At 38.7% G+C, this 57,671-nt stretch carries 56 protein-coding genes, 1 tRNA gene and 2 pseudogenes (2 of these 59 cut by a window edge); 33 read left to right on the top strand and 26 right to left on the bottom strand.

Annotated features, from left to right (window positions below):
• From CXY28_RS01305 to CXY28_RS01280, 6 genes are all read right to left on the bottom strand, one after another.
• On the bottom strand, nt 1–898 hold part of the coding region annotated (locus tag CXY28_RS01305) for a SabA family sialic acid-binding adhesin (protein WP_100979220.1) (this coding region is incomplete at its 3' end). Its footprint begins 540 nt before the window's first position; 898 of 1,438 annotated nt are visible.
• A gap of 274 nt (nt 899–1,172) precedes the next feature.
• Nucleotides 1,173–1,928: a HugZ family heme oxygenase gene (locus CXY28_RS01300; protein WP_100979219.1), complete on the bottom strand. Its 756-nt coding sequence runs from the start codon at nt 1,926–1,928 to the stop codon at nt 1,173–1,175.
• A 60-nt stretch (nt 1,929–1,988) separates the two neighbouring features.
• Nucleotides 1,989–3,614 carry an arginine--tRNA ligase gene (argS, locus tag CXY28_RS01295; RefSeq protein ID WP_100979218.1) on the bottom strand — a complete coding sequence of 542 codons (1,626 nt, stop codon included), beginning with the start codon at nt 3,612–3,614 and terminating at the stop codon, nt 1,989–1,991.
• 2 nt (nt 3,615–3,616) lie between these two features.
• Nucleotides 3,617–3,856 (bottom strand): twin-arginine translocase TatA/TatE family subunit, encoded by a 240-nt coding sequence (tatA, locus tag CXY28_RS01290; RefSeq protein WP_100979217.1) that lies wholly within the window; start codon nt 3,854–3,856, stop codon nt 3,617–3,619.
• 70 nt (nt 3,857–3,926) lie between these two features.
• Nucleotides 3,927–4,547 carry a guanylate kinase gene (gene gmk, locus CXY28_RS01285; protein ID WP_000551230.1) on the bottom strand — a complete coding sequence of 207 codons (621 nt, stop codon included), beginning with the start codon at nt 4,545–4,547 and terminating at the stop codon, nt 3,927–3,929.
• On the bottom strand, nt 4,540–5,943 hold the full coding sequence (locus CXY28_RS01280) for a hypothetical protein (RefSeq protein ID WP_100979216.1): 1,404 nt from the start codon (nt 5,941–5,943) through the stop codon (nt 4,540–4,542). The genes gmk and CXY28_RS01280 overlap by 8 nt, the downstream gene beginning before the upstream one ends.
• Before the next feature lie 143 nt (nt 5,944–6,086).
• Between CXY28_RS01280 and CXY28_RS01275 the strand changes: the two genes are divergently transcribed.
• Complete coding sequence (locus tag CXY28_RS01275; RefSeq protein ID WP_024117858.1) at nt 6,087–6,629, top strand: phospholipase D-like domain-containing protein; 543 nt, start codon at nt 6,087–6,089, stop codon at nt 6,627–6,629.
• 6 nt (nt 6,630–6,635) lie between these two features.
• Here the strand turns inward: CXY28_RS01275 and CXY28_RS01270 are convergent, their stop codons facing one another.
• The gene (locus CXY28_RS01270) at nt 6,636–7,373 is read right to left on the bottom strand and encodes an outer membrane protein (protein WP_165568030.1); all 738 of its coding nucleotides are present in this window, start codon (nt 7,371–7,373) and stop codon (nt 6,636–6,638) included.
• Nucleotides 7,374–7,502: 129 nt separating this feature from the next.
• On the opposite strand from CXY28_RS01270, the gene flgH reads away from it, so the two are divergent.
• Genes flgH through pseH form a run of 4 tightly spaced genes read left to right on the top strand, consistent with a single transcriptional unit; the run spans nt 7,503 to nt 10,319 of the window.
• A complete protein-coding gene (flgH, locus tag CXY28_RS01265; protein ID WP_100979215.1) occupies nt 7,503–8,216 on the top strand; it encodes a flagellar basal body L-ring protein FlgH in 714 nt (237 codons plus the stop codon).
• A 17-nt stretch (nt 8,217–8,233) separates the two neighbouring features.
• Nucleotides 8,234–8,917 (top strand): pseudaminic acid cytidylyltransferase, encoded by a 684-nt coding sequence (gene pseF, locus CXY28_RS08600; protein WP_157819735.1) that lies wholly within the window; start codon nt 8,234–8,236, stop codon nt 8,915–8,917.
• Complete coding sequence (locus CXY28_RS08595) at nt 8,908–9,780, top strand: CMP-N-acetylneuraminic acid synthetase (RefSeq protein ID WP_232779967.1); 873 nt, start codon at nt 8,908–8,910, stop codon at nt 9,778–9,780. The genes pseF and CXY28_RS08595 overlap by 10 nt, the downstream gene beginning before the upstream one ends.
• On the top strand, nt 9,777–10,319 hold the full coding sequence (gene pseH, locus CXY28_RS01255; RefSeq protein WP_015643955.1) for a UDP-4-amino-4,6-dideoxy-N-acetyl-beta-L-altrosamine N-acetyltransferase: 543 nt from the start codon (nt 9,777–9,779) through the stop codon (nt 10,317–10,319). The genes CXY28_RS08595 and pseH overlap by 4 nt, the downstream gene beginning before the upstream one ends.
• Here pseH and CXY28_RS01250 read toward each other — a convergent pair.
• Both CXY28_RS01250 and CXY28_RS01245 read right to left on the bottom strand, forming a co-directional pair.
• A complete protein-coding gene (locus CXY28_RS01250; RefSeq protein WP_100979214.1) occupies nt 10,252–11,190 on the bottom strand; it encodes a tetraacyldisaccharide 4'-kinase in 939 nt (312 codons plus the stop codon). The genes pseH and CXY28_RS01250 overlap by 68 nt on opposite strands.
• On the bottom strand, nt 11,187–11,969 hold the full coding sequence (locus tag CXY28_RS01245; RefSeq protein ID WP_024117865.1) for an NAD+ synthase: 783 nt from the start codon (nt 11,967–11,969) through the stop codon (nt 11,187–11,189). The genes CXY28_RS01250 and CXY28_RS01245 overlap by 4 nt, the downstream gene beginning before the upstream one ends.
• 84 nt (nt 11,970–12,053) lie before the next feature.
• Between CXY28_RS01245 and CXY28_RS01240 the strand changes: the two genes are divergently transcribed.
• From CXY28_RS01240 to CXY28_RS01200, 9 genes are all read left to right on the top strand, one after another.
• Nucleotides 12,054–12,130, top strand: a tRNA-Arg gene (locus CXY28_RS01240).
• 87 nt (nt 12,131–12,217) lie between these two features.
• The gene (gene ilvC / locus CXY28_RS01235) at nt 12,218–13,210 is read left to right on the top strand and encodes a ketol-acid reductoisomerase (RefSeq protein ID WP_100979213.1); all 993 of its coding nucleotides are present in this window, start codon (nt 12,218–12,220) and stop codon (nt 13,208–13,210) included.
• A 23-nt stretch (nt 13,211–13,233) separates the two neighbouring features.
• Nucleotides 13,234–14,040, top strand: coding sequence for a septum site-determining protein MinD (minD, locus tag CXY28_RS01230; protein WP_001019104.1), 807 nt, complete (start codon nt 13,234–13,236; stop codon nt 14,038–14,040).
• A complete protein-coding gene (gene minE, locus CXY28_RS01225; protein ID WP_000051414.1) occupies nt 14,037–14,270 on the top strand; it encodes a cell division topological specificity factor MinE in 234 nt (77 codons plus the stop codon). The genes minD and minE overlap by 4 nt, the downstream gene beginning before the upstream one ends.
• A gap of 6 nt (nt 14,271–14,276) precedes the next feature.
• Entirely contained in the window at nt 14,277–15,077 is an 801-nt protein-coding gene (gene dprA / locus CXY28_RS01220) for a DNA-processing protein DprA (protein WP_100979212.1), read from the top strand.
• Nucleotides 15,074–15,478, top strand: a complete 405-nt coding sequence (gene ruvX / locus CXY28_RS01215) for a Holliday junction resolvase RuvX (RefSeq protein WP_100979211.1) — start codon at nt 15,074–15,076, stop codon at nt 15,476–15,478. The genes dprA and ruvX overlap by 4 nt, the downstream gene beginning before the upstream one ends.
• A gap of 135 nt (nt 15,479–15,613) precedes the next feature.
• On the top strand, nt 15,614–16,285 hold the full coding sequence (locus CXY28_RS01210) for a tetratricopeptide repeat protein (RefSeq protein ID WP_024117868.1): 672 nt from the start codon (nt 15,614–15,616) through the stop codon (nt 16,283–16,285).
• A 115-nt stretch (nt 16,286–16,400) separates the two neighbouring features.
• Nucleotides 16,401–16,739, top strand: coding sequence for a hypothetical protein (locus tag CXY28_RS01205; protein ID WP_024117869.1), 339 nt, complete (start codon nt 16,401–16,403; stop codon nt 16,737–16,739).
• Entirely contained in the window at nt 16,723–17,283 is a 561-nt protein-coding gene (locus CXY28_RS01200) for a hypothetical protein (protein ID WP_100977237.1), read from the top strand. Before CXY28_RS01205 ends, CXY28_RS01200 begins: the two co-directional genes overlap by 17 nt.
• An 86-nt stretch (nt 17,284–17,369) precedes the next feature.
• On the opposite strand, the gene CXY28_RS01195 is transcribed toward CXY28_RS01200, so the two are convergent.
• The 3 genes from CXY28_RS01195 to pyrG are packed head-to-tail and all read right to left on the bottom strand — an operon-like array spanning nt 17,370 to nt 21,426.
• A complete protein-coding gene (locus CXY28_RS01195) occupies nt 17,370–18,251 on the bottom strand; it encodes an RluA family pseudouridine synthase (RefSeq protein ID WP_100971243.1) in 882 nt (293 codons plus the stop codon).
• A complete protein-coding gene (gene recJ / locus CXY28_RS01190; RefSeq protein WP_100979210.1) occupies nt 18,251–19,801 on the bottom strand; it encodes a single-stranded-DNA-specific exonuclease RecJ in 1,551 nt (516 codons plus the stop codon). Before recJ ends, CXY28_RS01195 begins: the two co-directional genes overlap by 1 nt.
• Nucleotides 19,802–19,809: 8 nt before the next feature.
• Entirely contained in the window at nt 19,810–21,426 is a 1,617-nt protein-coding gene (gene pyrG, locus CXY28_RS01185; protein WP_100979209.1) for a glutamine hydrolyzing CTP synthase, read from the bottom strand.
• A gap of 256 nt (nt 21,427–21,682) precedes the next feature.
• On the opposite strand from pyrG, the gene CXY28_RS01180 reads away from it, so the two are divergent.
• The 9 genes from CXY28_RS01180 to CXY28_RS08880 all read left to right on the top strand — a co-directional run bounded on the left by CXY28_RS01180 (nt 21,683) and on the right by CXY28_RS08880 (nt 31,173).
• Nucleotides 21,683–22,345, top strand: coding sequence for a phosphatase PAP2 family protein (locus CXY28_RS01180; protein WP_100979208.1), 663 nt, complete (start codon nt 21,683–21,685; stop codon nt 22,343–22,345).
• A 43-nt stretch (nt 22,346–22,388) separates the two neighbouring features.
• Nucleotides 22,389–24,092: a flagellar basal-body MS-ring/collar protein FliF gene (fliF, locus tag CXY28_RS01175; RefSeq protein ID WP_100979207.1), complete on the top strand. Its 1,704-nt coding sequence runs from the start codon at nt 22,389–22,391 to the stop codon at nt 24,090–24,092.
• 17 nt (nt 24,093–24,109) lie between these two features.
• Nucleotides 24,110–25,141 carry a flagellar motor switch protein FliG gene (gene fliG / locus CXY28_RS01170; protein ID WP_000201863.1) on the top strand — a complete coding sequence of 344 codons (1,032 nt, stop codon included), beginning with the start codon at nt 24,110–24,112 and terminating at the stop codon, nt 25,139–25,141.
• A complete protein-coding gene (gene fliH, locus CXY28_RS01165; protein ID WP_001954368.1) occupies nt 25,128–25,904 on the top strand; it encodes a flagellar assembly protein FliH in 777 nt (258 codons plus the stop codon). The genes fliG and fliH overlap by 14 nt, the downstream gene beginning before the upstream one ends.
• Nucleotides 25,905–25,906: 2 nt before the next feature.
• Nucleotides 25,907–27,757 carry a 1-deoxy-D-xylulose-5-phosphate synthase gene (gene dxs / locus CXY28_RS01160; protein WP_198542584.1) on the top strand — a complete coding sequence of 617 codons (1,851 nt, stop codon included), beginning with the start codon at nt 25,907–25,909 and terminating at the stop codon, nt 27,755–27,757.
• 14 nt (nt 27,758–27,771) lie between these two features.
• A complete protein-coding gene (lepA, locus tag CXY28_RS01155) occupies nt 27,772–29,562 on the top strand; it encodes a translation elongation factor 4 (protein WP_198513236.1) in 1,791 nt (596 codons plus the stop codon).
• An 8-nt stretch (nt 29,563–29,570) separates the two neighbouring features.
• Nucleotides 29,571–30,500, top strand: a complete 930-nt coding sequence (gene dcm / locus CXY28_RS01150; protein ID WP_100979205.1) for a DNA cytosine methyltransferase — start codon at nt 29,571–29,573, stop codon at nt 30,498–30,500.
• Nucleotides 30,493–30,963: a group I intron-associated PD-(D/E)XK endonuclease gene (locus CXY28_RS08590; RefSeq protein WP_000368695.1), complete on the top strand. Its 471-nt coding sequence runs from the start codon at nt 30,493–30,495 to the stop codon at nt 30,961–30,963. Before dcm ends, CXY28_RS08590 begins: the two co-directional genes overlap by 8 nt.
• An 81-nt stretch (nt 30,964–31,044) precedes the next feature.
• A complete protein-coding gene (locus CXY28_RS08880) occupies nt 31,045–31,173 on the top strand; it encodes a hypothetical protein (protein ID WP_269799811.1) in 129 nt (42 codons plus the stop codon).
• Between the two features lie 468 nt (nt 31,174–31,641).
• On the opposite strand, the gene CXY28_RS01135 is transcribed toward CXY28_RS08880, so the two are convergent.
• The 8 genes from CXY28_RS01135 to CXY28_RS01095 all read right to left on the bottom strand — a co-directional run bounded on the left by CXY28_RS01135 (nt 31,642) and on the right by CXY28_RS01095 (nt 42,959).
• The gene (locus tag CXY28_RS01135) at nt 31,642–32,451 is read right to left on the bottom strand and encodes a flagellar hook-basal body protein (RefSeq protein ID WP_100979204.1); all 810 of its coding nucleotides are present in this window, start codon (nt 32,449–32,451) and stop codon (nt 31,642–31,644) included.
• A gap of 53 nt (nt 32,452–32,504) precedes the next feature.
• On the bottom strand, nt 32,505–33,785 hold the full coding sequence (locus tag CXY28_RS01130) for an MFS transporter (RefSeq protein ID WP_100979203.1): 1,281 nt from the start codon (nt 33,783–33,785) through the stop codon (nt 32,505–32,507).
• A 259-nt stretch (nt 33,786–34,044) separates the two neighbouring features.
• Complete coding sequence (locus tag CXY28_RS01120) at nt 34,045–36,630, bottom strand: DNA translocase FtsK (protein WP_198542583.1); 2,586 nt, start codon at nt 36,628–36,630, stop codon at nt 34,045–34,047.
• Nucleotides 36,627–38,960, bottom strand: coding sequence for an ATP-dependent deoxyribonuclease AddB (gene addB / locus CXY28_RS01115; protein WP_100979200.1), 2,334 nt, complete (start codon nt 38,958–38,960; stop codon nt 36,627–36,629). The genes CXY28_RS01120 and addB overlap by 4 nt, the downstream gene beginning before the upstream one ends.
• Nucleotides 38,957–40,882, bottom strand: a complete 1,926-nt coding sequence (gene tkt, locus CXY28_RS01110) for a transketolase (RefSeq protein ID WP_050825481.1) — start codon at nt 40,880–40,882, stop codon at nt 38,957–38,959. The genes addB and tkt overlap by 4 nt, the downstream gene beginning before the upstream one ends.
• A gap of 46 nt (nt 40,883–40,928) precedes the next feature.
• Nucleotides 40,929–41,771 (bottom strand): bifunctional riboflavin kinase/FAD synthetase, encoded by an 843-nt coding sequence (locus tag CXY28_RS01105; RefSeq protein WP_100979199.1) that lies wholly within the window; start codon nt 41,769–41,771, stop codon nt 40,929–40,931.
• Complete coding sequence (gene tlyA, locus CXY28_RS01100; protein WP_100979198.1) at nt 41,737–42,444, bottom strand: 23S rRNA (cytidine-2'-O)-methyltransferase TlyA; 708 nt, start codon at nt 42,442–42,444, stop codon at nt 41,737–41,739. The genes CXY28_RS01105 and tlyA overlap by 35 nt, the downstream gene beginning before the upstream one ends.
• Nucleotides 42,444–42,959 carry a hypothetical protein gene (locus CXY28_RS01095; protein ID WP_100979197.1) on the bottom strand — a complete coding sequence of 172 codons (516 nt, stop codon included), beginning with the start codon at nt 42,957–42,959 and terminating at the stop codon, nt 42,444–42,446. Before CXY28_RS01095 ends, tlyA begins: the two co-directional genes overlap by 1 nt.
• Nucleotides 42,960–43,025: 66 nt before the next feature.
• Here CXY28_RS01095 and pyrB point away from each other — a divergent pair, with 66 nt between their 5' ends.
• The 8 genes and pseudogenes from pyrB (at nt 43,026) to CXY28_RS01055 (ending at nt 51,569) form a co-directional block, all read left to right on the top strand.
• Nucleotides 43,026–43,949 (top strand): aspartate carbamoyltransferase, encoded by a 924-nt coding sequence (pyrB, locus tag CXY28_RS01090; RefSeq protein ID WP_100979196.1) that lies wholly within the window; start codon nt 43,026–43,028, stop codon nt 43,947–43,949.
• A 253-nt stretch (nt 43,950–44,202) separates the two neighbouring features.
• Nucleotides 44,203–45,643 (top strand): annotated as a pseudogene (gene hofB, locus CXY28_RS01085) (outer membrane beta-barrel protein HofB).
• Between the two features lie 90 nt (nt 45,644–45,733).
• Entirely contained in the window at nt 45,734–47,389 is a 1,656-nt protein-coding gene (locus tag CXY28_RS01080; protein ID WP_100979195.1) for an ABC transporter ATP-binding protein, read from the top strand.
• The gene (locus tag CXY28_RS01075; RefSeq protein ID WP_100979194.1) at nt 47,383–48,006 is read left to right on the top strand and encodes a neuraminyllactose-binding hemagglutinin family protein; all 624 of its coding nucleotides are present in this window, start codon (nt 47,383–47,385) and stop codon (nt 48,004–48,006) included. The genes CXY28_RS01080 and CXY28_RS01075 overlap by 7 nt, the downstream gene beginning before the upstream one ends.
• A 3-nt stretch (nt 48,007–48,009) precedes the next feature.
• A complete protein-coding gene (locus CXY28_RS01070) occupies nt 48,010–48,588 on the top strand; it encodes a restriction endonuclease (RefSeq protein WP_024117893.1) in 579 nt (192 codons plus the stop codon).
• A 122-nt stretch (nt 48,589–48,710) separates the two neighbouring features.
• A complete protein-coding gene (locus CXY28_RS01065; RefSeq protein ID WP_100979193.1) occupies nt 48,711–49,823 on the top strand; it encodes an AAA family ATPase in 1,113 nt (370 codons plus the stop codon).
• A 28-nt stretch (nt 49,824–49,851) separates the two neighbouring features.
• Nucleotides 49,852–50,516 (top strand): annotated as a pseudogene (locus tag CXY28_RS01060) (DUF3226 domain-containing protein).
• A gap of 57 nt (nt 50,517–50,573) precedes the next feature.
• Nucleotides 50,574–51,569, top strand: a complete 996-nt coding sequence (locus tag CXY28_RS01055; protein ID WP_100979192.1) for a HoxN/HupN/NixA family nickel/cobalt transporter — start codon at nt 50,574–50,576, stop codon at nt 51,567–51,569.
• 3 nt (nt 51,570–51,572) lie between these two features.
• Here the strand turns inward: CXY28_RS01055 and CXY28_RS01050 are convergent, their stop codons facing one another.
• Complete coding sequence (locus CXY28_RS01050; protein ID WP_100963830.1) at nt 51,573–52,088, bottom strand: flagellar FLiS export co-chaperone; 516 nt, start codon at nt 52,086–52,088, stop codon at nt 51,573–51,575.
• A gap of 135 nt (nt 52,089–52,223) precedes the next feature.
• On the opposite strand from CXY28_RS01050, the gene csd4 reads away from it, so the two are divergent.
• Both csd4 and CXY28_RS01040 read left to right on the top strand, forming a co-directional pair.
• On the top strand, nt 52,224–53,540 hold the full coding sequence (csd4, locus tag CXY28_RS01045) for a DL-carboxypeptidase Csd4 (protein ID WP_100979191.1): 1,317 nt from the start codon (nt 52,224–52,226) through the stop codon (nt 53,538–53,540).
• 216 nt (nt 53,541–53,756) lie between these two features.
• The gene (locus CXY28_RS01040) at nt 53,757–54,038 is read left to right on the top strand and encodes a hypothetical protein (protein ID WP_100977296.1); all 282 of its coding nucleotides are present in this window, start codon (nt 53,757–53,759) and stop codon (nt 54,036–54,038) included.
• Nucleotides 54,039–54,206: 168 nt separating this feature from the next.
• Here CXY28_RS01040 and copP read toward each other — a convergent pair whose 3' ends face one another.
• The 5 genes in view from copP to ftsH are tightly spaced (at most 2 nt apart) and all read right to left on the bottom strand, a layout consistent with a single transcriptional unit that may run on beyond the window.
• Complete coding sequence (gene copP, locus CXY28_RS01035) at nt 54,207–54,407, bottom strand: copper-binding metallochaperone CopP (protein ID WP_000869069.1); 201 nt, start codon at nt 54,405–54,407, stop codon at nt 54,207–54,209.
• The gene (gene copA / locus CXY28_RS01030) at nt 54,408–56,633 is read right to left on the bottom strand and encodes a copper-translocating P-type ATPase CopA (protein ID WP_100979190.1); all 2,226 of its coding nucleotides are present in this window, start codon (nt 56,631–56,633) and stop codon (nt 54,408–54,410) included.
• Complete coding sequence (gene pssA, locus CXY28_RS01025) at nt 56,630–57,343, bottom strand: CDP-diacylglycerol--serine O-phosphatidyltransferase (RefSeq protein WP_001122192.1); 714 nt, start codon at nt 57,341–57,343, stop codon at nt 56,630–56,632. The genes copA and pssA overlap by 4 nt, the downstream gene beginning before the upstream one ends.
• Nucleotides 57,333–57,587 carry a hypothetical protein gene (locus CXY28_RS01020; protein WP_100979189.1) on the bottom strand — a complete coding sequence of 85 codons (255 nt, stop codon included), beginning with the start codon at nt 57,585–57,587 and terminating at the stop codon, nt 57,333–57,335. Before CXY28_RS01020 ends, pssA begins: the two co-directional genes overlap by 11 nt.
• Before the next feature lie 2 nt (nt 57,588–57,589).
• A protein-coding gene (gene ftsH / locus CXY28_RS01015) for an ATP-dependent zinc metalloprotease FtsH (protein WP_000805281.1) crosses the window boundary here: on the bottom strand, nt 57,590–57,671 show its 3' end. Its footprint extends 1,817 nt past the window's final position; the window shows 82 of its 1,899 coding nt (coding positions 1,818–1,899); the start codon falls outside the window, past its right edge — the gene reads right to left on this strand; the stop codon is at nt 57,590–57,592.

Below are 57,671 nucleotides of genomic sequence, written 5' to 3'. Positions count from 1 at the left end.
TGATTTCATTGGCAAACATCCCGCACATTGTCCCATTGCCGCTTATCCCTTGCCAATAACCGCTACCACCATTCTGAAAATTTGGGCATGCCTCATTTAGGGTAGTGATAATGATGCTCGCTTGTTTTAAAAGCTCTTGAGCGTTATTTTCTGTGTTGATACTTTCTGAGGTTGATGTTGATGTTCCTCCATTCCACGCTGTTGAAATAGCTTTCCCATGACTCCATGGGTATATTAATTTTTCATTTGGTGTGGCACCCGTTCTTTTGTCTCCATTGATAGTGAAATCAAGTTTTGTGGTGGTGTTACTCAAAACCGGGATACCATCTCCATTAGATCCATTGGCTGTCAAAGCCTTTTGAATGATTTGATAGGCTCGATTGATTTTCGCATAATTTTCAGTGGATATAGTGCTATCCCTTCCTGGCTCATAATACGAATTGCAAGTGATAGTCGTCGTATTTTGTCCTGGCACATTATTAAAAGTTTGGATACCTCCATTCGCGCTCTCATTACTGCCAGGACCACAACCAGTAAAAGCGTAGCTTGTAACTTGCCACAACCCCACCGCGGCGTTTAATGCTAAAAGCACGGCTTGATACGCCGGAGAATTGGTTTTGACATCAAGCAAATTCCTAGAGCTTGAGCCTAGATTATCCCTTGCGTCGTTAATCGCACTCGGATCAGCGGACAATTTGATGAGGGTGTTTAGGGTGCTGTATCGGGTTAAAAGGTTGCTCAAGTTTTCATAACGATCTGAAAGATCTTGGATGCCTTTGGTGTTTGTCACCATTTGAGCGGCTTCACCGATTTGATAACCTACGCTTGTGTAAAAGCCGTCGTCTTCAGCGTGGAGCAAAAACGAGAGAGAGAGAGAGAGTAAAAGGGTTTTTTTCATGACATTTCTCCTTCATTAAAATTGGTTTGAAATTTGATGCATTGAACATGCATGGGGTGAATTATAGCGTAAAAGCGTTTTTTTTTTTTTTGTCATTTTGAGAAAATTTTGTGATTTTTTACTTTTTAGCGCTTTTTGTGGCGCTTTTTGTTTGGTGTTAGCCCATAAAAGGCTTTTAGCATTTTTTAAGATTAAATACTAAAGAGCTTGATTTTGCCATAACCTCTTTAAAAAGCACTCTTTTGGGGCGTTTGCCCCTTATGGGTGAGAAAGTTTATTTCTTGTGAGCGAAATTGTGTGGGTTGCCTTTATCCCCAACATAAGCGATTTTGTCGCCTAAAATGTCATAAGCTTGACCAAAGCCTTTCACAAAACGCCCTTCTTTGAAATCCAATGCGATCAAATGGAAATCTTGCATGGCGCGAATGGTTTTAATGCCCCCAGCGCCACCGGTTTTTTCAATGAAAGAATCAAACGCTTTGTCAAACTCCGCCCCTCTCTCAATAAAACGAGCGTTGGTTTTATAACGCAAGCGTTTCCTCAAAATAGCTGATTTAGCCTTGCTTTCGTCTTCTAAAAACATCACTTCCACATTGTGGGGGTTGTTTTTAAGGCCGGCAAAATGCTCAGCCACTTCGCTCACATAAATGTAGTATTGTTTGCCATCGCTCATTAAAGGCGCATAAGAGCATACCACATGCCCATTAGGGTGTAAGGTCGCCAAACAAACAGAATCAAAGCCTTCTTTAAAAGCCTTAACTTCTTCTTCCACGCCTTTTAAATCATGGGTTTTTTCCACGCTTTGACACAATTCAATGATCGCATTTTTATAGTCTTTGGGGTCTTTAATTTCGTGGTTAAATTCAATCCTTAAGGTTTGATTGTGGTTATAACCAATCACAATGCCTTGAGAATCCACGCTTTTAAAGGCGACATTTTCAGCGTGATGGACTTGCCCGAATTTTTTCAACAAACCTTTCATGTCTTCTACATGGTGAGCGTTCATGTGCTCTATAATACGATTAAGCATAATATTCTCCTTAGTTTCAAAAAATAAGGGGAATGTTATAACAAAAAATTAAATATTAGCTTAATCTTTAGCGGAAATTTTGGTTTTTATCTCTATGCCTAAAAGTTTGAAAGCGTTAGTCAAACTCAAACTCACCATTAAACAAATTTTTAGAAGCTCCTTAGCTTTAGGGGTGTCTAAGATTTTGCCAGCGTTATAGAAGCGGTGGAATTCTGAGGCGAGAGTTTTTGCGTATTCGCACATTTTTTGCAAGCCGTATTCCTCAAAAGAAGATTCAACCGCTTTAGGCAAGCTTAAAGCGCTAAAAAGCAGGTACTTTTCTTCAGCGTTTAAATTTTTTAAAGGGGTTTGCAAAACCTCTTCTTTAGAAAAGGGCGATTTTTCTAGCATGGTGTGGATGCGCGAATTAGCGTAATGGATATAGTAAATGGGGTTTGAGCTGTCTTGCTTTTTTAAAGTATTGACATCAAATTCTAAATGAGTATCAAGCCGTTTGCTCAAAAAAATAAACCTTAAAGCATCCTTACCCACATCATCAACCACATCTTTAATCAAAATGAAATTACCCGCTCTTTTACTCATCTTGTAAGGTTCGTTATCTTTGAGCAAGCGCACCATTTGAGCGAGCAAGACTTCAAGCTTGTTGGAATCATAGCCCAAAAACTCAAGGCTAGCTTTCACTCTAGCGATATAGCCGTGGTGGTCTGCCCCCCAAATGTTGATGTATTTGGTGTAATTTTGCTTGAATTTTTCATCATGATAGACAACATCGCCGGCTAAATAAGTGCAACTTTTATCTTCTTTAATGAGCACCCGATCGCTTTCATCCTGGTAGAGTGAAGATTTGAGCCAAATTTTAGAATCCTTTTCATAAAGGGCGTTCGCTTTTTCTAATCGTTCAAACACCGCATCTTTATGTTTAAAAATTTCTTTTTCGCTCGCATAGGAATCAAAATGAATGCCTAAAGCGTCTAAATTATCCTTAATTTCTAAAAGCATTAAATCTTTAGCGTAGCCGCTTAAAACTTCAATAATCGTCTCTTCGTTTTCTTTGAAAAGGCTTGGCTCTAAATCGTTGTTCGCCTTTTTAGCGATTTCTATGATGTATTCGCCCTTGTAAAAAACTTCCGGATAAGTTACGCTTTCTTTTAAAACATGCTCTCTGTAAGCGAGCCATACAGAAAGCCCTAACAAGCGGATTTGAGATCCCATGTCATTGACATAATATTCGCACAAAACTTCATGCCCTAAAAAGCGAGCGATTTTAGCCAAACTATCGCCAAACACCGCCCCTCTAGCATGCCCTATGTGTAAAGGCCCTGTGGGGTTAGCGCTAACAAATTCTAAAAAGATTTTTTGAGAACGTTCGCTTTTAATTTGAGAACCAAATTGTTCTTTTAATTCTAAAGCCTTTTGGGTGAAACGCTCTAAAAGATCTAAAGAAAGCGTGAAATTGATATAGCCCTTACAAGCCACTACGCTGTCAAAAAGCCCTTGAGTTTTTTCATGCGTGCTGATTTTAAGGGCTAACTCTTCAGCGATAACTAGGGGCGATTTTTTAAAAACTTTGGCGAGATTGAAAGCAATGGGCGTAGCGTAATGCCCATGCTCTCTGTCTTTAGGGTATTCAATAATGACTTCTTCTCCTAAAATCTCTTCTAAAACGCCCTTAATGAGAGTGTGCATGTTCAACTTTCTTGTTTGCTTTTAATCTCGCTACTCTCATGCGCTTTGGTTTGCGTTGTTTGAGCGTCTAGGGTTTTTGGCTCATTTTTAGCCTCTTCTTCATCGTCTTTCACGGCTTTTTTGAAATTCTTAATCCCACTGCCTAAACCTTTAGCCAACTCTGGGATCTTTTTAGCCCCAAATAACAACACAATCACTAATAAAACAATGACCCAATGCCATATACTTGTGAATCCACCCATATTTTACTCCTTAATCTATTGGTTGGTTTTTGTTTGAATTATAGCTTTTTTAAAAAATAATTGATAGGTTTTATAAGGTTTCGTTTTTCCAAGCCTTGCATATTTTTTCAAAATTAAACGCTTTTAAGCGATGGACTAAAGTTTTTGCGATGCTTAAGATGATTTCTTTGGATTTTTCTAAATCTTCATTGATGATGAGGTAATCAAAGCTCTCCAAGCACTGCATTTCTTTATAAGCGTTGATCAAGCGTTTTTCTATCGTCTCTTTAGAATCCGTCCCCCTTAAAAGCAAGCGCTCTTTTAAAATCTCTTGGTTTTTGGTGCTAATAAAGACTGAGCATGCGTTAGGGTAATGCTTTTTAAGGATCTCATGCCCTTGCACATCAATATCAAAAATGACGATTTTGCCCTCTTTTAAGGCTTTTTCTACAGGGATTTTAGAAGTGCCATAGTAGTGGTTATGCACGATCGCCCATTCTAAAAACTGCCCTTTTTCTATGCCTTGTTTGAACTCTTCTTCGCTGACAAAATTATAATGCAAGCCATCAACTTCGCCCTCTCTGGGTTTCCTCGTGGTGGTGGAAAGGGAAAAATGGGTTTTGGGGATTTTTTCTTGCAAATACTTTGTAAGGGTGCTTTTACCCGCTCCGCTAGGGCCTGAAAGGATGAGTAAATTAAAATCATTATGCATTAGGTTTTTTATCCTCTAAAGTGATTTTAATGCTTAAGGTTTTGTTTTCTAAAAGGCTTTTTAAGGACTCTTGATTCAGGCTTTTTAATAAATCCTGCAAATTCAAGCGCAATTCTAGGGGGCTGGAAGTTTTATCGCTTTCTTCTTTTTCTTGCGGGATTTTTATATCGCTCTCTTTAGGGGTTTCTGTGTCGTTCTCATTGTTGGGGGTTTTTGCAACGGCTTCATTTAAAAAGGGCAATTCTTCCCCCATCGCTTTAGCCATCACCGGCTCAGGAATGTCTTCAATGCTTTCGTAATGGTCTTCTTGGGGTTTTTCATCTTGGGTTTGTGGCATTTCTTTTTCTTGGGTTTCTTGGGTTTCTTCTTGTGGGGTTTCTTTTTCTTGCACTTGGGGGATTTCTAATTCTTGCGGTGTTCCTGTATCTTCTTGTTTTTCTTTTTCTTGGGGCGTTTCTGCGTTTTCTTGTTTTTCTAATTCTTGTGCTTGGGTTTCTTGGAGAGCTTCTGTACTTTCTTGCGTTTTTTCTTTAGGAATTTCTAATTCTTGTGCTTGGGTTTTTTCGGTAACAACTTCTTGGATTTCTTTATCTTGTGGAATTTCTGCGCTTTCTTGCGTTTTTTCTTTATTCTCTTGGCCGTTAGAGTTTTCTTGGATTTCTTTGACTAATTCTTGCATGGCTTCTAATTCTTGCGCGCTTGGGGAATCTTGCGTTTCTTCTTTGATCTCTTCCTTAACTTCTTTTTGCGTTTCTTCTTTAGGGATTTCTAATTTTTCTTGCGTTTCCAACTCTTTAGAAACTTCTTCATCTTTAGGGGTTTCACCCTCTTGCGTTTCATCATCTTTAGGCTTTTCTTCTTGGGGCGTTTCTTTAATCTCTTCTTTTTCTTCTTGATCGTTTAAAGTGGGGAGTAGTTGCTCTTCATTGTTAGGCTCTTCTTTGGCTAGGGCCTCTAAATCGCCTAAACTTTCTAACTCGTCCCAATTGGTTTCTAAAACTTCTTGAGTTGGGTCTAAATTCTGGCTAGGCTCTAGCTCGCTTATGTTAGAACCTAGCTTTTTTTGAAGGACTTTCAACATTTCAGTGGGTAAAAAAGGTTTTTTGATTTTCATCTCAAAGCCCTCTAAAAAGGGCTGCGCTTCATTGCCCTTTTTATACATGCACACGCTGTTTTTATTTTGAGAGATGGTTTCTTTTAATTCTAGCCAATCCACTTGGTCTAGTTTTTCCAAACATTCATCATCGGCTATCAAAAGCCATTCTGGATCTTTTTTAAGGTGCACGGATAGCTCTTGATAGTGGTTAAAATTTTCTATAGATAATTCTAATTTCTTAGAAACACTCTCAAGCAGTTTTTCGATCATGGGGTTTTGGTTGAATAGAATCATTTTCATTTTAGGGACTCCTTATTTTATTAAGAAACGCTTCTTTAAGCCTATCAATTTTTATCGCTTTTTTTAGATCTTTTATTATAATCAAAAATCCACTTGGTTGGTTGTTTTTATCATAGAGTGTAGTTTAAAATAAGGATCATTTGATGTTCAACAAGTTTAAAAAAATCGTTGGCATGGGTGTGTTAGTGGGCTGTTTAGGGGTTTTGCAAGCTAAAAACAGCTTGTTTGTCTTACCTTATGAGCAAAGAGAGGCTCTCAATTCTTTAATTTCTGGCATTAGTAACGCTAGAGAGAGCGTGAAAATCGCTATTTATAGTTTCACGCACAGAGATATTGCAAGAGCCATTAAAAGCGTAGCGAGTAGGGGGATTAAGGTGCAAATCATTTATGATTATGAAAGCAATCATAATAACAAGCAATCCACTATTGGCTATTTAGACAAATACCCTAACACGAAAGTGTGCTTATTGAAAGGGCTTAAGGCTAAAAACGGGAATTATTACGGCATCATGCACCAAAAAGTAGCGATCATTGATGATAAGATCGTGTTTTTAGGCTCAGCGAATTGGAGCAAAAACGCTTTTGAAAACAATTACGAAGTGCTTTTAAAAACCGATGACACAGAGACAATCCTCAAAGCCAAGAGCTATTATCAAAAGATGTTAGGGAGTTGCGTTGGGTTTTAAAGCCTTTTAGAAGTGGTAATTATACCCCACATAAAAGGCAAAGACCCTACGCATTTGAACCTTGAGCGCGTCAGTGGTGTAGTATTTGTTATTAATGGTGGGGAATTTAAAGCCGATTTCAAATTCATGCTCATCTACAAATAAAGCCTTGAGACCAAAGTTAAAGAGGAATTGAAAAGAGGTGTTATCAACCGCACTGCTATTAGTGATGCCTAACAATTCCTGCCCTTTACTGCCAATATACCAGCTATTCCCCGCAATCGCAATCCCCCCAAAAACGCCAATATCCACGCTAATATCATCTTGATAGAAACTCCCTTGGAAGAAATTCCACACCGCATCCACGCCCACGCCATAAGTGATCATGTTATTGCCGCCATAATAGCCTTTAGGGTATCTCATGCCATAGCCTTGCCAGTCTAAAAAAGCGAAATAGCGCAAGCCCAAGATTTTATCCGGATGGAAAAAGTGGTTATAACCCATGACTAATCCAATCCCATTAGATCCCATGTTGGTGAGTTTTTTAACGCTATTAATGCTAGTCATTACATTGGTGTAACCGGTTTGATAGTTAGTCACTTCTCTAACTTCATGGATATTAGTCATTAAATTGATAGAACCTGTTTGGTAATTGACTCCCATATACAAATTTTTTGTCCAAGAAGGCGCTGCACTTTCTTCATTAGCTACTAAGGCGTGTGTCAGCAAGCTTGCGCCAACTAACATTTTTAACAAGGTTCTCAATTTTATCTCCTGCAAGTTAAGTTTCATTATAAAGATCTAAATTTTACAACAACTTACTCAAAATTAAGCATTTATTCTTTATAAGAGAGTATAATTCAAGGCTTAAAATAACTCAAGTAAGGCTAATGGATGAAAAAAGTGCTTTATTTAGGGGCTGTTGCGTTTAGCGTTGCATTCAGCATGGCATCAGCCAATGAGCCAAAAATTGATTTTAACCCTCCCAATTATGTAGAAGAAACCCCCTCTAAAGAATTTATCCCTGAATTGAACAAATTAGGGAGTTTGTTTGGGCAGGGCGAGCGCCCTTTATTTGCGGATAGGAGGGCGATGAAGCCTAACGATTTGATCACAATCATTGTTTCTGAAAAAGCGAGTGCGAATTATTCCAGCTCTAAAGATTATAAAAGCGCTTCAGGGGGTAATTCCACGCCTCCAAGACTCACTTATAACGGGCTAGATGAAAGAAAGAAAAAAGAAGCGGAGTATTTAGACGATAAGAATAATTACAATTTTACCAAATCCAGCAATAACACGAATTTTAAAGGCGGTGGTTCGCAAAAAAAGAGTGAAGATTTAGAGATCGTGTTGAGCGCTCGAATCATTAAAGTGCTAGAAAATGGGAATTATTTCATCTATGGGAATAAGGAAGTGCTAGTGGATGGGGAAAAGCAAATCCTTAAGGTGAGCGGGGTGATCCGCCCTTATGATATTGAAAGGAATAACACCATCCAATCCAAGTTTTTAGCCGACGCTAAGATTGAATACACGAATTTAGGGCATTTGAGCGATTCCAATAAAAAGAAATTCGCTGCTGATGCGATGGAAACCCAAATGCCTTATTAAAAAGAGCAAAGCCTAGCATGAGAGCGATCGCTATTGTTTTAGCCAGAAGTTCCAGTAAAAGGATCAAGAATAAAAATATTATTGATTTTTTCAATAAACCCATGCTCGCTTACCCTATTGAAACAGCACTAAATTCCAAGCTCTTTGAAAAGGTGTTTATCTCTAGCGATAGCATGGAGTATGTGAGTTTAGCTAAAAATTATGGGGCGAGTTTTTTGAATTTGCGCCCTAAAGTTTTAGCAGACGATAAAGCCACGACTTTAGAAGTGATGGCTTATCACATGAAAGAATTAGAGTTAAAAGATGAAGACATTGCGTGTTGTTTGTATGGCACTTCAGCGCTTTTACAAGAAAAACATTTAAAAAACGCTTTTGAAACTTTAAAAGAAAATACGGATTATGTTTTCACATGCTCTCCCTTTAGCGCTTCTCCCTATCGTTCTTTTAGCCTTGAAAACGGCGTTCAAATGGCTTTTAAAGAGCATTCAAACACGCGCACGCAAGATTTAAAAACGCTCTATCATGACGCAGGGTTGCTTTATATGGGGAAGGCTCAAGCCTTTAAAGAAATGCGGCCTATTTTTAGTCAAAATTCTATCGCTTTAGAATTATCGCCCTTAGAAGTCCAAGATATTGACACTTTAGAAGATTTAGAATTAGCCAAGCTCAAATACAGCCGTTTGAAAAACGCATGCCAGTAAAAATTTTGTGCGATGCGTTTGTAACAAGCGGTTTAGGGCATGTGAGGCGTTGTGAAAAAATCCTTTCTTTTATAGAAAAATTAGGGGTTGAAGCGAGCCTTTATTTACACAAGCAAGATAATATAAACGCTTTTTTAGAGGGCGTTGGCAATGATGATTTGTTGATTGCAGACAGCTATTGTTTAAATTCAAAAGATTTTTACCTTTTAAAAGAAAAAGCCAAAAGCCTTATGGTCATAGAAGATAAAGAGCATGCTAAGGGGTTTTACCCCAAAAATACCAAGATCATGAATTTCACGCTGAACGCCTTAAAACACTACCATCATTTATCAAAAGATTATCAGTATTATTTGGGGGTGGGGTTTTACCCTGTTGATATTCGCTTTGTCTATGAGCGCCCTATTAATACAGAAAATAAAGAAGTGTTGATCACTCTAGGGGGGAGCGAGCAAAAAACGCTTAAAGAGATAGTCAAAATTTTAGAAAATAAGAATGTGAATTTGCACATCATTTCACCTTATATCCCTAAAAATCCTCCCAAAAACACGCATTATTACAGCCCTTTAAACCCTTTGGAGTTCAGTTCTTTGATGAAATCTTGCGCTTGCGCCATTAGCGCTGCAGGCCAAACCCTCTATGAATTAGCCCTTTCTCAAACGCCCTCTCTTATCCTTCCCATTGCTTCTAATCAAATCATTCAGAGCCAAGAATTTGAAAATTCAGGTATCTTCAAACAAACGAGTTTAAAAACTTTAGCTAGAGATTTTGAAAATTTACAAATTCAAAAAAATCAAGCCTGGGCAAAAAACCTGGCCTTTGGGAGTGAGCTAGAGAGTGCATTAAGGGAGTTTTTAGAAATTTGAAAAAAAATTATTCTTATGGAAATATCCAAGCGATTGATTTTACTAATTTAAACGATGAAGAAAAGCTGTTGGTTTTAGAGTTTCGTAACCACCCTAACACTGCCTTATGGATGTATAGCGCTAATATTTCTTTAAAAACGCATTTGCAATTCATAGAAGATTTAAAAAATTCGCCTAGCCACCGCTATTTTTTGTTTAAAGAAGAGGGCGTTTATTTAGGGGTTGGCTCTATCACTAAAATCAATTTTTTTCATAAGCATGGGTATTTGGGGATTTATAAAAACCCTTTTTTGAAAAATAAGGGAGAAACGATTTTAAAAGCCTTAGAATTTATCGCTTTTGAAGAGTTCCAATTGCATTCTTTGCACTTAGAAGTGATGGAAAACAATTTCAAAGCGATCGCTTTTTATGAAAAAAACCATTATGAGTTAGAGGGGCGTCTGAAAGGCTTTATCTCTAAAGATAAGGAATTTATAGATGTTCTTTTGTATTACAAGGATAAGAAAAAATATAATGGTCAATCTTTTCTAAAACTTTAGGGCAAATTTCTAGTTTTAAATCCAATACGCTTAAAGGCAATTTACAATCTTGTAATTTGACAAGATCTTTTGAAGTAACCAATAAGGAAGTAGCGTTATTTTGATAAAACTCTTTTTCTAAAAGCTCCAAATCAAAAGGGGCATGGTCTCTAAAATACAATTTTTTAACCACTTCTTTGGGTAAAAACGCATCAAGTCTGCTAGGGTTAGCGATAGCCGTTACTAAAAGCATGCGCTTGGTGGGGTTAGTGATAGAGGTGATTCTTTTATAATCCTTATCTTCTGTAACGACTAAATGGGCTTCTTTATAGCTTTTAATGCTTTCTCTATACAACCCGCTAGGCAAACAAAAAGGGTAGTAGGGGGGGATTTTAGGCTTTAAAAGCAAATTGAACTGGTTGAAATTAAACCTAAAACCATCGTCTAAAAACACGATTTTTGCCCCTAATTCAAGGGCTTTTAAAACGCCTAGCTCTCTTTTTTCGCTCACAATCACGCTCGCTTGTTTTAAATTTAAGGCCAAAAGATAGGCTTCATCGCCCGCTGTTTTTTGAGGAACTAAAATGTTTCCTTTAACGCTCACCACCACTAAGCCTTGAGAATCCCGTTGGTACCCCCTAGAGACAACCGCCACTTCTTGGTATCTTGGAGCGATCTCTAAAATAAAGGGCGTTTTACCGCTCCCCCCAGCGATTAAGTTGCCGATGCTGATAAGGGGGATTTTAAAATCATGTTTTTTAGCGATTCTTCGTTTAAGGGTGGCAATGCCTTGATAAATCAAAGAAAAAGGATAGAGCGCGAAAATCAACCCCTTTTGCAAAAGAGTGGGGTCATAAAAATAGCGTTCTAAAAAGGGTTTATCGCTTTTCATTTAGGGTTAAATTTTTGAGCGATGGTGGGTGATTCTAATTTAAAGGCGTTTTTTTGGATACGGCTTATGATGTTTTTCACTAAAATTTCATCATAGCCTAATTGAGTGAGCGTTTCTGCATCAATGGGTTTTGTTTGAAACAACGCTTCAATATCTTTTAATAAAGGATCGATCACGCTATAAGGATAGCCCAAATCCTTTTCATCGCTTTGCCCTACAAATAAATCCGCGCTAGGGGGCTTGTTTAAAATCTTTTTAGGGATATTCAAATGGCAAGCGAGTTCATAAACTTCGGTTTTAAATAATTCCCCAATCGGGTTAATCGCGCACGCCAAATCCCCAAATAAAGTGCCATAGCCTAGCATCCTTTCGCTTTTATTACTCGTGCCAATGACTAAAGAATCGCTTTTTAAAGAATAATCGTATAAAAAAGCCATGCGCAATCTTGCGCAAAAATTCCCCTTTCTAGTAAGGCTTGCGTCTTTAAAATGAGAGCCAAAGATGGCGTCATAGGGAGCGATAGAATATTCTGTATAAGGGATAGAAAATTTTTTGCACAAATCCAGGGCGTCTGTTTTACTTTCTGGCATAGAGACTGAAGAGGGCATTAAAAGGGCATGGGCGTTTTCTTTAAAAACCTTTTGACACAGCACCCCAACGACCGCACTATCTAGCCCCCCACTCAGCCCGTAAACGACTTTTTTAAAGCCTTTTTTTTGAACTTCTTTTTCTAAAAAATCGCATAGATAAGCGATGAGTTTTTGGTAATCTTTTTGCATGCCTTAAATTATAATAGAAAAAACGCATCGTTTAAGTGAAAAATTAGCTTTTCTTGCTATAATCATCGTTTCACTTCTTTAAATGTGCTCGTAGCTCAGCTGAATAGAGCAACAGGTTGCGGTCCTGTAGGTCGGGGGTTTGAATCCCTCCGAGCACACCATTTTTTAACATTCTGCATGTTTTTAAACATTATCGCTCCCATTATGGTAAAATAAATACTTGCTTAAACACGCTAGGAGATTTGATTTTGGCATTACCCGTTTATTATGATAAAGACATTGATTTAGGCGTTATCCAATCCTTACAAGTGGGCATTATTGGCTATGGCGTGCAAGGAGAAGCCCAAGCACTCAATTTGAGGGACTCTAAAGTGAAGGTGCGTATTGGCTTGTATCAAGGGAGTTTGAGCGTTTCAAAAGCAAAAAAAGAGGGCTTTGAGGTGCTAGAAGTCAAAGAATTAGTCCAACAATCTGATGTGATCATGGCGTTACTCCCGGATGAATTGCATAAGGAAGTGTTAGAAAAAGAAGTGATCCCTTTTTTAAAAGAGGGGCAAATTGTGGGCTTTGCTCATGGTTTTAGCGTGCATTTCAATCAAGTCATTCTTCCAAAAGGCGTGGGCGCGATTTTAGTCGCGCCAAAAGGGCCAGGGAGTGCTTTAAGAGAAGAATACCTTAAAAATAAGGGCTTATACCATTTGATCGCCATAGAGCAAGAAAGCTCAATTCATAACGCTAAAGCGGTGGCTTTAAGCTACGCCAAAGCGATGGGCGGAGGGAGAATGGGGGTTTTAGAAACGAGCTTTAAAGAAGAATGCGAGGGCGATTTATTCGGCGAGCAAGCGGTTTTGTGTGGGGGGTTAGAAGCGATTGTAAGAATGGGGTTTGAAACCTTGATCAAGGCAGGATACCCTGAAGAATTAGCCTATTTTGAATGCGTGCATGAAGTGAAATTGGTGGCGGATTTATTGCATTATAAGGGGGTAGAGGGCTTAAGGAAACACATTTCTAACACCGCTGAATTCGGGGCGATTAAAGCTAGAGAGCCTATGGGAAATCTGCTAAAAAAACGCATGCAAAAAATCTTAAAAAAGATTCAAAACGGCGCATTCGCTAAGGATTTTTTACTGGAAAAGAGCTTGAATTACCCCAGGTTAAACACAGAGAGGAAAGCCCTTAAAGAGACTAAAATAGAACAAATTGGGGAAATTTTACGCGCCCCATTCAACCATAAAAAATAAATCATTAAATTAAAAGGAATTATATGGCAATAGTAGTTACTATCACTTCAGGTAAGGGGGGCGTGGGTAAAAGCACCACCACGGCTAATTTAGCGATCGGCTTGGCTGAGAGCGGTAAAAAAGTCGTAGCGGTTGATTTTGACATAGGCCTTAGGAATTTGGACATGATTTTAGGCTTAGAAAATCGCATTGTTTATGATGTGGTGGATGTGATGGAAAAAAATTGCAACCTTTCGCAGGCTTTAATCACGGATAAAAAGACTAAAAACCTTTCTTTTTTAGCGGCCTCACAAAGCAAGGATAAAAATGTTTTAGATAAGGAAAAAGTAGCGATTTTAATCAACGCTTTAAGGGCGGATTTTGACTATATTTTGATTGACTCACCGGCTGGGATTGAAAGCGGTTTTGAGCATGCGATTTTGCATGCAGACATGGCGTTAGTGGTGGTAACGCCGGAAGTGAGTTCCTTAAGAGATAGCGACAGAGTGATTGGCATTATTGATGCGAAGTCTAATCGGGCCAAAAGGGGCGAAGAAGTGCATAAGCATTTGATAATCAATCGCTTAAAACCTGAGTTAGTGGCAAATGGCGAGATGATTCCTATAGAAGAAGTGCTTAAGATTTTGTGCTTGCCTTTAATTGGGATCATTCCAGAAGATCACCATATTATTTCAGCGACCAACAAGGGCGAGCCGGTGATTCGCACGGATTGCGAGAGCGCGAAGGCTTACCAACGCATCACCAGAAGGATTTTAGGCGAAGAAGTGGAATACGTGGAATTTAAGGCTAAAAGAGGCTTTTTTAGTGCGTTAAAAGGGATATTTTCATGAGTTTGTTTGATTTTTTTAAAAACAAAGGGAGTGCGGCTACTGCAACAGACCGATTAAAATTGATCTTAGCCAAAGAGCGCACCTTAAATTTACCCTACATGGAAGAGATGCGTAAAGAAATCATTGCCGTTATCCAAAAATACACTAAATCTTCAGACATCCATTTCAAAACCCTTGATAGCAACCAGAGCGTGGAAACGATTGAAGTAGAGATTATACTGCCTAAATAGTTTAAAATGAAAAGTAATTTCCAATACAGTGTGCTAGAAAATATCCCTAAAGCCTTTGACATGCTCAAAGACCCTCCTAAACAGCTCTATTGTGTGGGCGATACCAAGCTTTTAGAAGCGCCTTTAAAAGTGGCTATCATAGGCACAAGAAGACCCACCCCTTACAGCAAGCAACACACGATCACTCTAGCTAGAGAGCTTGCTAAAAATGGCGCGGTTATTGTGAGCGGGGGAGCGTTAGGCGTGGATATTATCGCTCAAGAAAACGCCTTACCAAAAACGATCATGCTTTCGCCTTGCAGTTTGGATTTGATCTATCCTAAGAACAATCATAAAGTGATCCAAGAAATCGCGCAAAACGGCTTGATTTTAAGCGAATATGAAAAGGATTTCATGCCCATTAAAGGCTCTTTTTTAGCGAGAAACCGCCTGGTGATCGCTTTAAGCGATGTGGTCATTATCCCTCAAGCGGATTTAAAAAGCGGCTCTATGAGCAGCGCGAGATTAGCCCAAAAATACCAAAAGCCCTTATTTGTTTTACCTCAGCGCTTGAATGAGAGCGATGGCACTAATGAGCTTTTAGAAAAAGGGCAGGCTCAAGGGATATTTAATATTCAAAATTTTATAAACACCCTTTTAAAAGACTACCATTTAAAAGAAATGCCTGAAATGAAAGATGAATTTTTAGAATATTGCGCCAAAAACCCGAGCTATGAAGAAGCGTATCTCAAATTTGGGGATAAGCTTTTAGAATACGAGCTGTTGGGTAAGATCAAGCGCATCAATCATATTGTGGTGTTAGCGTGATTTTAGCATGCGATGTGGGGTTAAAACGCATTGGCATCGCTGTGCTTTTAAACGGCGTTATCTTGCCTTTAGAAGCGATTTTACGCCACAACAGAAATCAGGCCTCTAGGGATTTGAGCGATTTATTGAGGGAAAAAAACATTCAGGTGCTAGTGGTGGGCAAACCCAATGAAAGCTATGCGGACACTCACGCACGCATTGAGCATTTTATCAAGCTTGTAGATTTTAAGGGCGAAATCGTTTTTATTAATGAAGATAATTCTAGCATAGAAGCTTATGACAATTTGGAGCATTTGGGTAGGAAAAATAAGCGGCTCGCTATCAAAGACGGCCGGCTAGACTCTTTGAGCGCTTGCAGGATCTTAGAGCGCTATTGCCAGCAGGTTTTAAAAAATCATTAGATCTGATTGCAATTTGATTATAATAAAGTCTGAATTTTTTAATAAAAGGGAGAAGCGTCATGCTAGAAAATTTCAAAAAAGCTATTTTTAGGGCTTTGTGTTTGTGTTGTGTGTTGATTGGGGGGGGGGGGGTTAATGGCAGAGCCAAACCCTAAAGAGCTTTTCAATTTGGGCGTAAAGAGTAACAAAGCGAAAGATTATATTCAAGCTAAAAAATATTTTGAAAAAGCTTGTAATTTAAACTATGGTGGGGGGTGTTTTTCTTTAGGAATTCTATATACTAATAAAGACTTTGGAGAAAAGAATTATAAAAAAGCTCTTGCTTTAATGACTAAAGGGTGTGAATTAAACTATGCTTTAGGGTGTGGTTTTTTAGGGAATTTATATACAAATAATGGACCTATGGTAAAAAAGGATTTAAAAAAAGCTACTCAATACTACTCTAAAGCATGTGAATTAAATCTTGGCGTGTCGTGTTCTCTTTTAGGGTTTTTATATCAAAATGGGAATGGAGTAAAAAAGGATTTAAAAAAAGCTTTTGCTTTGTATGCTAAAGCGTGTGGTTTAAAAGATGGTGATGGGTGTCTCAGACTAGGAGAGATGCAACGTTCTGGCGAAGGCGTAGTCAAAAATAGAGAACAAGCGATGAAAAACTTTAAAAAGGGTTGTGAATTAAAAAATAAGTTGGCATGCATGGGATATAAAGCGACCATAGCGGAGATTATGAACGAGCGTTGCCAACTAGGAGATGAGATGACTTGTGTATACTTGAACAACTTATTAGATTTATTTGATATAGATGAATAACGCTGTTTTTTTGGTTGACTTTCATGTTTTTGTAACCCCACTAGAGAGTTTTAATCTTTTTTTGGTATTCTTTTAGAGGTCATTAGTCTTAAAAACTCTTTAAAAACGGATAATAATGAAAATCATACATCAAGTCAAGGATTTTTTAGATTCTTGCAAACAAACGATCCACAAAAATTCTAATGAAGCGTTTCAAAAAACCAAACGAGCGCTTTTTAAAGAAAAATCTCAAAAAATCAGGGAGCAAGCGGTTAAAATCGTAGAAAAACGCTTGATAAAAGAGAATATGCAACTGAGCGATTTTAATGAAGAAGAATTAAAAATCATGTTTGAAGCGGAAGAAAAAAGGTTGTTAGAGCAAATCCACGCTAAAGAATTGAAAGAAAAACAAGAAAAAACCACCAAGCATTTTAAAGAAGTTTGGGAAAAGGGCGAGAATGAACAAGAAAAATAGCGTAATTTCTGGTTTGATGAATTTTTTTAGCGAAAAGAATGAACGCTGGCTGTTAGCCCACAGGCACACGAGAGGGTTTGTGATAGTGGCATGGCTTTTTCGGTTTAAAAGCATTGCGTTTTCTATTTTCATCACTCTATTGGTTATTTTAGTGGATATTTGGGTTTATAGCGATGTGCGCCAGTTTTTATTGGACACTTCTAGCTCTTTTATTTGGCTTTTGATCGCTTTACTAATCAAGTGGGGCGTGATTGTCATAAGCGTGCGTAAATGCTACCAATTCAGCCAAAAAATGTTTGCACTCATTCAAAGAAAAAGGCAAATCAGAGAGAATTTAAAAAACCGCTCCAATCGCAAAGACACCAAAAATGCGGGAAAACTCTCTAGCATCGCTGAAGAAATCATTTCAAAAAAACAAGAAGAGTCCCGCCACAAAGAAGATTCTAATAACGAAAACCATAAAGACAAGCTTTCTAACATTACCGAAGAAATGATTCTCAAAAAACAAGAGGAATTGAAAGCTAGAAAGGATAAGGGGGATTAAAAAAGCATATAGAAAATCTTAATCAAAACCCCCCCAAAAAAATAATCAATAAAAATAATCAATAAAAATAATCAATAAAAAAGGGATCAATCTTTCAAAAACGGCATGAAGCGTTCGGGCATTGGGGAAGCGATTTTGTAGATCGCTCCTTTAAGTTCAAACTCTAAACTAGCGGCATGGAGCATGAGTAATGGGGCGTTATTTTCACGCTTTAATTGAAGGTATTCTCTAGCGTTTTCATCTGCCACCCCATAAAGCCCCTCGCCCACGATCCTATGATTTATACTGCTTAAATGCAAGCGGATCTGGTGTGTGCGCCCGGTGAGCGGGGTTATTTTAAGCAAGCTTATATCCAAAAAAGGGTTATAGCTTAAAGGCTCAACAAGGGTAATTGAAGGCTTGCCTAAAGGAGAAATTTGAGATCGAATGCGCAAGTCTTTTTGAATGTTTTGCGGCGTTAGAATGGGTTTGTCTATTTTCATGCTTTTTTCAACCAACCCATGCGCTAGCGCTAAATAAGTTTTTTTCACTTTTTTTTGCATGAAAAGCGCTTTTAAATCCTTAGCGCTTTGTAAGGTCTTGCCCGCCAAAACCAACCCGCTCGTTTCATAGTCCAGTCTGTGGGCTGGGTGGGCGTTTTTACCCAAATGCGATTGGATGCAATCTAATAAGCTTTCATGGTAAAAATAGCCTTTAGGGTGGGTATAGACTTGAGCGGGTTTGTCAAATGCGCCAAAATCCTTAGCCTCAAAAACAAGTGCTTGAGTTTTTTCATTGGGCTTGAAATGAATCAAGCGAACGACCCCTTGAATGATTTGGGATTTACGCACGGCTTGTTGGTTTTGTTTTAAGCGTTGCTTGTCAAGGTGCCGTTGGGCTTCTTTTAAAGAGCATTTTAAAACATCGCGCACCAAAAACAAGGCTTTGGTGGGTTTTAAAATTTCAAATTCTTCTTCAACAAAAGGCACTACAACAAACTTTTAACAAACATTTTAGGCTCATTAGAACACTCATCTAATTCCACGCTAAAAAGCACGCTCACCTTTTCACCCGCTTTCAAAAACCGCTCAGCGTTAAAATAAATAGCCTCTTTGACGCATTCTTTATCCTTAAAACGCAAAATCTGGTGGCTTTCTTTAATGATTTTTTCTTCTATGACTTCTAAATTTTTTGCTTGGAATAAAGGCTCAGGGTTTTCTTGCCCATAAGGTTCGCCCATCTCTATAATCTCTAAAAGCTCTCTGTCAATGTCTTTTAATTTGAGCGTTAAAGGGGGTTCTTCTTCACAAAAAGGCAAGACTTTAAAATCAAAATTTTCTAAAGTTTCAAAGAGCGAGACGATATTGTTTTTTCCAACGCTCAACCCGCACGCTTGCCTATGCCCTCCATAGCCGAGCAATAAAGAAGAAACCCCATTCAAAGCGTCAATCAAGTCAATGTTTGAAGAGCTACGAGCGCTCCCTTTATACACCCCTTCTTTAAAGGTAAAAACCAGGCTTGGCTTTTGAGTGGCTTCCACTAATTTTGAAGCCACGATCCCCAGCACGCCCTCATGCCAATTATCCTTAAAAGCGACGATAATTTTTTCTCCAACCATCGCATGCTTAAAGGCTTCTTCAAAAACCTGCTGTTGGATCATTTTACGCTTCAAATTGCATGCTTTCAAGCGTTCATACAAAGAATAGCCATCTTGAAAATTATTCGCGCTTAAAAAATCTAAAGCCATTTTCGCATCTTGCATGCGCCCTGCGGAGTTGATTAAAGGGGCGATGTTAAAAGAAATATCGCTCGCTTTTAAAGAGCGTTTTCTAAAAACTTCTCTTTGGCGTAAAAACCCCATCGCCCCTAAGGATTCTTTTTGCAAAAAATACAAGGCTTTAGAAACTAAAAAGCGGTTAAAAAAAGTTAAAGGCATCATGTCAGCAATAGTCGCCACGCCCGCTAAACACAACAATTCACTAGAATGGCTTTTTTCTTTTCCTAAAAGTTGGTGGATACCATAGCACAAATAAAACGCCACCAACGCCCCGCACACTTCCTTTTGGATAAAATCACAATCTGGTTGCTTGGGGTTGATCACCGCATAAGCGTCTGGGACTTCATCATTATTTAAGCAATGGTGATCGGTAATGATTAGGGTGTAATTTTTTTCTTTGCAAAATTGAGCGGCTTCAAAGGCGTTAATCCCGTTATCCACCGTGATGATTAAAGGGGCGTGGTGTTTTTCTAAAAATTTTTTAGAAATCCCATAGCCATCCATGAAACGATTAGGGATTGCAATGCGGACATGCTTATAGTTCAGGCTTTCAAAGAATTTTGCCATGATAGCAGAGCTAATCACGCCGTCAGCGTCATAATCGCCCACCACTAAAATTTCTGTGTTTGCACGCATGGCTTCTATGATTTTGAGCGCGGCTTTTTTCAAGTCTTTAAATAAAAAGGGGCTAGGAAACCCTTTTTCATTATAAGCGATGGAAGCCAATCGCTCTTTGATTTGAGCTTTAAGCTTTTGTTTCATTTGTTAGATTAGGATTTAGAAAGAGCGTTCTTAATGAAATCCAAAATAATAGGGTTAGGGCTTTGCAACCTAGAGGTGAATTCCGGATGGAATTGCACCCCCACAAAGAACGGGTGATCTTCTAATTCAATCGCTTCAATCAAATGATTCGCTCCAAAACCCACCACTTTCAAGCCCTTATTTTCCCACTCTTGGCGGTATTTGGGGTTGATTTCATAACGATGGCGGTGTCTTTCTTTAATGCTAGGCTTTTTATAGGCTTTTTCTAGTAAGCTATTAGGCATGATTTCGCATTCGTATTCGCCTAATCGCATGGTGCCTCCTAAAGGCGAATTATAGGTGCGCACCTGTTTTTGGTGGTTTTGATCCATAAAATCTTCAATCAAATACACCACAGGGTATTCGCAGCGTTGGTTAAACTCCGTAGAGTTAGCCCCTTTTAAACCTAAAACATTGCGGCAAAACTCCACGATCGCTAATTGCATGCCCAAACAAATCCCTAAAAAGGGGAGTTTTTCTAACCTAGCCCTTTGAATGGCACAAATTTTGCCCTCAATCCCCCTTTCTCCAAAGCCCCCAGGCACTAAAATCGCATCAACGCTCTCTAAATCCGTCTTTTCATTAAAATTCTCGCTATCCAGCCATTCAATATTGACTTGCGTATCCAAATGCGCGCCCGCATGGATTAGGGCTTCAATCAAGGATTTATAAGATTCTTTCAAGCTTAAATACTTGCCCACAAAACCAATTTTGACTTTGTGTTTAGGAGCGATAATCTTTTCTACTAAAGTGTTCCAAGCCGCCATTTTGGGGTGTAGTTTATTCAAATTAAAGCGTCTGGCAATGGGGGTTAAAATGCCTTCTTGCAAGAAAAGAATGGGGCATGCGTAAATGCTTTTAGTGTCTGTGGCGACAATCACGCTGTCTTGCTCCACATCGCAACTCAAAGCGATTTTCTTTTTCAATTCTTTATCCAAAGGCTTAGGCGATCGCGCCAAAATGATTTGAGGGGTTACGCCAAGGCGCCTTAATTCCTGGACGGAATGCTGCGTGGGTTTGGTTTTTAGTTCGTTAGTGGTTTGGATATAGGGGATCAAGGTTACATGCACATTAATGACTTTTTCATTCCCCAATTCCAATTTAAGCTGGCGGATCGCTTCCAAATAAAACATGCCCTCCATATCGCCCACGGTTCCGCCCACTTCCACGATTAAAAAATCCAACCCCTTAGCCGCGCTTTTAATGCGCCTTTTGATTTCATCGGTTACATGGGGGACGATTTGAATGGTTTTGCCTAAATATTCCCCTTTCCTTTCATTTTCTATCACGCTTGAAAAAATCTGCCCGGTAGTGAAATTATTCAACCTTGTTAAATTCCTGTTCAAAAAGCGTTCATAATGCCCGATGTCTAAATCCGTTTCAGCACCATCGCTAGTAACAAACACTTCCCCATGCTCTAAAGGACTCATGGTGCCTGGATCAATATTGATATAAGGGTCAATCTTCAAAATAGAAACCTGGTAATTGCAATGCTGTAAAAGCGTAGCGATTGAAGAAGATGAAATCCCTTTCCCTAGAGAGCTTAACACGCCCCCTGTGACGAATATAAATTTGGCTCTATCCATAAGTTATTGCGTTCCTTTGATTTTTACTTCTTAAATTGTAGTCTAAAAAGGGTTAAAAAGCTTTAAAAGAGGGCAAAAATTAAAGCGATTTCAAAAAAAAAAAAAACAATTTCAGTTTCTTATTAGCTAGGTTTGATTAAAATGAAAAGCTTTTATGTGTTTAAACTTCATTGTCTTAAATTTTTTAAGAGCAATTTTAAAATTCGTTGGCGTATAATATCAAGCTTGAATGAACTGACTAAAAGGGTTTTAAATAATGGCTGAAAATTCTTTCAAAAATGTTTCCACACACCCCAAAGCATTTTTTTTATTACCAGTTAAAACCCTGTTTCTTTTAGGAGGCGTTTTTAGCGCGTTTTTCATCCTTATTGCTGGCTTGGTTTTTTTTGATTACGCTAATTCAATGGACCATGCCATTTTTAGCTTGATGCGTTCAAATTCTTCTAACCCTATTTTAGATCAAGCGCTCCAACGCGTTGTTTTTTTAGGCTCTTCTCAATTCGTGTTGCCTTTGAGCTTGTTAGTGGGGGTGTTTTTAAGCCTTTATCGCAGAAATTTAGCGCTTGGGGTGTGGTTTGTGCTAAGCGTGATCTTATTTGAAGCCCTTTTGGAATCTTTAAAACACCTTTTGGCACACTCCATTCAATGGCTTTCGCACAGCGCTAATTTCCCTAGCGCTATTGTGCTTTCTTTGACGCTATTTTATGGGTTGCTTGTTTTATTGATACCCCATTTGATCGCGCATCAAATATTTCAAAACATTCTTTCTTGTAGTTTGCTTTGTTTGATTTTTTTAATAGGCTTAGTGCTGATTGTTTTAGGGGTGTCTTTTAGCAGTGTTTTAGGAGGGTTTTGTTTAGGGGCGTTAGGGGCTTGTTTTTCCATAGGGATTTATTTGAGCGTGTTCCAAAAGATCTAAGCGAACGGCTTAAAAGAATGAAAATTTTATCAAGGTTTTAATATTGGATTTAAAGGTATTATTGCAACGGATTGTTGATTTTTTCATCAAGCTCAATAAAAAGCAAAAAATCGCCCTGATTGCAGCCGGGGTTTTAATCACCGCCTTGCTTGTGTTTTTATTGCTTTATCCCTTTAAAGAAAAAAACTACGCGCAAGGGGGTTATGGGGTTTTATTTGAAGGCTTAGACTCTAGCGATAACGCTTTAATCTTACAGCACCTCCAGCAAAACCAAATCCCTTATAAAGTCTCCAAAGACGACACCATTCTTATCCCTAAAGATAAAGTGTATGAAGAAAGGATCACTCTGGCTTCTCAAGGGATCCCTAAAACGAGTAAAGTGGGCTTTGAAATCTTTGACACTAAAGACTTTGGGGCGACTGATTTTGATCAGAATATCAAACTCATTCGCGCCATTGAGGGCGAGTTGTCGCGCACGATTGAAAGCTTAAACCCCATTCTTAAAGCCAATGTGCATATTGCAATCCCTAAAGACAGCGTGTTTGTGGCTAAAGAAGTCCCTCCTAGCGCTTCGGTGATGCTCAAACTCAAACCTGACATGAAGCTTTCACCCACTCAAATTTTAGGGATTAAAAATTTAATCGCTGCAGCTGTGCCTAAGCTCACGATAGAAAATGTGAAAATCGTGAATGAAAACGGCGAATCAATAGGCGAGGGCGATATACTAGAAAACTCCAAAGAATTGGCCCTAGAGCAATTGCATTACAAACAAAATTTTGAAAACATTTTAGAAAATAAGATTGTCAATATCTTAGCCCCTATTGTGGGGGGTAAAAACAAGGTGGTCGCAAGGGTCAATGCGGAGTTTGATTTCAGCCAAAAGAAAAGCACTAAAGAGACTTTTGATCCCAACAATGTCGTAAGGAGCGAGCAAAATTTAGAAGAGAAAAAAGAAGGCGCTTCTAAAAAACAAGTTGGCGGTGTGCCTGGGGTTGTGAGCAATATCGGGCCTGTGCAAGGATTGAAAGACAATAAAGAGCCAGAAAAATACGAAAAGTCTCAAAACACGACCAATTATGAAGTGGGTAAAACCATTAGCGAGATCAAGGGCGAGTTTGGCACTTTAGTGCGTTTGAATGCGGCGGTTGTGGTGGATGGCAAGTATAAAATCGCGCTTAAAGACGGGGCAAACGCTTTAGAATACGAGCCTTTGAGCGATGAAGCGCTTAAAAAAATCAACGCTCTAGTGAAACAAGCCATTGGTTATAATCAAAATAGAGGCGATGATGTGGCGGTGAGTAATTTTGAATTTAACCCTATGGCGCCCATGATTGACAACGCTACTTTGAGCGAAAAAATCATGCACAAAACTCAAAAAATCTTAGGCTCATTCACGCCTTTAATCAAGTATGTTTTGGTGTTTATAGTGTTATTCATTTTCTATAAAAAAGTGATTGTGCCTTTCAGCGAACGCATGCTGGAAGTGATGCCTGATGAAGATAAGGAAGTGAAATCCATGTTTGAAGAAATGGATGAAGAAGAAGATGAATTGAACAAACTGGGCGATTTGAGAAAAAAAGTAGAAGATCAATTAGGGCTTAATGCAACCTTTAGCGAAGAAGAAGTAAGATATGAAATTATCTTAGAAAAGATTAGAGGGACCCTTAAAGAGCGCCCTGATGAAATCGCAACGCTCTTTAAACTCCTAATCAAAGATGAAATTTCTTCAGACGGCGCGAAAGGTTAAAAGATAAAAGGTTAAAAATGGCAACCAAGCTTACCCCCAAACAAAAGGCTCAATTAGACGAACTTTCCATGAGTGAAAAAATCGCCATTTTACTCATCCAAGTGGGCGAAGACACCACAGGCGAGATTTTAAGGCATTTAGACATTGACTCTATTACAGAAATTTCTAAGCAAATCGTGCAATTAAACGGCACAGACAAGCAAATCGGCGCGGCGGTTTTAGAGGAATTTTTTGCGATTTTCCAGTCTAACCAATACATCAATACCGGCGGTTTGGAATACGCTAGAGAGCTTTTAACCAGGACTTTAGGGAGCGAAGAAGCCAGAAAAGTGATGGACAAACTCACTAAAAGTTTGCAAACGCAAAAAAACTTCGCTTATTTAGGCAAAATCAAGCCCCAACAACTCGCTGATTTCATCATTAACGAACACCCTCAAACCATTGCCTTGATTTTAGCCCACATGGAAGCCCCTAATGCGGCTGAGACTTTGAGCTATTTTCCTGATGAAATGAAAGCTGAGATCTCTATTAGAATGGCGAATTTAGGCGAAATATCGCCCCAAGTGGTTAAAAGGGTTTCCACGGTTCTAGAAAACAAACTAGAATCGCTCACCAGTTATAAAATTGAAGTGGGTGGCTTGAGAGCGGTGGCTGAAATCTTTAACCGCTTAGGTCAAAAGAGCGCTAAAACCACCCTCGCTCGCATTGAAAGCGTGGATAACAAACTCGCCGGCGCGATTAAAGAAATGATGTTCACTTTTGAAGACATTGTGAAATTGGATAATTTTGCTATCAGAGAGATTTTGAAAGTAGCGGATAAAAAAGACTTGTCTTTAGCGTTAAAAACTTCTACGAAAGATTTAACCGATAAATTCTTAAACAACATGAGCAGTAGGGCTGCAGAGCAGTTTGTAGAAGAAATGCAATATTTAGGGGCGGTCAAAATCAAAGATGTGGATGTGGCCCAAAGAAAGATTATTGAAATCGTGCAGAGCTTGCAAGAAAAAGGCGTGATCCAAACCGGTGAAGAGGAAGATGTCATTGAATAGCCGTAAAAACTTGATCCAAAAAGACCATTTGAATAAGCATGATATTCAAAAATACGAATTTAAGAGCATGGCAAACTTACCCCCTAAAACTAACCCTAATGGCGCGTCTTTAGAAACGCCTAACCCAGAAGAGCCTTTGGAAAAAAAAGCGATAGAAAACGATTTGATTGATTGCTTGTTGAAAAAAACCGATGAGCTTTCAAGCCATTTAGTGAAATTGCAAATGCAATTTGAAAAGGCCCAAGAAGAGAGTAAAGTTTTGATTGAAAACGCTAAAAACGACGGCTATAAAATCGGCTTTAAAGAGGGCGAAGAAAAAATGCGTAACGAACTCACTCACAGCGTGAATGAAGAAAAAAACCAGCTTTTGCATGCGATTACCGCTTTAGATGAAAAAATGAAAAGCTCAGAAAATCATTTAATGGCTTTAGAAAAGGAACTGAGCGCGATCGCGATAGATATAGCTAAAGAAGTGATCCTTAAAGAAGTGGAAGACAACAGCCAAAAAGTGGCCCTTGCTTTAGCTGAAGAGCTTTTAAAAAATGTTTTAGACGCAACGGATATTCATTTAAAAGTCAATCCCTTGGATTACCCTTATTTAAACGAGCGTTTGCAAAACGCTTCCAAAATCAAATTAGAGAGCAATGAGGCTATTTCTAAAGGAGGCGTTATGATCACTAGCTCTAACGGGAGCCTTGATGGGAATTTGATGGAGCGCTTTAAAACACTCAAAGAAAGCGTGTTGGAAAATTTTAAGGTGTGATTTTGCAAAATAAAACTTTTGATTTAAACCCTAATGATATTGCAAGCTTGGAGTTGGTGTGTCAAACGCTACGGAGTCGTATTTTAGAAGTGGTGAGTGCTAATGGGGGGCATTTAAGCTCTTCTTTAGGGGCTGTGGAGCTGATTGTGGGCATGCATGCATTATTTGATTGCCAAAAAAACCCTTTTATTTTTGACACTTCGCACCAAGCTTACGCTCACAAGCTTTTAACCGGGCGCTTTGAAAGCTTTAGCACTTTAAGGCAATTCAAGGGTTTGAGCGGCTTTACTAAACCCAGCGAGAGCGCATACGATTATTTCATTGCCGGGCATAGCTCCACTTCGGTGTCCATAGGCGTTGGGGTGGCTAAAGCTTTTTGTTTGAAACAAGCGCTAGGCATGCCTATTGCTTTACTAGGCGATGGGAGCATTAGCGCAGGGATTTTTTATGAAGCCTTAAACGAACTGGGCGATAGGAAATACCCCATGATCATGATTTTGAACGATAATGAAATGAGTATCAGCACGCCTATTGGAGCTTTGTCTAAAGCCCTTAGCCAGCTGATGAAAGGCCCGTTTTATCAGTCTTTCCGCTCTAAAGTGAAAAAAATCTTAAGCACCTTACCTGAAAGCGTGAATTACTTAGCGAGTCGTTTTGAAGAATCTTTCAAGCTCATCACCCCAGGCGTGTTTTTTGAAGAATTAGGCATCAACTATATAGGGCCTATTAATGGGCATGATTTGAGCGCGATTATTGAAACCTTAAAATTAGCCAAAGAGCTTAAAGAGCCGGTGCTAATCCATGCACAAACCTTAAAGGGCAAAGGCTATAAAATCGCTGAAGGGCGCTATGAAAAATGGCATGGGGTGGGGCCTTTTGATTTGGATACCGGCTTGTCTAAAAAATCCAAAAGCGCGATTTTATCGCCCACTGAAGCGTATTCTAACACCCTTTTAGAATTGGCCAAGAAAGATGAAAAAATCGTAGGCGTAACCGCTGCTATGCCCAGCGGCACAGGATTAGACAAACTCATTGACGCTTACCCTTTGCGCTTTTTTGATGTCGCTATCGCTGAACAACACGCCCTGACTTCTAGTAGCGCTATGGCTAAAGAGGGGTTTAAACCTTTTGTGAGTATCTATTCTACTTTTTTACAGAGGGCTTATGATTCCATCGTGCATGACGCTTGCATTTCTAGCCTGCCGATTAAATTAGCCATTGACAGGGCTGGGATTGTGGGCGAAGATGGCGAGACGCACCAAGGGCTTTTAGACGTGTCGTATTTGCGCTCTATCCCTAACATGGTCATTTTTGCCCCACGAGACAATGAGACTTTAAAAAACGCCGTGCGTTTTGCTAATGAGCATGATTCAAGCCCTTGCGCGTTCCGCTACCCTAGGGGGTCGTTTGTATTAAAAGAGGGGGTTTTTGAGCCTAGCGGTTTTGTTTTGGGGCGAAGCGAATTGTTGAAAAAAGAGGGCGAAATTTTACTCATAGGCTATGGTAATGGCGTGGGGCGGGCGCATTTGGTCCAACTGGCTTTAAAAGAAAAAAACATAGAATGCGCGCTTTTGGATCTCAGGTTTTTAAAGCCCTTAGATCCAAATTTGAGCGCAATCATTGCCCCTTATCAAAAGCTCTATGTTTTTAGCGATAATTACAAGCTTGGGGGGGTGGCTAGCGCGATTTTAGAGTTTTTGAGCGAACAAAATATTTTAAAGCCTGTTAAAAGCTTTGAAATCATGGATGAATTTATCATGCATGGGAACACCGCTTTAGTGGAAAAATCCTTAGGCTTAGACACAGAGAGTTTGACTGACGCTATTTTAAAAGATTTAGGACAAGAGAGATGAAAGAAAAGACGCCAATGAAGAATATCCGCAATTTTTCCATTATCGCTCACATTGACCATGGTAAAAGCACTTTAGCGGATTGTTTGATCGCTGAATGCAACGCTATCAGTAACAGAGAAATGAAGAGCCAAGTGATGGACACGATGGATATTGAAAAAGAAAGGGGCATTACGATTAAGGCTCAAAGCGTGCGTTTGAATTACACTTTTAAGGGAGAGGATTATGTTTTAAACCTCATTGACACCCCAGGGCATGTGGATTTTAGCTATGAAGTGTCTCGTTCTTTGTGTTCGTGCGAAGGGGCGTTATTAGTGGTGGATGCCACTCAAGGCGTGGAAGCGCAAACCATCGCCAACACTTATATCGCTTTAGATAACAATTTAGAAATTTTACCGGTGATCAATAAAATTGATTTGCCTAATGCGAATGTTTTAGAAGTCAAACAAGATATAGAAGACACGATAGGGATTGATTGCTCTAGCGCTAATGAAGTGAGCGCTAAAGCTAAGCTTGGCATTAAAGATTTGTTAGAAAAAATCATTACGACCATTCCTGCCCCTAGCGGTGATTTTAACGCTCCCTTAAAAGCGCTCATTTATGATTCATGGTTTGACAATTATTTAGGGGCACTAGCGTTAGTGCGTATCATGGATGGGAGCATTAATACCGATCAAGAAATTTTAGTGATGGGAACAGATAAAAGACATGGCGTTTTAGGGCTATATTATCCTAACCCTTTGAAAAAAATCCCCACTAAGAGTTTAGAATGCGGCGAGATTGGCATTGTGAGTTTGGGGTTAAAGAGCGTTACTGATATTGCGGTGGGCGATACGCTCACAGACGCTAAAAACCCTACCCTTAAACCCATTGAAGGCTTTATGCCGGCTAAACCTTTTGTTTTTGCGGGGCTTTACCCTATAGAAACGGACCGGTTTGAAGATTTAAGAGAAGCGTTATTGAAACTCCAGCTTAACGATTGCGCTTTAAATTTTGAGCCTGAAAGCTCGGTGGCGCTTGGCTTTGGCTTTAGGGTGGGCTTTTTAGGGTTATTGCACATGGAAGTGATCAAAGAAAGGCTGGAGAGGGAATTTGGTCTTAACTTAATCGCTACCGCTCCCACGGTGGTGTATGAAGTGCATTTAACGGATAATAGCATCAAATATGTCCAAAACCCTAGCGAATTGCCCCCTGAAAATCATATCGCTTGCATCAAAGAGCCTTTTGTGAGGGCGACGATCATCACGCCGAGCGAATTTCTGGGTAATTTAATGCAGTTATTGAACAATAAAAGAGGCATTCAAGAAAAAATGGAATATTTGAATCAGTCTCGTGTCATGCTCACTTATTCCTTGCCGAGCAATGAAATTGTGATGGATTTTTATGACAAGCTCAAATCTTGCACGAAAGGGTATGCGAGCTTTGATTATGAGCCTATAGAAAACAGAGAGGCTCATTTGGTGAAGTTAGATGTGAGGGTGGCAGGCGATGTGGTGGATGCGCTTTCTATCATTATAGATAAAAACAAGGCGTATGAAAAGGGGCGCGCTTTAGTGGAAATGATGAAAGAGCTTATCCCAAGACAGCTTTTTGAAGTCGCTATCCAAGCGAGCGTGGGGAATAAAATCATCGCCAGAGAGACGATCAAATCTGTCGGTAAGAATGTAACGGCTAAGTGCTATGGGGGCGATATTACACGGAAAAGAAAACTCTTAGAAAAGCAAAAAGAGGGCAAGAAACGCATGAAAGCTATCGGTAAGGTGGAGCTTCCCCAAGAAGCGTTTTTAGCGATATTAAAGATCGATTAGGGCGTTTGATGAAAGTAGGCTCACTTTTTGCTGGGATTGGAGGGTTTGAATGCGCGTTTTTGCAAGCGGGCTTTGAAATTGGTTGGGCGAATGAATTGGACAAAGACGCATGCAACACTTATAGGGCTAATTTCAAACACAAGCTTTTAGAACAAGACATTAAAGATTTAAACCCTAATGAATTAGAAGATGTTGGGTTGATAAGTGCGGGGTTTCCTTGTCAAGCGTTCAGCATTGCCGGGTTGCAAAAAGGGCTTAATGATGAAAGAGGAGCGATTGTTATGGAAATGTTTCGCATCATTCAAGCCAAAAAACCTCAAGTTTTATTATTAGAAAATGTGAAAAATTTAGTGAGTCATAATAAGGGGGAAACCTTAAAGTTTATTTTAGAAACTTTAAAAAACTTAGGCTATTTTGTCCATTATAAAATACTAAATACTTATGAATATTCTACTATACCACAAAATAGAGAGCGGATTTATATTATAGGATTTTTAGATAAAAACCATTACAAGCGCTTTCATTTTCCTTTAAAAATCAATCACACGCAAAGCATTAAGGATTTATTAGAAATAAAAGTGGGTGAGGAATTTTATTACAAGCAATATCGTTTTTATGAGACTTTAAAAAAAGAAATCACCAAAAGAGACACTTGCTACCAATGGCGCAGGCATTATGTAAGAGAAAATAAAAACAATCTTTGCCCCACTCTTACAGCCAACATGGGGACAGGAGGGCATAATGTGCCTTTAGTTTTAGATGAGAAAGGCATAAGAAAACTCACGCCTAAAGAATGTCTGAATTTTCAAGGTTTCGCTAAAGATTATGTTTTACCTAATACCGCTAAAAGCAAACTTTATAAGCAAATTGGTAATTCTGTGAGTGTGCCTGTGATTAAAGCTTTAGCATTAGAAATTAAAAAGGTTGTTCATGGATAATCATACGCATCAAACTTGGGTCATCAATTTAACCGGTATTGACAAGGGGATTTTTCGCACAATGAATGGCAACGCTGATGAACTCATTGCTATAGGAAGGGTGATTAAAGCAGGATTTCCTTGCAGTAGAGTGGATGTTACAAACGCTAAGTATGATGCCATTGTGGATCTAGGGGGAAAGCAGAAATTATTGAGGATACAGATTAAAGGCACAGGGGGAGATACTTTGAATTTTACAGGGGGCTATAGGAGTGGGGTTCAAATTGATAGGAACGCCCCTAAACGCACTTACAAATACACCAAAAAAGATTGCGATTTGATTTTAGGGATAGACACTCGCACGAGCGAATGCTATATTATCCCTATTGAAGACACACAAGAATGGGGCAACACAAAGAGCTTATCGCAACTCCAACACTATAAAGAGAATTGGCAGATTTTGATTGACTTGGCGTTGGAGTGAAAATATAAAATGACATTTATAAATAAGAAAAAAAGATCTCTTTAGATAGGGTGTTGGTTATGCTAAAAGGATAAAATCAAATTGGACTTAAAAAACAAAAGTTTTCGCTCACACACCGCCTATACAAACGCTTTAAAGAATGACTTACTCTTAAACCCTAGATTAGTGGAAGCAGAAAGAAAATTTTTACAAGCTTTTGGAATGGCTTAAAATGAACGCTGATAATCAAGTGGGTAATCAAAAAGCTTGATTGGGGCGATAAAAACATTAAGGGAATTAGAGACCAAGTCGGCACTCTCTAACCATTACAGAGACGGCACCAACTGTAGCGTCTCAAACCTTAATGGGAATGATCCTGCCACAAACGAGTTTAAAACACAAGAACCATAACAATCAAAATTGGGACACTTGCTTACAGAATACCACAATAAAGAGCGTTTTTAAACAACAAACGAAATAATTAAAAATTGAATTATTGTTGAATAGCTAGCGGCTATAAAGAGAAGCTTGCGTTACCGTCTACTTTGCAAGCGATTACAAAAGAAAAGGCATTTAATTCTTTAAACTCTTTTAAAACTAATCCTATATAAAAAAGATTAACAAGGCTTTTAAAAAAGCGTTATCAGGGAGTTAGGGTATCGCAAAAACCCTCCTATGAATTTTAAAATCGCCAAAAGTTTAAGCTTTTGTAGCGAGTTTGTTGATCGCTTCAGCGTTCATGTCGTCTTGATGGGTTTTTAACACTTTGGAATACATGTCCAAAAAGCGGTTGGTTTCAATTAAAGCGCTCATCTCGCGCACCGCATTGACATTGCTTTTTTCTAGCATGTATTGTTTTAACGCACCAGAGTCAGAGACTTGATGGACGCCTTCGCCCTGATAAGTATAAAGGTTTTGCCCTATTTTTTTAAGGTTTTTAGGTTCGCTAAAACCCACTAAAGCTAACGCGCCCGCTTGAATTTGGGCTTCATTATCCCTAAAAGTGATTCCACCATTTTGATCCACTTCAATTTCAGCGTCAGGCATGAGCATGATCCCTCCTTTTTCGTTCAATCCAGAGCGTGAAAGCACCTTAAAGCCATTAAGAGTAACTAAAAAGCCGTCTTTATCCACGCTAAAATGCCCGTCTCTAGTATAAGCGACACCCTCATTAGTTTGTATCGCAAAATAGAGGTTAGGGCTTGTTAGGGCAAAATCTAGGGGGTTATTCGTCCCTTCAAACGCACCAAGACTCCTATCCGTATAGATTTCTGATAAAATAGGCACACGATTGAGATTGCGGTTTAAATACTTCGCGCTCGCTTTAGTTTCATCTTCTAAGGGCAGTTGCTCTCGGTATTGTTGGTAAAGCCTTAAAAAATCGCCTGTAATCGCATCGTCTCTTTTAAAGCCATTGGTGTTTAAATTAGCTAAATTATTAGAAGTTAAATCCAAGCGGTTAAATTGTGTCGCCATAGCCCCAGTGGCCGCATAATACCCATTTTGCATGCAAGAATCCTTTTAAAAGGAAGAATTATAGCAAAAATTAAATAAAAACAGATTCATTCCAAATAGGTTTTTTTAGGGAATAGGATAACCATAACCATAAAGATAATAATACTCAACATGACATAGCCCACAAACCCCGCTTCAAAACCATGCTGTTTGAACTCTAACGCTACATAACTCGCGCTCCCTCCAAAAAGTGCATTGGCGATCGCATAGGCTAAACCCACGCCAAGCGCTCGCACATGTTCAGGGAATAATTCCGCTTTAATGACCCCAGCAATGCAAGTGTAAAAACTCATGCTGCTTAATGCGAGTATTTCATAAAATAGGGCTTCATACACGCTAGTGGCATGCTTGATACCATAAAAGACAACAGGCGTTACAATAAGCCCTGTGATAGCAAAAACCATCAGCATTTGGGTGCGTTTGATTTTATCCGCCAGCATCCCGCATAAGGGCTGTAAGAAGATAAAATAAGAGAGCGCTAAAAGCATGATAAAACTGCTTTCTTTAGGGCTGAATGATGAGCTGTTGGTTAAAAAGATTTTTAAATACACCGTAAAAGTATAAAAACACAAACTCCCTCCCATAGTGAGTCCAAAAACTATCATTAAGGCTTTTTTATGGTTGAGCAATTCCTTTAAACTGCCTCTTTGGGTTTCTTCTTTAATAGTGGTTTTGGAAGTTGTTTTGCTATCCATAGTTTCTTCCATGATATTTCTTAAAAAGAGCGAGAGTAGGGCTAATATACCCCCTAAAGCGAACAAATAACGCCAAGCGAACGCGCTGATTTGCTCATGCGTGTAAATGTTTTCAACGATAAAGAGCGAAAAAATAGCTAAGAGTTGCCCTCCCACTAAAGTTACATATTGGAAAGAGCCATAAAAACCTTTTTTGCCATTCTTGCCCAATTCAGAGAGGTAAGTAGCGACCACGCCATATTCGCCTCCCACGCTAAAGCCCTGTAAAAGCCTGGCTAATAATAAAAACAAGAACGCCCATTCCCCCACGATTTCTTTAGTGGGGAGCAATGCGAGCATGAAAGAGCCTAGCGCCATAAGGATAATGGAATACACCATAGAAGTTTTACGCCCCTTTTTATCCCCTAATTTACCAAAAAACAAACTCCCCAAAGGGCGCATGAAAAACCCTAGCATAAAAACCAAAAAAGCTGAGATGAGCGCTAGAGTGGGGTCATTGGTGTGGGTAAATTCCTTAGCAAAATAAGGAGCGAGAAACGCATAAGCGTAAAAGTCATACCATTCCACTAAATTACCTGAACTAGCGGCTAAAAGGGATTTTAAGGGTTTTTTGGTGGCGGGTTGGGGGTTCATGGCTATCCTTGAATATGAAATTTTTAGGTAATTTTACTAGGAGTTAGGGAAACCACAGATAATATTTGATTAATAGATGAAAGGTTGGTATCGTTTGTATCATTGAGAAAAGTTTTTGTTTTTAATGAAGGATTGATAATAAAGTCTAAAAAATGCACAAAGGCATTTTTAAAATCAATCATAAAGAGTTTGCGAAAAGCAGGCGGTAACTTTTTAAAAATTAAAAATAATGTTTGCCAATATTTAATGAAAACAAAGCCTAAAAGTTTTGCAAAATCTCTCTGTTGCCTTTGGCGTTTCTTGGGGATAAAAAGCCTTGAGCTTCTAATTCGTCCGTAATGGTAGCGGCTTGGTTGTAACCGATTTTTAATTGGCGTTGTAAAAAACTCGTAGAAGTGATCTTTTTTTCTAAAATCACCGCTTTAGCCCTTTCTAGAATGTCATCGCCTTGATAGTTAGGGGTGTCTAAAGGCATGCGCGATTCTTCTAGCAAGAAATCTTTATCGTATTCCACTTCTTTTTGGGCTTTAATAAAATCCACGATTTTTTTGATTTCATCTTCAGTGGCAAAGGGGGCATGCAAGCGCACTAACCCGTTCGCTCCTGGGGGGGTAAAGAGCATATCACCCCTTCCTAGCAAGCTTTGCGCCCCATCGGTGTCTAAAATCACTTTAGAATCAATTTTAGTGCCTACCCTAAAACTCACCCTTGAAGGCAAGTTGGTTTTAATCAAGCCGGTTACGACATCCACGCTTGGGCGTTGGGTCGCTACAATGAGGTGCAAGCCGCTCGCTCGCCCCATTTGAGCGATCCTAGCGATAGGAAACTCCGCTTCCTTGCCTCCTGTCATCATCAAATCCGCTAATTCATCAATCACTACAATCAAATAGGGGAACGCTTCAACGCCATTGTTTTTAGCTTGTTCATTATAAGAATCAATGGTTTTAACCTTGTATTCGCTCATTAAAGAATACCGGCGCTCCATTTCTTTAGCCACGCTTTGTAAAGCCCCGATAGCTTTTTTGGGGTCGGTGATAATGGGCGTGAGTAAATGGGGGATGTCCGCATAAATGCTAAATTCTACCATTTTGGGATCGATCATCACTAATTTGAGTTGATCGGGGGGGTTTTTATAAAGTAAGGATAAAATCATCGCATTCACGCCCACGCTCTTACCGCTCCCTGTCGTGCCGGCAATGAGCAAGTGAGGGAGCTTTTTTAAATCCGTGATGAAAGGGTTACCCACAATGTCTTTGCCTAAAGCTAGAGTTAAGGGCGAGCTGGATTTTTGAAACAATTCGCTTTCTAGAATTTCTCTTAAATAAATAATTTGGCTTTGGCTGTTAGGGATTTCAATGCCAACGACATCTTTACCTTTGATAGGGGCTTGAATGCGGATGGATTCAGCGCATAAAGTCATCGCTAAATCATCGCTCAAGCCTAAAATACGGCTCACCTTAACATTGGGAGCTGGGCGGAATTCAAAAGTGGTTACAATAGGGCCTGAATAAGTGCGGATAATATCGCCATCAATTTTAAAGGTGCGCAGTTTGCTCAATAAATCCTGGATTTTTTGATCAATCTCGTTTTCGTCTAAAGAAGTTTCTTTCAAACAAACCGCGTTCAATAATTGCGTGGTGGGAAGCTCATAATCTTTGGGTTTTTGCACTTCGCCATAATCCAATCCGTCTAATATCTCTTTATTTTCGCTCAATTCTTTAACCATAACGGGTTTTTTAGTGCTTGTGGGGGTTAGTGGGCTAAAGTTTGGAGCGTTTTGTACCTCTTTTTCTTCTTCTTTGAGATTTTCTTTTATCGTTTCTTTTATCATTTCTTCTTGCGTGTTTTCTTGTGGGCTTTCTTCTTTTTTAGGGTGGTTGGGGGTTTTGTCATTTTCTGTTTTGTTGTCATTTTCTAGGTTGGGTGCGGATGCGGGCATGACGGGTGCTGACATGATAGGTTTGAGTGTGGCAGGTTTGGGCGTGGTGGGCGTAAGAGTTTCTTTTGTAGGCGTGGGTTCTCTTTCTTTGGTTTCTTGTTTAAGTTCTTTTAAAGGGGGGTTAGTGGGGTTAGTCAAATCATCAAATCGGTTTCTTTTAGGGTAAATGGTGTAATGGGTAGGGGGGTTTGGGGAAATTTGAACCAAGCCTTCTTGCGGTTCTGAATCATTTAAAGTCGTGTTATAGGGGGTAGGGATCGCTAAAAACGATTCTTCGTTGGGGGTGTTGTGGTTTTCATCAATGGGGTTTTCTTTGAGGTTTTCTTTTTCTTTATCGTTGTTGGTTTCTTTTTTTTGAGAATCTGATGGGGTGTTTTCAAAACCTTCTTTTTTCAGGCTAAAATTAGGGCTAAAAGCCTGTAAGCATTGTTTGTAAATCTCTTTTAAAAGGTTTTGTGTTTTGTTCATATAAGGATAAAAAACGCTTTTAGGGGGTAGTTTGAATAAAATCAAATAAGAAATAACTACCATAAGCATTATCAGCGCATAAAGCCCAAAGTCCCCTATAAAAGGGCGTAAAAACAAACGCGTGCTGTTGCCGATTTCCCCTTGATTTAATAGGCTAGATTGCAAAAAGAGCAAAGATAAAATGCCTAATAGATGCCCTAAAGTTTTTTCTAAAATGATTTCTGTAAAAGGGTTTTTAGTCTTGTATAAAAGGAATAAAACCCACGCTAAATAGGGTAAATTAATGAATGAAAGATACCCAAAATATTTTTTATTGATTGCGGCAAACCACACCCCAAAACGCCCCACTAAACCGCTATTACCCAACCATGAAGATAGGGTTAAAAACGCTAATAAAACCCCTATGATTAAAACCAAATAAAGTTTTTTAGATTTCATCGGTTGCACATGTCTTTAAAAGAGCAGTATTCACAATCTTTAACCTCTAAAGTTTTTTTAAAATCAATTTCTTGCTTGAGCTTGGGGATAAGAGAAAATTCCAAATGATCCATTTTGGCCTGTAAAACAAGCTCGTCTTCTTCTAGCAACTCGCCCTTTCTCAAATCATAAAAAAAGGCTTTTATAGGCTCTTTGTAACCCAGATTTTTAAGGGCAAACGCATAGATGGCCATTTGATAATCGGTGCTGATTTGAGCGATTTCTTTGGGGCTTAAGCTTCCTCTTTGTGTTTTACTCATGTTGTCTAATTTCAAATCGCTTTTGAATTTGTAATCCAATAAAATAATCTCATTGTCAGCCGTTTTGTCAATCCTGTCTATACGCCCTTTAAAAATAACGCCTTGAATGATCGTTTCAAAGCTTTTTTCAAGATCAAGGATTTTGATTTTTGTATTAAAGCGTTCTTTTTCTTTAAGATAAAAAGCCTGGATTTTTTTAAGCGCTATAAGAGTGTCTAAACGCTCTTTAGGGGTAATGTTTTTTCTTGTTTCTAAGAGCCAAATGAGCCTCTCTTCTAATACATAAGGGTTTTTGTCTTTTTCATAAGCTTCTTTTAAAAGTTCATGGAGCAAACTGCCCACAGCGCTATTATTTTCATCTTTAGGGCTTTCTTTGAAGCGCTTCATGTAGTGGTAGTAGAAACGGCGCTTGCAAGTTAAAAAAGCGTTTAATGAGCTAGCGCTAAAGCTAAAATCTTTAGGGATAGCGGCTTTGATTTCTTCTTCTTGGTAGTCTTTTAAAGGAGTTGTTGCAAAAAGCGTGTAAGCGTCTTTGATAGGCTCTATATGCAAATTTAATTCCAAAAGCATGTTAGAGGCTTTTGAAGTTTCGCTCTCTATATAAGAAAGCGTTATTTCTTTAGAGTTTTTAAAGAGTTGGTAGTAATAGTGTTTTTGCAAATTTTTCTTATCTAATAAAGTGGGGAGGTTGAGCGATTGTCTTAAAGCAGAGTTTAAAAACAAATCGCAATCTTTAAGGCTTGGCACACAAGTTTCATTGAAATCCACAATAACGATTTTATCAAATTGCATGCCCCTTGTCTCTAAAGTGTCCATGACTCGTATTTTGCCCCCACTAGAATCGTCTAAGCGGAAGTTGGTCTCAAATTCTTGCAAATACAAATGCAATAAATCTTTAAGGCTGTAGTTTTTAAGCGTGTCTTTTAAAAGATGATACTGGTGCATGATTTTAGAATGCGCTTCTTTTAAGGGCGCTTTTTCTTTAGAGCTTTGTTGTTCTAAAAGCGGGAGCGTGAGGTTTTCCAAATCCAATAAAGGCGATGCGCTCAAATCACCACTTGCTTCTAAATCTTCTAAGATTTTGACAAGCTCTGTATAATAAGGGCTGTTTTTAGCCCCTAAGCCCATTGCGAAATTCAAATTGTTGTTTTTGTCTAAAAGTTTTAAAAAAGGCAAAAAATCCGCATTAGGCGTGATGATCGCCATTTTATTAGGATCGTTATCTTTTTGCAAATATTCTTCTATGGTTTGTAAAACTAAAGCACCTTGTTTTAAATAACTGGAGTTGGCATAAAGCTTTGGTTCTATTTTTTGGCGCTTGGGTGTCTGGGAGAGGATCTTTTGGGTTTTAAAATCAATGGAATAATCGCAATCTGTTTCTAATTTGAGATTGAGAAATTCCAAAAATTTTTGGTTGTATTTGTCGCAAGATAGGTGTAAAGTGATAGGCACTAACTTCGCCACTTCTAATAGGCATTGCCTTTCAAAAACGCTCATAAAGCCGTCTAAATGCCATTCAATGGAGGAAAAATGCTCAAAAAATTCTTTTAAAATGGTGGGTTTTTCTTGCATAATTTTGTCATAAAAGCCTAATTTTTCTAGCTTTTTAATGTAACGATCATAAATCATTTCCAAGACTTCTAAATGCTTTTCATAATCCAAGTAAATGTCTTTAGAAGAAAGTTCATTGAGTTTGATACAGGCAGAACTTAATTCGTCAAACAAATCAAACAAAAAGGAGGTGCTTTCCAAATACCCTAAAAAGCTGTTTTCAAAAAGTAAAAGCCCTTCAAGAATGGATTTTTTTTCTTTAGCGATGGCTTTAATGGTGTCTATCATTAAAATTTGGCGCGCGTTTTTAGGGATTTTCTTTTTATTGGGGATGTAAAAAGCCTGTTCAAAAAAACTCCCCATGCTCATCGCGCTAGGCAAAAACCCTTCGCCTTGCTCTAAATAGAAATGTTTTAAACGCCTGGTGGAGCTAAAAACAAACAAGGGGGTTTTTTCTAAAAAAAGTTTTTCTAAATTCATGCGTTGAGTAACCTTTTAGCTTGAGCGGTAACATTTTCAACGCTAAAGCCAAATTTTTCAAAGAGTTTATCGCCCTTTGCTGAGCTCCCAAAAGAATCCATGCCAATGATTTTATCCGCAAAACGATACCACTCTATCGCGCGGCTCGCTTCAATCACTAAGACTTTGCCCTTAAAGAGTTCTTTAAGATAGCTTTCATCTTGCTCTATCAATAGATCAAAGCATGGTGCGCTCACTACTTGAGTGGGGATATTTTCTCGCTCTAAAATCTTAGCGCTCTCTAAAGCTAAAGAGACCTCGCTCCCGCTCGCAACAAGCGTGATAATGGGATCTTTAGAGTGGTGTTTAACATACGCCCCTTTTAAAACCTGCTCTTTAGAAACCTCATCAAGCACGGGCAAATTCTGGCGCGATAAAATAAGAGCACTAGGAGCGTTCAAACTTAACGCTACTTGCATGCAAGCCTTATTTTCAAAAGCATCGCTAGGCCTGAAAGCATAAAAATTAGGCAAAGCGCGTAAATGGCTCAATTGCTCTATGGGCTGGTGCGTCGCCCCGTCTTCGCCCACGCCAATGCTGTCATGCGTGAAGATAAAAAGGGCTTTTAATTTCATTAAAGCGCTCAAACGAATGCTAGGCATTAAATAATCGCTAAACACAAAAAAGGTCGCGCAAAAAGGCACCAACAAGCCATACGCCGCTAAAGCGTTAGTGATAGCCCCCATGGCATGCTCTCTGATCCCAAAATGCAAGTTTTGCCCTAAAGGGAAATCGCCAGAATGTTTCAAATGCGTGTTATTAGAGGGGGCTAAATCCGCACTCCCCCCCAAAAAGCCCTCGCATTCTTTAGCGATAGCGTTTAAAATCATGCCGTTACTCACTCTCGTGGCTAGAGATTCGCCTTTTTTAAAGGCGGGGTAATGGATGGTGTTAAAATCAAAATTCTTCAACGCATGGATTTTTTCTTTTGTTTTAGGGCTTAAGGATTTTTCCCATAAGGCTTCTAAACTAACGCCCCTAACTTTCACTTCTTCAAAATGCATTTTGTTTTTTGGGCTAATGATAAAGCTTTCATTAGGGTTGATTTGAGCGTTTTCTTTGGATTGTTTTAACACTTCTTTATTTAAAGGCGAGCCATGCGTTTTTTCACTCCCCTCTAAACCAATAGCCCCCTTACCAATAATCGTATGAGCGATTAAAAGCGTGGGTTTAGGGGATTTTTTGGCTTCTTCTAAAGCATCATGAATCGCTTGATAGTCATGCCCATCGCATTCTAGCACTTCCCAATTTTGCGCTAAAAAGCGTGTTTTAACCTGTTCGCTAAAACTAATATTAATAGCGCCTTCAATGCTGATCTGATTACTATCATAAATCACGATGAGGTTATCAAGGCGAAGGTGCCCAGCCAAAGAAGCACTCTCATAACTAATGCCTTCTTGCAAATCCCCATCCCCACACAAGCAATAGACTTTATGAGAGATCGTTTTTTTATCCAAAAGGTTTTGAGCGTATTGGCTCGCCATGCTAAAGCCCACAGCGTTAGCAAAACCTTGCCCCAAAGGGCCTGTGGTGATTTCAATGCCTTCGGTGTGGTGCAATTCGGGGTGTCCTGGGGTTTTAGAGTGTAATTGCCTGAAACGCTTTAAATCTTCTAAACTCAAATCAAAGCCCCACAAATGCAACAAACTATACGCTAACGCGCTCGCATGCCCTCCGCTAAAAACCAACCTGTCCCTATTGAGCCATTTAGGGTTAGTGGGGTTTAGGTTTAAATGCAAGCTTAAAACCACCATCACATCGGCTAATCCCAAGCACACGCCCGGATGCCCGCTATTAGCCTTATCTATCATGTCCGCGCACAAAAAGCGAAGCGCATTCGCCATGCTTTTTAATCGTTCTAAGTCAGCGTTACTCAATCGCATCAAATTTTTCCGTTTTTAAGGTTTTTGGGAGTCATTTTAACACAAATTATCTCAAAATCTCTTTGGCTCTTAAGATGTCTTGTTGGATCTGATTTTTAAGCTCTTTTAAAGAATTAAAACGCTTGTTGTCTCGTATTTTTTGAACCCAACGCAAAGCGATTTCTTGGGGCGGGTTTTCTATGATGGTATCAAGCACATGGCATTCTATGGCGAAATGTTGATCCGCGCTCAAGCGGTTGCCTATAAAACTCACGCTTTTTTGATAAATTGGATCTTTTACTTTCACTAAACTCGCATACACCCCAAAACTAGGGAGGATAAAATCTTTAGTTTTGATATTTAAAGTAGGCACTAATTCTTTATGCCCTAAGCCTTGATCGCTAATGACTTCCCCACACACTTCATAAGGCCTGCCTAAGAGCTTGTTAGCTAAAAGTAAGTCGCCATGACTTAGGGCTAGTTTGATGATTTTAGAATGCACGCTGATGTTTTGGATTTTCACTTCAGGCACAATAATGGTTTTTTCAAAACGCTCTTTTAAAAATAAAGCGTCATTTTGTCTTCCATGCCCAAACCTGAAATCATAGCCCACCACCAGGCGTTCTAAATGGGGGAATTTCTTTTTTAAAAGCTCTAAAAATTCTAGGGCGTTTAATCGCGAAATTTCTTCTAAATACACAAAAAATAAAGGCATGCCCACGAGTTTAGCGCGGTATTTTAGGGGGGTTAAATAGCCTTTAGTGTAACGTTTTTTTTCTATGATTAAAAGGGCTTTGGGATCTTTTAATTCTTTAAAAAGGGCTTGATGCCCTAAATGCAAGCCATCAAATTTACCGATAGCTAGGCTTTTAATCTCAGGCTCGCTTGAAATGGATAAAAAATTCAACATTCCCGTTTTTCCCTTTCACTAAGCTTTCTTGGATCGTTAAGATTTGAAAATTCTTTGTTTTTAAATGGTTTTTAAAGTTTTCTAAAGCGTTTAAAATGGCTTCTTTATCCATTACCACCCCCTTTTTATTGCGTTTTGTGGCTCTGCCCACTTCAAATTGCGGTTTGAAAAGCGCTAAAAATTCACCGCTTAAAGGCACAATCGCTTCTAAAATACAATATAAAGAAATAAAGCTCACATCACAAAGCACTAAATCAATTTTTTCTGGCGTTTTAAACCCTCTAATATCGCATTCTTCGTAACATTCTATGCGCTGGTCGTTTTTCAAACCCTCATCTAATTGCATTTTCCCCACGTCCACGCAAAGCACCTTTTTAGCCCCTTTTAAAAGAGCCACTTGACTAAAGCCCCCCTTGCTCGCTCCCACATCTAAAACCACCTTTTCTTTAAAATCTATAAAATGATCTTCTAAAAAAGCCCCTAATTTTTCCCCAGCCCTGCTAACGAATAGATTTGGAGCGATCAGTTCAATAATGTCGCTTTCTTTCACCATAAAAGAGGGTTTAGAAACCACTATTTTATTGACTAAAACCTGATTTTTTAAAACCAACGCTTTAGCTTTTTCTCTGCTATTTGCTAAATGCTGGTTGAATAGGGCGTAATCTAGGCGCATTAAAATTGAGGTAAGGGGACTTGATAAGCGAAATTAAAAACAATCTTGCCTAAACTATAGGCATCAAGCTCTAGTTTGGCTTCTTGCACCGCTAAATAATCCAATTTGTTAAAAGCGAGCAAAAAAGCTCGGCTCCACCGGTTCGTGGTTTCTAAAATGCCATCAAATTCATCTTTTGTGATTTCTCGCACCCATAAAGGCTCTGAGCCTGTAGGTTTTGTGCCAAAAAGTTCATAAGAAATATAGCCATCATCTATCCAGTCGTTATTTTGCGTGAAAATCTCCACTAAAAAATACTCATGGTCATAGTAAGTGCCGCTATCCACATCGTTTAAATGCGTAGCGATAGCCGTGATGATAGGCACATTATCTTGGGTGATTTCGCCCTTTCTGCTGGCTTGGATCTTTTTTTCTAACACTAAGTCTAGCGTGTAAGTGTATTCATTGAAATTGCTCACACACCCTAAACAAAAGAATAAAAACACCAGAAGTGTTGAGAGATTTTTCAAGCCCATTCCTTGCTAAAACCCATGCCATTTTTAGCTAAAATAAAATCTGTATTATAACTAAAAGGGGGTTTTATGCCAAAAAAATGCCGACACTTGCTCCAAACCAGCGATTTAAGCCTAGATGAAATCAAGCTTTTATTGAACAAAGCGAGCGTTTATACGAACGATTTTAACGCCGTATCTTTAGAGACAAAAGAAAAAATGTATAATAAAATCATCGTGGCGTTATTTTTTGAAAATTCCACCAGAACGGTGTCTAGTTTTGAAATCGCAAGCTTGAGATTGGGGGCAAAAATAGTGAAATTAAACATGCAAACAAGCTCCACTTCAAAGGGTGAAACTTTGATAGACACTTTTAAAAATATCCATGCCATGCAGCCTGACGCTATCATCACACGGCATGCTTTTTCAAGCGCGCCTTTTAAATTGGCCGAATTTTCACAATGCCCCTTGATTAACGCAGGAAGCGGCGTGAGCGCTCACCCTACCCAAGCGTTATTAGACTTGCTCACCCTTTATCGGCATTTTGGCAGTTTGGAAAATCTAAAAGGGAAAAAAATCGCTTTTATAGGCGATGTGAAAAATTCCAGAGTGGCTAATAGTAACATTAAATTGCTCCAAAGACTAGGGCTTGAGATCATGCTGTGCGCTCCAAGCTCCATGCTCCCTAGCACTCCTTTAAAAACGACGCATAACATTGAAGAAGCGATAGGATTTGCAGACATCTTAATGAGTTTGAGGACTCAAACCGAACGGCACAACGCGCCCATTTTTGCAAGCTTGAAAGATTACGGCAACGCTTATTGCATCACCCAAAAACGCCTAGAGGCTCACGCTAAAAATAAAGAGATCCTTATTTTACACCCAGGCCCGGTGCATAGGGATATTGATATAGAAAGCGCGGTGTTAGAAGACAAGCGTTCTAAAGTCTTAGAGCAAGTCAAAAATGGCGTGGCAATGCGCATGGCGGTGTTGGAGTTTTTGCTATTAGATTGATTGTCAAACTTAAAAAATGCTTTTTAGCATTTTTTAAAAAAATGGGTTTGGTTATAAAACGGCACAAAAACCCCAATTTGATTAAGTTTTGATTTACTTTATCTCATTTTATGGTGAAACTAAAAAAATTTCGTTATAATCTAAAATAGTTGAGTTAATTAAAAGTAAATAAATAGCTTGATTACGCTTCTTTGTTTTTAGATCAGTTAAGAATTGTAGTCTTTAAGATGTATTGGCTATTAAAAGGAAAAAAATGAAAAATAGCACGCCTTTAAAGAATAAAGTTTTTTGTGGGTTATTATGTTTTAAGTTTGAGCGCTTCTTTGCAAGCGTTTGATTATAAAATTGAAGTTTTAGCGGAGTCCTTTTCTAAAGTTGGCTTTAATAAAAAAAAGATTGATATTTCTAGGGGGATTTATCCTACAGAGACTTTTGTAACCGCTGTAGGGCAGGGCAATATCTATGCGGATTTTTTATCCAAAGGCCTTAAAGATCAAGGGCATGTTTTAGAGGGAAAAGTCGGCGGAACAATCGGTGGGGTCGCTTATGATAGCACAAAATTCAATCAAGGCGGATCGGTTATTTATAACTACATCGGTTATTGGGATGGCTATTTAGGGGGTAAAAGAGCCTTGCTGGATGGCACGAGTATCCATGAGTGCGCGCTTGGGTCTGATGGCAAGGTGATTGATTCTATAGCGTGCGGGAACGCTAGGGCCAATAAAATCCGCCGTAATTACTTGATGAATAACGCTTTTTTAGAATACCGCTATAAGGATATTTTTGTGGCTAAAGGAGGGCGTTATCAATCTAATGCTCCTTATATGAGCAGTTACACGCAAGGCTTTGAAATTAGCGCTAAAGTCAAGGATAAAAATGAAGCAAGCCATAAATTATGGTGGTTTAGCTCATGGGGTAGGGCGTTCGCTTATGGGGAGTGGATTTATGATTTTTACTCTCCAAGAACCGTGATTAAAAACGGGCGCACTCTAAATTATGGTATCCATTTAGTGAATTACACTTATGGAAGGAAAGGAATTAGCGTCAGCCCTTTTTTCCAATTTTCGCCCGGGACTTATTATAGCCCTGGGGTGGTTGTAGGCTATGATAGTAACCCTAATTTTGATGGCGTGGGCTTTAGATCCGAAACAAAAGCTTATATTTTGCTCCCCGTCCATGCCCCCTTAAGAAGGGATACTTATCGTTACGCTGTGAAAGCGGGCACTGCCGGGCAAAGCTTGCTCATTAGGCAACGATTTGATTATAATGAATTTAATTTTGGGGGAGCGTTTTATAAAGTGTGGAAAAACGCAAACGCTTACATCGGCACGACAGGAAACCCTTTAGGCATTGATTTTTGGACCAATAGCGTTTATGATATAGGGCAAGCCTTAAGCCATGTGGTAACCGCTGATGCCGTCTCTGGTTGGGTTTTTGGTGGGGGCGTGCATAAAAAGTGGCTGTGGGGGACTTTATGGCGTTGGACTAGCGGCACTTTAGCCAATGAAGCGAGCGCGGCTGTTAATGTGGGCTATAAGATCAGTAAGAGTTTGACAGCGAGCGTGAAATTAGAATATTTGGGCGTGATGACGCATTCAGGCTTTACGGTAGGGAGTTACAGACCCACGCCCGGCTCTAAAGCGCTTTATTCAGACAGGAGCCATTTGATGACAACCCTTAGCGCTAAATTCTAATCAATCGCTTTAAGCTGTTTATTAAAGCGTTAAAAATCCCTTAGTAAAAACACTATAATACAAGTTTAATCAAATCCAAAGGTTAAGCATTTGAAACTCTTTTTTAGGCGGTATTCTCAATATCTTAAAGAGCATTATAAAAGTTTTATAGTGGTTTTATTTTCTTCTTTGGTGGTGGCTTTAAGCACGGCTTGGGGGACTTATTTAGTCAAGCCCACTTTAGATGAAATTTTTATCAATAAAGACACTCACATGCTCAAAATCCTGCCTTTTTTAGTGATTTTGGCGTATTTGGGCAAGAGTGGGGGCATGTATTTAGGCACTTATTTCACTAACTTTATCGGGCTTGATATTGTCAAAAAAATACGCAACACCATGCTAGAAAGCCTTCTCAAAATGGAAATGGATTTTTTTAACAGGACGAAAAAGGGCGAATTGATCGCAAGGATCACCAATGATATAGGTTTGATTAGAGCGAGTTTGTCCAATTACCTTTCAGAGAGCCTAAGAGAGGGGCTAACGATTGTCGGGTTAGTGGGAGTGGTGATCTATCAAAGCCCTAAATTAGCGCTAGTGGGGCTAGTCATCATGCCGCTAGCCGCTATTCCTATCAGTAAAATCATTCGTAAGGTTAAAAAACTCGCTAAATCCCATCAAGAGAGTAACGCCAAAATCACCGCTCGTTTGAGTGAAGTCTTTAACAATGTGGAAGCGATTAAAATCTCTAATGGCGAAAAGTTAGAGCATAAGGCTTTTGTGAAAGAAAATGAAGCGTTTTTTAAAATCAGTATCAAAAACATCGCTGTGGCTGAAATTTCTTCGCCTTTAATGGAGTTTTTAGGCTCTATTGCGATAGCGTTAGTGATTTATTTAGGGGGGAATGAAGTGATTAGGGGCCATATTAGCGTGGGGGCGTTTTTTTCTTTCATCACGGCCCTTTTTATGCTCTATACGCCGATCAAACGCTTAACTAGGATCGTTTCTAATTTTCAAGAAGCCTTAGTCGCTAGCGACAGGATCCATGAGATTTTAGAAAGAGAGCCGGCTATTGTTGATGGGGAATTAACGCTAGATAACGCCATACACACCATAGAATTTAAAAAAGTATGGCTCGCTTATGTGCTAGACAATCAAGAGCGTTATGTTTTAAGCGATATTAGTTTGAAATTCCAACAAAATGAAATCATCGCTCTAAAAGGCGAAAGCGGGAGCGGTAAAAGCTCATTAGTGAATCTGATCTTACGCCTTTATGAGCCAAGCCAGGGCGAAATTTTCATCAATAATCAAAAAATAGAGAGCATCACTCAAAAATCCTTAAGAGAAAAGATTAGCGTTGTCACTCAAAGGGTGTTTATTTTTAACGGGAGCGTGGCTGAAAATGTGGCGTATGGTTTAGAGATTGATGAGGTAAAAATCAAAGAATGCCTAAAAAAAGCTCAAGCCTTAGATTTTGTGGAAAAAATGCCTCATGGGATAGAGAGCGTTTTAGATGAGTTTGGCGCTAATCTTAGCGGCGGTCAACGCCAAAGAATCGCCATTGCAAGAGCTTTGTATAAAGACGCTCAAGTTTTAATCTTTGATGAAGCCACTTCCGCTTTAGACAATCACACAGAAGAGAGCATCAAACAAAGCATTTTAGAATTGAAACAAAACCGCTTGATCATTCTTATTTCGCACAACCCAAGCACGCTAAAATTAGCCACCAAGCATGTGAAATTAGAGCATGGGCGTTTGACAGAATGCTAAGGGTTTTAAGCGTTGGTGTTGCTTTTATTTTACTAGGGTGTCAGTTTTTCAACAAAACGACGCTCCATTTAAAATATAAAGATTACCCCAAAAATAGCACTTTAAAAACCGCTTCCACTTTAACCCCCCCTAAAATTTTTTTTAACGCTCATTTTGTGCCGCCCTTTTACCAAAAAGAATTTAAAAAAGCACTCGCCCAACAAATCGCTTATTTTTTAAAAGATAAAAGCGCTTTTACCCTCAATGTTTCAGGCAATGTTTTTTTTTCTTTTGAAGAGAGTCCTAAAGATTTAAAAGCCATTAAAGAAAGGCTTAAAAAGACCATTGAGCCTAACGCTGACCCAAAATCCGTCATGCGTTTTTTAAACCTTCAAGCGAGTTTGATTTTAGAATGCGTCCCACAAACCGCTTGCCCGTTTGACACCCTTTTAATCCCCACCGCTTTCAGCGTGCCTGTTTGTTACGCTAATCGTTTGGGCGATAACCCCTCTCTTTTTTCCCAAGAGGACAAATCCTATCATAACGCTTTAATCAAGGCCCTTAATAAGGCTTACTATTCTCTTATGGAGGATTTAGAAAAGCGTTTGAACGCTATAGAAAATGCAGAGTGGCTTTAAGGCATGAAAAAGGTTTTATTCTTTATTTTTGTCATTTTGTTTTCGGTAGGGATTTATTTAATTTGGCATGTTTTATTGGAAAAAGCCCTAGAATTGAAATTAGCAACCTCAGCTAATGATTTGCTTTTAAAATTGTTGTCAATTCTTGGCGTTTTTTCCATATTAGTGCTTTTTCAAGGCGTTATCTCTTCGTATAAGAAGCGCCAACTCAAACGCATTTTGCAAAAAATAGACGCCATGAACGGCTTTGAATTTGAAGAATATTCCAAAATCTTTTTCACTTCAAAGGGTTTTAAAGTGAGCATCACGCAAAAAAGCGGCGATTACGGAGCGGATTTGATTGTAGAAAAAGATGGCGTCAAATGGGCGGTTCAAGCCAAACGCTACTCGCATAAAGTTTCGCCCAAAGCCATTCAAGAGGTGGTCTCTTCTAAAGCTTACTACGCTTGCGAAAAAGCTTGCGTGATCACCAACAGCTACTTCACGCAAGCGGCTCAAAAACTGGCTCAAGCTAACGGAGTGCTCTTGATTGACAGAGACGAATGGGTCAGGTTTTTGGGTGGAAAAAACGAATCCAAATAGAATAATTTATATAATGCTTTTATTTTTATGATTTCTTATTTATTTCCTATTAAATTTTTCGTAATCGCATGCGTTATAATATGAAAATTTAGCATCAATTTCTGTTTGGATAAAGGGGTTCAATGATTCAGTCTGTTCGCATTAAAAATTTTAAGACTTTTAAGGACACTCAAATTGATGGTTTTACCAAACTCAACATTATTACTGGTGGGAACAATGTGGGTAAATCTAATTTGCTAGAAGCGTTGTATTGTTTGGTGGGAAAATCCATGCACCCATGCACTAATGTATTAGAAATTTATGACAATATACGCAAAGAGCCTTTAACAACAGAATCAAAAAACTTAATGTTTTATGGTTTAGACACCGAGAAAGAAATACAAATTGTTACAACTTTAGACAACAATCAGACCTTGGACTTGCAAATAAAATTCATAGCCAGTGAAAACCAAAAGGTAATAGAGTCGCAAATAATACCTACAGCAGAACAAACTCAAATGTCCTCTCAGCTCAATTTCACTCTTAAAAAAAATAATGAAGAAATCTATAACGATCATTTAAATATTGCTAAAGTTCCCAATTTCCCACCAATTCCTAATCAGTCAGGCTACAATAGGCAATTTAAGAATTTTGATCCTAATCAATTGCAAAAACTTTTACCCTTTGAAAGCGCTGTCATAATACCTAGCGATGCTGTTTACAGGCAAGTTCATATGATTCAAGCAGTGAGTAAAATTTGCAGTAACAACCAATTAGAAGAAGAATTAAATAAACATCTTAATCAATTTGATAACAATATCCAATCTATTAGTTTTAACACCAACAACCAACTCAAATTAAAAGTGAAAGGTATAAAAGAAAAAATCCCATTATCTGTATTTGGTGATGGTTTGATTAAATATTTGTATATTGTAAGCGCTTTTATGGCTGATAACGCAAAAACGATTTATATTGATGAAGTGGAGAATGGCTTACACTTTTCTCGCATGAAATTATTATTAAGGTGTGTTATTGATTTTATCAACGACAACAAAGATGGTAATTTGCAAGTGTTTATGACTACCCACAACCAAGAATTTATAGAAATTTTAGATCAAGTTATCAGAGAAAAGGATTTTGCACATCAAACTAAGTTGTTTTGTCTTAAGCAAGACGATCAATATGTTATTCCAAGAACTTATTATGGAGAAAATTTAGAATGTTATTTTGAAAATGAAGAGAATCTTTTTGGCTAAAGCATCATACTAAGATTAGGATCATTCAATGATAGATAAAGAAATACTGATTTTTGTAGAAGATCCAAGCGATAAGGTGTTTTTAGAAGTTTATTTGTATTTTCTAGAAGATTTTCCAATCAAAAATTTTAAGGTGAAAGATGTAACAGGAAAAGATAATCTATCTAAACGATTGCTTGAAACTGAAAAATACGATAAAACACTTATCATTTTTGATGCGGATAAAAACTATGAGAGTAATAGAGTAATAAAAAAGAGATTTTATCAAAAACACAACAAAAGATTACAGAAGAACAAATCTTTTTATTCCCTAACAATCAAGATGATGGCGATTTAGAAACCCTATTATTAGAAATTGCTAAACACGATGAATTTCTTAAATGTTTTGAAGGATACTTAGAATGCATTAAAAGTAAAGAACATTTTAAAAACATAAGAAAAAATATGCTGTATGCCTATTTAGAAGTGTTTGAACTACAGAAATTTTTCCAATACGAGTGGGATATAAATAACAAGAAGAATGAAAAAAAGATTATTATTGATGATAAAGGTAAAATAAAGGAAAAACACCAAGAAGAATATGAAAAACTAAAAGAAGTGATTGATTTTAACTCAAATTCTCTCATTCCCCTTAAAGATTTTCTAGGGCAATTCGCAGAAAATAATCAAAAAACAAATCTTAAGATTTTCTAATTTAACAAAATATATTACAATTATCTAAAAAATATTATTTTTACAAAAAGGCGTGCTGTGAAATTGTGGTTTCCTTATTTTTTAGCGATTGTGTTCTTGCATGTGTTAGGTTTGGCGTTGCTCTTTATGGCTAATAACGCTTCGTTTTATGCGGCGGCGTCTATGGCTTACATGCTCGGGGCAAAGCATGCGTTTGATGCGGATCATATCGCTTGCATAGACAACACCATTAGAAAGCTCACCCAACAAGGCAAAAACGCCTATGGCGTGGGGTTTTACTTTTCTATGGGGCATTCAAGCGTGGTGATTTTAATGACCATCATCAGCGCGTTTGCGATCGCTTGGGCTAAAGAGCATACGCCGATGCTAGAAGAAATAGGGGGGGTAGTGGGGACTTTAGTTTCTGGGCTTTTTTTGCTCATTATAGGGTTATTGAATGCGATTATTTTAGTGGATTTATTAAAAATATTCAAAAAATCGCACTCTAACGAAAGCTTGAGCCAGCAACAAAATGAAGAGATTGAACGGCTTTTAACGAGTAGGGGCTTACTCAATCGCTTTTTTAAACCCTTGTTTAATTTCGTTTCCAAGTCGTGGCATATTTATCCTGTGGGTTTTCTTTTTGGGCTAGGCTTTGATACCGCTAGTGAAATCGCGCTTTTGGCCCTTTCTAGCAGCGCGATTAAAGTGAGTGTGGTGGGCATGCTTTCTTTACCCATTCTTTTTGCCGCTGGCATGAGTTTGTTTGACACATTAGATGGGGCGTTCATGCTCAAGGCGTATGATTGGGCGTTCAAAACCCCTTTAAGGAAAATCTACTACAACATCTCCATCACCGCTTTAAGCGTGTTTATCGCGCTTTTTATCGGGTTGATTGAGCTTTTTCAAGTCGTTAGCGAGAAACTCCATTTAAAATTTGAAAACCGCCTTTTAAGCGCCCTACAGAGCCTGGAATTTACAGACTTGGGCTATTACTTGGTGGGCTTATTCGTGGTAGCGTTTTTAGGCTCATTCTTTTTATGGAAAATCAAATTTTCTAAATTAGAGGGCTAGATTTTAAGTCCTCAAGTTATCGCTCAACAAATCTTTAAGGCTTTTATTTGAAAAACTTGGCGTAAAGGATTTAGGGTTTGAAAGGCTTTCGCTCAAATAACTTAATAATTCCTTAATTTCGTTTAATTTTTCTTCCAAATAAGCTTGAAACCCACCAACATTTTCCAATAAATTCAAAGGATTATCCACAATCATGGAAAAAACTTCATCGTTAATGGCAATGTTGAGCTGAGTGTCAAACAAAGGGGAGGCTAAAAACTGGCAATTTTCTACAATTTCTCGCAATTCTTGTTTGATGATAGAAGCTTGCAAAGCGTCTTTATCTTCTAAACCCATGCTCTTATTAAAAAGCTTTTTGCAAGCGATTTGCAAGACTTGTAACGCTCCAACGCTCTCGTTTATATTTTTCATGTCCCTACTAAATTTGGCGATTTGTTGGGATTTTTCTATCGCATTGGTTTTAAAATCGCTTGTTTCAACACCGCCCAAATGCTTTTGAAGAGTTTTTAAAATATCCATAAAAAACCTTTTAAATAGAATTAAACGATCACAAGCATTTTTCGTTCCTTTTTTATGGAAACTTTAAAAAACACCATTAAAAAGGTTTTTAGGTATAATTAGCGATCTTTTAGTTTTAAATAGTAGAGAGATTGGATGAAAAAAATATGGCTTTTGGTGTGGGGCTTGTATTCTTGGGTGTTTTTGCATGCGATAGAAACGATAGAAAAAGCCCCTACAAATGTAGAAGATAGAGACAAAGCCCCCCATTTGTTGCTTTTAGCAGGGATTCAAGGCGATGAGCCTGGAGGGTTTAATGCAACTAATTTGTTTTTAATGCATTATAGCGTTTTAAAAGGCTTGGTGGAAGTGGTTCCCGTATTGAATAAGCCTTCCATGTTAAGAAATCATAGGGGCTTGTATGGGGATATGAACCGCAAATTTGCCGCTTTAGACAAGAATGACCCTGAATACCCCACTATCCAAGAAATCAAATCCTTGATTGCAAAACCCAATATAGACGCTGTCTTGCACTTGCATGATGGTGGTGGGTATTATCGCCCTGTTTATGTTGATGCGATGCTCAATCCCAAGCGTTGGGGGAATTGCTTTATTATTGATCAAGATGAAGTTAAGGGGGCGAAATTCCCCAATTTGCTTTCTTTCGCCAACAATACGATTGAGAGCATCAACGCCCATTTATTGCACCCCATTGAGGAGTATCATTTAAAAAACACGCACACTGCGCAAGGCGATACAGAAATGCAAAAAGCCCTAACTTTTTATGCGATCAACCAAAAAAAGAGCGCTTTTGCCAATGAAGCCAGCAAAGAACTCCCTTTAGCATCAAGGGTGTTTTACCATTTGCAAGCCATTGAGGGCTTACTCAATCAACTCAATATCCCTTTTAAGCGCGATTTTGAGCTTAACCCTAACAGCGTGCATGCCCTAATCAACGATAAAAGCTTGTGGGCAAAAATCAGCTCTCTGCCTAAAATGCCCCTTTTTAACTTGCGCCCTAAACTCAATCATTTCCCTTTACCTAATAACACTAAAATCCCACAAATCCCCATAGAGAGCAACGCTTACATTGTGGGGCTAGTCAAAAATAAACAAGAAGTGTTTTTAAAATACGGCAACAAGCTCATGACACGATTATCGCCCTTTTACATAGAGTTTGATCCTTCTTTAGAAGAAGTGAAAATGCAAATTGACAATAAGGATCAAATGGTTAAAATAGGGAGCGTGGTTGAAGTGAAAGAGAGTTTTTATATCCATGCTATGGATAATATCCGCGCGAATGTGATTGGCTTTAGCGTTTCTAATGAAAGTAAGCCTAATGAAACGGGCTATACGATTAGATTTAAAGATTTTCAAAAACGCTTTTCATTGGACAAGCAAGAGAGGATCTATCGCATAGAATTTTATAAAAACAACGCGTTTAGCGGGATGATCTTGGTGAAATTTGTGTGAATATGGATAAACCTTGCCAAAAGATCTAATAGTGTTTTTTAAGGCAACGCCTGATAAATATGATAGCTGCAATTAAAGGATAGTGATGCCAGACATTAGAAATCTTTATTTATCATTACCTACTTAACAGAGAGACTATGCAAAACAAGCAACAGACTTTACATCATGCATTCATCTTATTCTTTTTCAGTAAGGGGATATCGTATTTTAGAAAGAATACATGAGATAATTCAAAAGGGTATAGATGGCTTAATACAGCGACTAGACAATGACTTAAAAGATGATTGCTCTCGTATTCTTGTCCCTATTAAATATATACATGGCTTAAGCCTTGTTGGCAACATGAAACCTGACGAGCTATGCATATTGTTTATTAAAATCTGTGAACTTATTCACTCATCATTCAAAAGCCATTTATCTCGCAGCTCTCTTTCTTTGATTGGTGGCGTAATCAGCGGCTTGAAAAAGCAGATTCGTTTGTATCAAAAATGGAAATGAGAAAAGGAAAATGCGATAATTTCTTTCTCTTATGGTTATGATAAATCACCATTGAAGGGCGTGAAAACACCCAAACAAAGCATTAAAAGACAACAACCCTTTTGAATGTTGCGGTCTCTAGCTTATTTTATATCAAACCACCTTTATCATTACCCCACCACTTCTATATCACACCACTTCTTGCCCCGCATCCAATAAGGCTTCCTTAATCAAATCCTGTGTCGCTGGAGCGTCAAATTCTACAACCACGCTCTTTTTTTCCACGCTCGCATCAATAAAGCTCACGCCTTCAATTTCGCCCACAAATTTTTCAATTTTATCCACGCAATGGTTGCAAGTAATGCTTGGCACTTGAAAAGTAACTTTCATTCAATGATCCTTAATTTTAAAATTCCTTAGCCTTTGGGAGTTTAAGACCACACTCACAGAGCTTAAACTCATCGCTAAACCCGCAATCGCCGGGCTTAACATGATATTAGCCTTATAAAGAACCCCACAAGCTAAAGGGATAAACACGCTATTATAACAAAAAGCCCAAAACAAATTTTCTTTGATATTTTTAATGGTCGCTTGGCTCAATTTAATCGTGCTATAAACCGATTTAATGTCGTTATTAAAGCTCACAATATCCGCTGCTTGCACGCTCACATCGCTCCCTTTAGCCATCACCACTGCCACATCGCTCATAGCAAGGCTAGGAGCGTCATTCAAGCCATCGCCTACCATCATAACGATCTGCCCTTTTTCCTTAAGCTCTTTGATCTTGTTGAGCTTGTCTTGTGGTTTAGCGTTGCTGATATAACCATCAATCCCTAATTCAAGCGCGCATTTTTTGACATTCTCTCTATTGTCCCCGCTTAAAAGAAAAGTGTTAATGCCTAATTTTTTGATTTGAGCGATATGCTCTTTCACGCCTTTTTTGGGCAAATCTTCTAAAACAAACGCCCCTAAAAGCTCGTCTTCTTTTTCACTGATCACTCTACCCACAAACACTAAAATCCCGTTTTCTTGAATTTCTAGTGCGTTAATAGGGTTAAAAAATTCGCTATTACCGACTTTGATAACCTCTTTAGCGCCTTGATAATCTGTTTTAGCGCTGATGCCAAAACCTGTTTTCACTTTAACTTCACTCATTTCTTTTAAGGGAGCGTTATGCTCTTTGGCGTATTCTACAATCCCTTTAGCAATGACATGTTCGCTGCTCTTTTCAATACTGCCCGCTAAACTCAATAACTCTAATAATTCTATGTTAGAATGAACGCTTTTAACGACAGGCTTGCCGTTAGTGAGCGTGCCGGTTTTATCAAAAACGATCGTATTGACTAGCCTTGCTTTTTCTAAACTTTTAGCGTCTTTAAAAAATAAACCTAAAGAACTCGCTTTTTGGTTCGCTACTAAAATACTCATAGGTGTAGCCAATCCTAAAGCACAAGGGCAAGAAATCACTAAAACCGATACAAACACTTCTAAAGCGATTCCAAAATTCCACCAAAAATCGGGTTTAGGCGCGATGATGAGCCACACCACAAACGCTAAAATAGCGATAGCGATCACGCTTGGCACAAACACGCTTGAAACCTTATCCGCTAAGCGAGAAATCTCTGCCTTTGAGCTTTGAGCGTTATGGATCATTTCTACAATTTGAGACAAGGTGCTGTTTTTGTTATCTTGCGTGGCTTTCATTAAAAAACTCGTGTGGCTATTGAATGTCCCTGAAAAGACTTTATCGCCGACTTTTTTATAAACCGGCAACGCTTCGCCGCTTAACATGCTCTCATCTAATTCCCCTTCGCCCTCTATGATTTCGCCATCCACCGCAATCGCGCTTCCAGGGAGAACCTTTAGAATATCCCCCACCACAATGCTATCCACTAAAACTTCAATCTGTTGGTTATTGTGCATTTTAAGGGCGGTTTTTGGGGCGTTTTTCATCAAGGCTTGCATAGCGTCTAAAGCTTTGTCTTTAGAAACATTTTCAATGCGTTTGCCCACCATTACAAACATTAAAATCACGCACACGCTTTCAAAATAATAATGCCCATAAGACCACTGGCTTGTATAAACGAAATACAATTGCCACAAGCTTGAAATTAAGGCAGCGCTTGTGCCTATGGCGATAAGGCTGCTCATGTTGGGTTGTCTGTGCCATAAGGCTTTAAACCCTTGAATGTAAAAATCCCTCCCCAAATGCATGACAATGAAAGTGCCTATAAGCTGTAAGCAAGCGTTTAAAAAATTACTATGATTATCAATCGTAAGCAAGCTTTCAGGTAAAAGGCTAGGGTTAAGCATCGTCCCCATAGAAAGATACACCACAAAAAGCGTGAAAACAACCGCCAACGCTAATTTAACATTAGGGCTAGAAAATTCTTTTTTTTCTTCCACCAAAGTTTTTTTAGGACTATAGCCTAGCTTTTCAATGAGTTTAAAAATTTCGTCTAAATTGGTTTCGTTTTCGTTAAATTCAATGTTAGCGCTCTTATTTAAAAGGCTCACTTCTATTTTTTTCACAAAACTCTTACGCCCTAAAGAGCGTTCAATCCCACTAGAACATGCCGTGCAAGTCATTCCCTCTATGTAAAAAGATTCTTTCATGCACTTTTATTTTTATTAAAAATAATTTTTACCATTAAAAAGAGCCACCGAATGATGCCATAGATCAAATACAACCCCATAAACACGCTTAAAGCCTCTAAAGGGCGCACAAACACTAACGATAAAAAAATCAACACTAAGATGAAAAGCTTGAGATTCCACTTGACTTTTTTAAAATTAGGGTAGCGGATATTGCTCACCATAAGCACCCCCAATAAGACAATAAAGCTTAAAAATAACTTTTCTGTATTTCCTTCTAAAAAATGGTATTTGTTATCCAATAACACACAAAGCACCACCAATACCGCCGCCGCAGGAATGGGGATACCGATGAAAGAATAGGGATCGCTTGTGTTGGTGCTGATATTGAATCGTGCCAATCGTATCGCTCCAAAAATCACAAACAACGCGCTCACCGCCATGCCTATGCGCCCAAAGTTATACCCCACATAAAAGTAAGTGATTAAGCTTGGTGCCACCCCAAAAGCGATTACATCAGCCAGTGAGTCAAATTCTATACCAAACTTGCTAGTGGTGTTGGTAAGCCTTGCGACACGCCCATCAAGCCCGTCTAAAATAAGGCTCGCTACCACTAACCAACATGCCATGACAAACTGATAACTAGAAGCGTAAAAAATACTCATCATGCCTAAAAAAATACTGCTAGCGGTAAAAAGATTAGGGAAAAGATAGAGAGGGTTAATAGGCATTAAAGACTCTTTTTAACTTGGCTTTTAGAATGGGAATAAAAACGATTTTAAAATCAATTATGGGAATAAAAATTTTACAAGCGTTAAAAAACTCACAAAAAAAGAGCGTTAGAGCAAACGCTTTATAATGCTGTTGATAAGCATGGGTTTTTAGAAAACAGAATTTAAAAAAAAGCTTTAAACAAACAGAATGTTTATCATAAGGCTTTAAACCCTTATCAAAAATCTGTTTGTAAGCCCGCACTCTTAACTCGCTTGCTCTTCTAAAGGGATCAAACGGCTTTCTAAATTGTTGGCAACTTCGTATTCGCTGATAATTTCACGCACC

The sequence above is a fragment of the Helicobacter pylori genome, assembly GCF_002832345.1.
GTDB lineage: Bacteria > Campylobacterota > Campylobacteria > Campylobacterales > Helicobacteraceae > Helicobacter > Helicobacter pylori_CP.
The sequence above is the reverse complement of the archived record's forward strand: the minus strand, read 5'-3'. Positions and strand labels throughout refer to the sequence as shown.

Excerpts from the sequence above, each read along its gene's own strand:
- addB (WP_100979200.1), bottom strand. The coding sequence starts at position 38,960 with ATGAATTTAGAAAAACTTTTTTTAGAAAAAACCCCCTTGTTTGTTTTT.
- CXY28_RS01200 (WP_100977237.1), top strand. The coding sequence starts at position 16,723 with ATGAACAAGAAAAATAGCGTAATTTCTGGTTTGATGAATTTTTTTAGC.
- fliG (WP_000201863.1), top strand. The coding sequence starts at position 24,110 with ATGGCAACCAAGCTTACCCCCAAACAAAAGGCTCAATTAGACGAACTT.
- CXY28_RS08595 (WP_232779967.1), top strand. The coding sequence starts at position 8,908 with ATGCCAGTAAAAATTTTGTGCGATGCGTTTGTAACAAGCGGTTTAGGG.
- CXY28_RS01210 (WP_024117868.1), top strand. The coding sequence starts at position 15,614 with ATGGCAGAGCCAAACCCTAAAGAGCTTTTCAATTTGGGCGTAAAGAGT.
- tatA (WP_100979217.1), bottom strand. The coding sequence starts at position 3,856 with ATGGGTGGATTCACAAGTATATGGCATTGGGTCATTGTTTTATTAGTG.
- CXY28_RS01300 (WP_100979219.1), bottom strand. The coding sequence starts at position 1,928 with ATGCTTAATCGTATTATAGAGCACATGAACGCTCACCATGTAGAAGAC.
- pyrG (WP_100979209.1), bottom strand. The coding sequence starts at position 21,426 with ATGGATAGAGCCAAATTTATATTCGTCACAGGGGGCGTGTTAAGCTCT.
- argS (WP_100979218.1), bottom strand. The coding sequence starts at position 3,614 with ATGCACACTCTCATTAAGGGCGTTTTAGAAGAGATTTTAGGAGAAGAA.
- CXY28_RS08590 (WP_000368695.1), top strand. The coding sequence starts at position 30,493 with ATGGATAATCATACGCATCAAACTTGGGTCATCAATTTAACCGGTATT.
- csd4 (WP_100979191.1), top strand. The coding sequence starts at position 52,224 with ATGAAAAAAATATGGCTTTTGGTGTGGGGCTTGTATTCTTGGGTGTTT.
- tkt (WP_050825481.1), bottom strand. The coding sequence starts at position 40,882 with ATGCGATTGAGTAACGCTGACTTAGAACGATTAAAAAGCATGGCGAAT.
- flgH (WP_100979215.1), top strand. The coding sequence starts at position 7,503 with ATGAAAAAAGTGCTTTATTTAGGGGCTGTTGCGTTTAGCGTTGCATTC.
- CXY28_RS01280 (WP_100979216.1), bottom strand. The coding sequence starts at position 5,943 with ATGAAAATGATTCTATTCAACCAAAACCCCATGATCGAAAAACTGCTT.
- dprA (WP_100979212.1), top strand. The coding sequence starts at position 14,277 with ATGAAAAGTAATTTCCAATACAGTGTGCTAGAAAATATCCCTAAAGCC.
- CXY28_RS01065 (WP_100979193.1), top strand. The coding sequence starts at position 48,711 with ATGATTCAGTCTGTTCGCATTAAAAATTTTAAGACTTTTAAGGACACT.
- gmk (WP_000551230.1), bottom strand. The coding sequence starts at position 4,547 with ATGCATAATGATTTTAATTTACTCATCCTTTCAGGCCCTAGCGGAGCG.
- CXY28_RS01205 (WP_024117869.1), top strand. The coding sequence starts at position 16,401 with ATGAAAATCATACATCAAGTCAAGGATTTTTTAGATTCTTGCAAACAA.
- CXY28_RS01135 (WP_100979204.1), bottom strand. The coding sequence starts at position 32,451 with ATGCAAAATGGGTATTATGCGGCCACTGGGGCTATGGCGACACAATTT.
- recJ (WP_100979210.1), bottom strand. The coding sequence starts at position 19,801 with ATGAAACAAAAGCTTAAAGCTCAAATCAAAGAGCGATTGGCTTCCATC.
- CXY28_RS01105 (WP_100979199.1), bottom strand. The coding sequence starts at position 41,771 with ATGTTGAATTTTTTATCCATTTCAAGCGAGCCTGAGATTAAAAGCCTA.
- CXY28_RS01050 (WP_100963830.1), bottom strand. The coding sequence starts at position 52,088 with ATGGATATTTTAAAAACTCTTCAAAAGCATTTGGGCGGTGTTGAAACA.
- dcm (WP_100979205.1), top strand. The coding sequence starts at position 29,571 with ATGAAAGTAGGCTCACTTTTTGCTGGGATTGGAGGGTTTGAATGCGCG.
- tlyA (WP_100979198.1), bottom strand. The coding sequence starts at position 42,444 with ATGCGCCTAGATTACGCCCTATTCAACCAGCATTTAGCAAATAGCAGA.
- lepA (WP_198513236.1), top strand. The coding sequence starts at position 27,772 with ATGAAGAATATCCGCAATTTTTCCATTATCGCTCACATTGACCATGGT.
- minD (WP_001019104.1), top strand. The coding sequence starts at position 13,234 with ATGGCAATAGTAGTTACTATCACTTCAGGTAAGGGGGGCGTGGGTAAA.
- pseF (WP_157819735.1), top strand. The coding sequence starts at position 8,234 with ATGAGAGCGATCGCTATTGTTTTAGCCAGAAGTTCCAGTAAAAGGATC.
- CXY28_RS01245 (WP_024117865.1), bottom strand. The coding sequence starts at position 11,969 with ATGCAAAAAGATTACCAAAAACTCATCGCTTATCTATGCGATTTTTTA.
- fliH (WP_001954368.1), top strand. The coding sequence starts at position 25,128 with ATGTCATTGAATAGCCGTAAAAACTTGATCCAAAAAGACCATTTGAAT.
- CXY28_RS01250 (WP_100979214.1), bottom strand. The coding sequence starts at position 11,190 with ATGAAAAGCGATAAACCCTTTTTAGAACGCTATTTTTATGACCCCACT.
- minE (WP_000051414.1), top strand. The coding sequence starts at position 14,037 with ATGAGTTTGTTTGATTTTTTTAAAAACAAAGGGAGTGCGGCTACTGCA.
- copA (WP_100979190.1), bottom strand. The coding sequence starts at position 56,633 with ATGAAAGAATCTTTTTACATAGAGGGAATGACTTGCACGGCATGTTCT.
- copP (WP_000869069.1), bottom strand. The coding sequence starts at position 54,407 with ATGAAAGTTACTTTTCAAGTGCCAAGCATTACTTGCAACCATTGCGTG.
- CXY28_RS01095 (WP_100979197.1), bottom strand. The coding sequence starts at position 42,959 with ATGGGCTTGAAAAATCTCTCAACACTTCTGGTGTTTTTATTCTTTTGT.
- CXY28_RS01130 (WP_100979203.1), bottom strand. The coding sequence starts at position 33,785 with ATGAACCCCCAACCCGCCACCAAAAAACCCTTAAAATCCCTTTTAGCC.
- pssA (WP_001122192.1), bottom strand. The coding sequence starts at position 57,343 with ATGCCTATTAACCCTCTCTATCTTTTCCCTAATCTTTTTACCGCTAGC.
- CXY28_RS01070 (WP_024117893.1), top strand. The coding sequence starts at position 48,010 with ATGAAAAAGGTTTTATTCTTTATTTTTGTCATTTTGTTTTCGGTAGGG.
- pyrB (WP_100979196.1), top strand. The coding sequence starts at position 43,026 with ATGCCAAAAAAATGCCGACACTTGCTCCAAACCAGCGATTTAAGCCTA.
- CXY28_RS01180 (WP_100979208.1), top strand. The coding sequence starts at position 21,683 with ATGGCTGAAAATTCTTTCAAAAATGTTTCCACACACCCCAAAGCATTT.
- CXY28_RS01120 (WP_198542583.1), bottom strand. The coding sequence starts at position 36,630 with ATGAAATCTAAAAAACTTTATTTGGTTTTAATCATAGGGGTTTTATTA.
- CXY28_RS01275 (WP_024117858.1), top strand. The coding sequence starts at position 6,087 with ATGTTCAACAAGTTTAAAAAAATCGTTGGCATGGGTGTGTTAGTGGGC.
- CXY28_RS01075 (WP_100979194.1), top strand. The coding sequence starts at position 47,383 with ATGCTAAGGGTTTTAAGCGTTGGTGTTGCTTTTATTTTACTAGGGTGT.